60 protein-coding genes, 1 tRNA gene and 1 pseudogene (1 of these 62 cut by a window edge) are annotated in these 49533 nt (G+C 51.8%); 40 read left to right on the top strand and 22 right to left on the bottom strand.

The annotated features are described in order from the left end of the window. Positions 1–337 precede the first annotated feature (337 nt). The 6 genes from AAC599_RS18915 to AAC599_RS18890 all read right to left on the bottom strand — a co-directional run bounded on the left by AAC599_RS18915 (position 338) and on the right by AAC599_RS18890 (position 2593). Positions 338–414, bottom strand: a tRNA-Ile gene (locus tag AAC599_RS18915). Positions 415–419: 5 nt separating this feature from the next. Next, entirely contained in the window at positions 420–692 is a 273-nt protein-coding gene (locus tag AAC599_RS18910; RefSeq protein ID WP_340151958.1) for a hypothetical protein, read from the bottom strand. Then, on the bottom strand, positions 689–1099 hold the full coding sequence (locus AAC599_RS18905) for a hypothetical protein (RefSeq protein WP_340151957.1): 411 nt from the start codon (positions 1097–1099) through the stop codon (positions 689–691). The genes AAC599_RS18910 and AAC599_RS18905 overlap by 4 nt, the downstream gene beginning before the upstream one ends. Beyond that, positions 1089–1364 (bottom strand): hypothetical protein, encoded by a 276-nt coding sequence (locus AAC599_RS18900; RefSeq protein ID WP_340151956.1) that lies wholly within the window; start codon positions 1362–1364, stop codon positions 1089–1091. The genes AAC599_RS18905 and AAC599_RS18900 overlap by 11 nt, the downstream gene beginning before the upstream one ends. Before the next feature lie 30 nt (positions 1365–1394). Then, positions 1395–1946 (bottom strand): hypothetical protein, encoded by a 552-nt coding sequence (locus tag AAC599_RS18895; RefSeq protein ID WP_340151955.1) that lies wholly within the window; start codon positions 1944–1946, stop codon positions 1395–1397. Continuing rightward, positions 1943–2593, bottom strand: coding sequence for a hypothetical protein (locus AAC599_RS18890; protein ID WP_340151954.1), 651 nt, complete (start codon positions 2591–2593; stop codon positions 1943–1945). Before AAC599_RS18890 ends, AAC599_RS18895 begins: the two co-directional genes overlap by 4 nt. Before the next feature lie 182 nt (positions 2594–2775). On the opposite strand from AAC599_RS18890, the gene AAC599_RS18885 reads away from it, so the two are divergent. From AAC599_RS18885 to AAC599_RS18825, 13 genes are all read left to right on the top strand, one after another. Then, complete coding sequence (locus AAC599_RS18885) at positions 2776–3459, top strand: hypothetical protein (protein ID WP_340151953.1); 684 nt, start codon at positions 2776–2778, stop codon at positions 3457–3459. Between the two features lie 19 nt (positions 3460–3478). Next, positions 3479–4141 (top strand): hypothetical protein, encoded by a 663-nt coding sequence (locus AAC599_RS18880; RefSeq protein ID WP_340151952.1) that lies wholly within the window; start codon positions 3479–3481, stop codon positions 4139–4141. After that, complete coding sequence (locus tag AAC599_RS18875; RefSeq protein ID WP_340151951.1) at positions 4138–4596, top strand: hypothetical protein; 459 nt, start codon at positions 4138–4140, stop codon at positions 4594–4596. The genes AAC599_RS18880 and AAC599_RS18875 overlap by 4 nt, the downstream gene beginning before the upstream one ends. 40 nt (positions 4597–4636) lie before the next feature. Continuing rightward, positions 4637–5107: a helix-turn-helix transcriptional regulator gene (locus tag AAC599_RS18870; protein ID WP_340151950.1), complete on the top strand. Its 471-nt coding sequence runs from the start codon at positions 4637–4639 to the stop codon at positions 5105–5107. Next, positions 5104–5673, top strand: coding sequence for a hypothetical protein (locus AAC599_RS18865; RefSeq protein WP_340151949.1), 570 nt, complete (start codon positions 5104–5106; stop codon positions 5671–5673). The genes AAC599_RS18870 and AAC599_RS18865 overlap by 4 nt, the downstream gene beginning before the upstream one ends. Positions 5674–5688: 15 nt before the next feature. Beyond that, entirely contained in the window at positions 5689–6480 is a 792-nt protein-coding gene (locus AAC599_RS18860; protein ID WP_340151948.1) for a hypothetical protein, read from the top strand. Further along, positions 6477–6833: a hypothetical protein gene (locus AAC599_RS18855; RefSeq protein ID WP_340151947.1), complete on the top strand. Its 357-nt coding sequence runs from the start codon at positions 6477–6479 to the stop codon at positions 6831–6833. The genes AAC599_RS18860 and AAC599_RS18855 overlap by 4 nt, the downstream gene beginning before the upstream one ends. Beyond that, positions 6830–8026 carry a site-specific DNA-methyltransferase gene (locus AAC599_RS18850; protein ID WP_340151946.1) on the top strand — a complete coding sequence of 399 codons (1197 nt, stop codon included), beginning with the start codon at positions 6830–6832 and terminating at the stop codon, positions 8024–8026. Before AAC599_RS18855 ends, AAC599_RS18850 begins: the two co-directional genes overlap by 4 nt. After that, the gene (locus AAC599_RS18845; RefSeq protein ID WP_340151945.1) at positions 8023–9210 is read left to right on the top strand and encodes a hypothetical protein; all 1188 of its coding nucleotides are present in this window, start codon (positions 8023–8025) and stop codon (positions 9208–9210) included. The genes AAC599_RS18850 and AAC599_RS18845 overlap by 4 nt, the downstream gene beginning before the upstream one ends. Continuing rightward, complete coding sequence (locus AAC599_RS18840) at positions 9210–9956, top strand: hypothetical protein (protein ID WP_340151944.1); 747 nt, start codon at positions 9210–9212, stop codon at positions 9954–9956. Before AAC599_RS18845 ends, AAC599_RS18840 begins: the two co-directional genes overlap by 1 nt. A 99-nt stretch (positions 9957–10055) precedes the next feature. After that, positions 10056–10871: a DUF5131 family protein gene (locus AAC599_RS18835; RefSeq protein ID WP_340151943.1), complete on the top strand. Its 816-nt coding sequence runs from the start codon at positions 10056–10058 to the stop codon at positions 10869–10871. A gap of 49 nt (positions 10872–10920) precedes the next feature. Continuing rightward, the gene (locus AAC599_RS18830; protein WP_340151942.1) at positions 10921–11295 is read left to right on the top strand and encodes a hypothetical protein; all 375 of its coding nucleotides are present in this window, start codon (positions 10921–10923) and stop codon (positions 11293–11295) included. Positions 11296–11298: 3 nt separating this feature from the next. Continuing rightward, positions 11299–13275 (top strand): MobA/MobL family protein, encoded by a 1977-nt coding sequence (locus AAC599_RS18825; protein WP_340151941.1) that lies wholly within the window; start codon positions 11299–11301, stop codon positions 13273–13275. Here the strand turns inward: AAC599_RS18825 and AAC599_RS18820 are convergent. Both AAC599_RS18820 and AAC599_RS18815 read right to left on the bottom strand, forming a co-directional pair. After that, positions 13272–13634, bottom strand: a complete 363-nt coding sequence (locus AAC599_RS18820) for a hypothetical protein (RefSeq protein WP_340151940.1) — start codon at positions 13632–13634, stop codon at positions 13272–13274. The genes AAC599_RS18825 and AAC599_RS18820 overlap by 4 nt on opposite strands. Beyond that, on the bottom strand, positions 13604–14359 hold the full coding sequence (locus AAC599_RS18815; protein ID WP_340151939.1) for a hypothetical protein: 756 nt from the start codon (positions 14357–14359) through the stop codon (positions 13604–13606). The genes AAC599_RS18820 and AAC599_RS18815 overlap by 31 nt, the downstream gene beginning before the upstream one ends. Before the next feature lie 82 nt (positions 14360–14441). Here AAC599_RS18815 and AAC599_RS18810 point away from each other — a divergent pair, with 82 nt between their 5' ends. The 11 genes from AAC599_RS18810 (at position 14442) to AAC599_RS18760 (ending at position 29107) form a co-directional block, all read left to right on the top strand. Beyond that, positions 14442–14801 carry a hypothetical protein gene (locus tag AAC599_RS18810; protein WP_340151938.1) on the top strand — a complete coding sequence of 120 codons (360 nt, stop codon included), beginning with the start codon at positions 14442–14444 and terminating at the stop codon, positions 14799–14801. 38 nt (positions 14802–14839) lie between these two features. Further along, on the top strand, positions 14840–15193 hold the full coding sequence (locus AAC599_RS18805) for a hypothetical protein (protein WP_340151937.1): 354 nt from the start codon (positions 14840–14842) through the stop codon (positions 15191–15193). Beyond that, entirely contained in the window at positions 15190–17805 is a 2616-nt protein-coding gene (locus AAC599_RS18800) for a hypothetical protein (RefSeq protein ID WP_340151936.1), read from the top strand. The genes AAC599_RS18805 and AAC599_RS18800 overlap by 4 nt, the downstream gene beginning before the upstream one ends. Before the next feature lie 9 nt (positions 17806–17814). Beyond that, entirely contained in the window at positions 17815–18804 is a 990-nt protein-coding gene (locus tag AAC599_RS18795; protein ID WP_340151935.1) for a hypothetical protein, read from the top strand. A gap of 5 nt (positions 18805–18809) precedes the next feature. Continuing rightward, entirely contained in the window at positions 18810–19031 is a 222-nt protein-coding gene (locus AAC599_RS18790) for a hypothetical protein (protein WP_340151934.1), read from the top strand. A 7-nt stretch (positions 19032–19038) separates the two neighbouring features. After that, positions 19039–19941, top strand: coding sequence for a hypothetical protein (locus tag AAC599_RS18785; protein ID WP_340151933.1), 903 nt, complete (start codon positions 19039–19041; stop codon positions 19939–19941). Next, a complete protein-coding gene (locus tag AAC599_RS18780) occupies positions 19941–21086 on the top strand; it encodes a TrbG/VirB9 family P-type conjugative transfer protein (RefSeq protein WP_340151932.1) in 1146 nt (381 codons plus the stop codon). Before AAC599_RS18785 ends, AAC599_RS18780 begins: the two co-directional genes overlap by 1 nt. 38 nt (positions 21087–21124) lie before the next feature. Then, on the top strand, positions 21125–22900 hold the full coding sequence (locus AAC599_RS18775) for a TrbI/VirB10 family protein (protein ID WP_340151931.1): 1776 nt from the start codon (positions 21125–21127) through the stop codon (positions 22898–22900). A 56-nt stretch (positions 22901–22956) separates the two neighbouring features. Next, positions 22957–25347, top strand: coding sequence for a hypothetical protein (locus AAC599_RS18770; protein ID WP_340151930.1), 2391 nt, complete (start codon positions 22957–22959; stop codon positions 25345–25347). Beyond that, positions 25347–26603 carry an ATPase, T2SS/T4P/T4SS family gene (locus tag AAC599_RS18765; RefSeq protein ID WP_340151929.1) on the top strand — a complete coding sequence of 419 codons (1257 nt, stop codon included), beginning with the start codon at positions 25347–25349 and terminating at the stop codon, positions 26601–26603. Before AAC599_RS18770 ends, AAC599_RS18765 begins: the two co-directional genes overlap by 1 nt. Before the next feature lie 170 nt (positions 26604–26773). Next, positions 26774–29107 (top strand): type IV secretory system conjugative DNA transfer family protein, encoded by a 2334-nt coding sequence (locus AAC599_RS18760; RefSeq protein WP_340151928.1) that lies wholly within the window; start codon positions 26774–26776, stop codon positions 29105–29107. Positions 29108–29216: 109 nt separating this feature from the next. Here the strand turns inward: AAC599_RS18760 and AAC599_RS18755 are convergent, their stop codons facing one another. The 10 genes from AAC599_RS18755 to AAC599_RS18710 all read right to left on the bottom strand — a co-directional run bounded on the left by AAC599_RS18755 (position 29217) and on the right by AAC599_RS18710 (position 33434). Beyond that, positions 29217–29510, bottom strand: a complete 294-nt coding sequence (locus tag AAC599_RS18755) for a hypothetical protein (protein ID WP_340151927.1) — start codon at positions 29508–29510, stop codon at positions 29217–29219. A gap of 10 nt (positions 29511–29520) precedes the next feature. Continuing rightward, positions 29521–29814, bottom strand: a complete 294-nt coding sequence (locus tag AAC599_RS18750) for a hypothetical protein (RefSeq protein ID WP_340151926.1) — start codon at positions 29812–29814, stop codon at positions 29521–29523. Further along, positions 29807–30127: a hypothetical protein gene (locus tag AAC599_RS18745; protein WP_340151925.1), complete on the bottom strand. Its 321-nt coding sequence runs from the start codon at positions 30125–30127 to the stop codon at positions 29807–29809. The genes AAC599_RS18750 and AAC599_RS18745 overlap by 8 nt, the downstream gene beginning before the upstream one ends. A gap of 25 nt (positions 30128–30152) precedes the next feature. Then, positions 30153–30695, bottom strand: coding sequence for a hypothetical protein (locus tag AAC599_RS18740; protein WP_340151924.1), 543 nt, complete (start codon positions 30693–30695; stop codon positions 30153–30155). Positions 30696–30729: 34 nt separating this feature from the next. After that, a complete protein-coding gene (locus tag AAC599_RS18735) occupies positions 30730–30966 on the bottom strand; it encodes a hypothetical protein (protein WP_340151923.1) in 237 nt (78 codons plus the stop codon). Positions 30967–31201: 235 nt separating this feature from the next. Next, positions 31202–31666 carry a hypothetical protein gene (locus AAC599_RS18730; protein WP_340151922.1) on the bottom strand — a complete coding sequence of 155 codons (465 nt, stop codon included), beginning with the start codon at positions 31664–31666 and terminating at the stop codon, positions 31202–31204. Between the two features lie 201 nt (positions 31667–31867). Then, entirely contained in the window at positions 31868–32059 is a 192-nt protein-coding gene (locus AAC599_RS18725) for a hypothetical protein (RefSeq protein ID WP_340151921.1), read from the bottom strand. Beyond that, positions 32056–32352 (bottom strand): hypothetical protein, encoded by a 297-nt coding sequence (locus AAC599_RS18720; protein ID WP_340151920.1) that lies wholly within the window; start codon positions 32350–32352, stop codon positions 32056–32058. The genes AAC599_RS18725 and AAC599_RS18720 overlap by 4 nt, the downstream gene beginning before the upstream one ends. Before the next feature lie 111 nt (positions 32353–32463). After that, on the bottom strand, positions 32464–32652 hold the full coding sequence (locus tag AAC599_RS18715) for a hypothetical protein (RefSeq protein ID WP_340151919.1): 189 nt from the start codon (positions 32650–32652) through the stop codon (positions 32464–32466). Positions 32653–33185: 533 nt separating this feature from the next. After that, positions 33186–33434 (bottom strand): hypothetical protein, encoded by a 249-nt coding sequence (locus tag AAC599_RS18710; RefSeq protein WP_340151918.1) that lies wholly within the window; start codon positions 33432–33434, stop codon positions 33186–33188. Positions 33435–33831: 397 nt separating this feature from the next. Here AAC599_RS18710 and AAC599_RS18705 point away from each other — a divergent pair. Further along, positions 33832–34559, top strand: a pseudogene (locus AAC599_RS18705) (IS701 family transposase); the annotation flags it as partial. A 252-nt stretch (positions 34560–34811) separates the two neighbouring features. After that, a complete protein-coding gene (locus AAC599_RS18700; RefSeq protein ID WP_007092481.1) occupies positions 34812–35591 on the top strand; it encodes an IclR family transcriptional regulator in 780 nt (259 codons plus the stop codon). 84 nt (positions 35592–35675) lie between these two features. Here the strand turns inward: AAC599_RS18700 and AAC599_RS18695 are convergent, their stop codons facing one another. Continuing rightward, entirely contained in the window at positions 35676–37076 is a 1401-nt protein-coding gene (locus tag AAC599_RS18695) for an FAD-binding oxidoreductase (protein ID WP_052268446.1), read from the bottom strand. 212 nt (positions 37077–37288) lie between these two features. On the opposite strand from AAC599_RS18695, the gene AAC599_RS18690 reads away from it, so the two are divergent. The 5 genes from AAC599_RS18690 (at position 37289) to dmpG (ending at position 42177) form a co-directional block, all read left to right on the top strand. Further along, the gene (locus tag AAC599_RS18690) at positions 37289–38296 is read left to right on the top strand and encodes a TRAP transporter substrate-binding protein (RefSeq protein WP_007092483.1); all 1008 of its coding nucleotides are present in this window, start codon (positions 37289–37291) and stop codon (positions 38294–38296) included. 132 nt (positions 38297–38428) lie between these two features. Further along, positions 38429–38911 (top strand): TRAP transporter small permease, encoded by a 483-nt coding sequence (locus tag AAC599_RS18685; RefSeq protein ID WP_007092484.1) that lies wholly within the window; start codon positions 38429–38431, stop codon positions 38909–38911. Further along, positions 38908–40191: a TRAP transporter large permease gene (locus tag AAC599_RS18680; protein ID WP_007092485.1), complete on the top strand. Its 1284-nt coding sequence runs from the start codon at positions 38908–38910 to the stop codon at positions 40189–40191. The genes AAC599_RS18685 and AAC599_RS18680 overlap by 4 nt, the downstream gene beginning before the upstream one ends. Before the next feature lie 23 nt (positions 40192–40214). Then, positions 40215–41126 carry an acetaldehyde dehydrogenase (acetylating) gene (locus tag AAC599_RS18675; RefSeq protein WP_040109951.1) on the top strand — a complete coding sequence of 304 codons (912 nt, stop codon included), beginning with the start codon at positions 40215–40217 and terminating at the stop codon, positions 41124–41126. Positions 41127–41136: 10 nt separating this feature from the next. Then, positions 41137–42177, top strand: coding sequence for a 4-hydroxy-2-oxovalerate aldolase (gene dmpG, locus AAC599_RS18670; RefSeq protein WP_007092487.1), 1041 nt, complete (start codon positions 41137–41139; stop codon positions 42175–42177). Between the two features lie 660 nt (positions 42178–42837). On the opposite strand, the gene AAC599_RS18665 is transcribed toward dmpG, so the two are convergent. From AAC599_RS18665 to AAC599_RS18655, 3 genes are all read right to left on the bottom strand, one after another. Next, positions 42838–43530: an RES family NAD+ phosphorylase gene (locus AAC599_RS18665; RefSeq protein ID WP_007092576.1), complete on the bottom strand. Its 693-nt coding sequence runs from the start codon at positions 43528–43530 to the stop codon at positions 42838–42840. Beyond that, on the bottom strand, positions 43527–44177 hold the full coding sequence (locus AAC599_RS18660) for an MbcA/ParS/Xre antitoxin family protein (protein WP_254843755.1): 651 nt from the start codon (positions 44175–44177) through the stop codon (positions 43527–43529). The genes AAC599_RS18665 and AAC599_RS18660 overlap by 4 nt, the downstream gene beginning before the upstream one ends. 275 nt (positions 44178–44452) lie before the next feature. Continuing rightward, a complete protein-coding gene (locus AAC599_RS18655; protein WP_340151917.1) occupies positions 44453–45091 on the bottom strand; it encodes a recombinase family protein in 639 nt (212 codons plus the stop codon). Between the two features lie 191 nt (positions 45092–45282). On the opposite strand from AAC599_RS18655, the gene AAC599_RS18650 reads away from it, so the two are divergent. The 9 genes from AAC599_RS18650 to AAC599_RS18610 form a co-directional block, all read left to right on the top strand. Next, positions 45283–45558 (top strand): hypothetical protein, encoded by a 276-nt coding sequence (locus tag AAC599_RS18650; RefSeq protein ID WP_340151916.1) that lies wholly within the window; start codon positions 45283–45285, stop codon positions 45556–45558. Positions 45559–45606: 48 nt separating this feature from the next. Continuing rightward, complete coding sequence (locus tag AAC599_RS18645; RefSeq protein ID WP_340151915.1) at positions 45607–46425, top strand: TIGR02391 family protein; 819 nt, start codon at positions 45607–45609, stop codon at positions 46423–46425. Between the two features lie 74 nt (positions 46426–46499). Next, positions 46500–47105: a hypothetical protein gene (locus AAC599_RS18640; RefSeq protein ID WP_340151914.1), complete on the top strand. Its 606-nt coding sequence runs from the start codon at positions 46500–46502 to the stop codon at positions 47103–47105. Positions 47106–47137: 32 nt separating this feature from the next. Beyond that, entirely contained in the window at positions 47138–47584 is a 447-nt protein-coding gene (locus AAC599_RS18635) for a hypothetical protein (protein ID WP_340151913.1), read from the top strand. 6 nt (positions 47585–47590) lie between these two features. Beyond that, complete coding sequence (locus AAC599_RS18630) at positions 47591–47911, top strand: hypothetical protein (RefSeq protein WP_340151912.1); 321 nt, start codon at positions 47591–47593, stop codon at positions 47909–47911. A 60-nt stretch (positions 47912–47971) separates the two neighbouring features. Beyond that, a complete protein-coding gene (locus AAC599_RS18625; RefSeq protein ID WP_340151911.1) occupies positions 47972–48283 on the top strand; it encodes a hypothetical protein in 312 nt (103 codons plus the stop codon). A gap of 36 nt (positions 48284–48319) precedes the next feature. After that, entirely contained in the window at positions 48320–48835 is a 516-nt protein-coding gene (locus AAC599_RS18620; protein ID WP_340151910.1) for a hypothetical protein, read from the top strand. Between the two features lie 80 nt (positions 48836–48915). Beyond that, a complete protein-coding gene (locus AAC599_RS18615; RefSeq protein WP_340151909.1) occupies positions 48916–49230 on the top strand; it encodes a hypothetical protein in 315 nt (104 codons plus the stop codon). Between the two features lie 55 nt (positions 49231–49285). Next, positions 49286–49533, top strand: partial view of a S24 family peptidase gene (locus AAC599_RS18610; protein WP_340151908.1) — the start only. The gene runs 256 nt beyond the window's last position; only the first 248 of its 504 coding nucleotides appear in the window; the start codon lies at positions 49286–49288; its stop codon lies beyond the right edge, outside the window.

Here is a 49533-nt window from a genome sequence, read left to right as displayed (position 1 = left end):
GCCGGAAAAGCGCGATAAGTGCAAGTTTGACGGATTATAAGTGCAATCCTCTATAGCTAACCATCAGCGCTCTATCCGACTAACGGAATGCGACAGGTCTCGCACTTCGCCTTTTGATGTTTTCTGAGCAGGTAAAGGACCGACCCAGCGAGACCAGTACTGATGGTTATCAACACCAGGCAAAGGATCGCGAGTGCATCAAGATGCGAATACAGAGTTTCCGTCGCGTGGACATAGAGGGGTAGCGGCTCGCAAAATGTTTTAATCGGCCCGATCAATTGAGCGGTGTGTTCGTATGCCGCATTCATATCCCCCATAAGAGTTCTCCGTTCTGTGTTGGTAGCCCCGGCAGGATTTGAACCTGCGCTCGTCCGGTTATGAGTCGGCAGCTTTTGACCGCTAAGCTACGGGGCCGTGATTTATTCGGCGGCTTGCTGTTCTGTCGTGATCGTCTTCAGCAGACGATTGGCGGCATATTTGTATGCGATCAGCTCGGGATATTTTTCAGCCATCAATTCCACATAATGGCTTGCCGGCAGACCGAGCTTTCCGACGCGTATAAAATCGAGCATCAGCTCTGCGTGAGAGCGTGCCTTTGGGCTATTACGCGAAAGGCTGCCTAGGAGTGTTTCGGCTGCGCTAAATACCGCCCAGGTGAATGCAAGAGTTGTGGTGTCCACTTTCTCAGTCATCGGCAGGGTTCTCCGAGTGAGGGAAGGCGTCGACGCCCCATGCGCCGTTGCCGACGTTTTTCTGCAGCATCGCTTGTTTGACGTCGTAAATCGCCCGCTGCAGAGATGGCATCTATCTCACCTTCACTTTTGGCCGCGAACTCTTTACGCGTTTGCTTAGCGATCGTTCGCGCCCGGATTGTCGGTTCCGGATCCTTTTGGCGGAAATACCGCCGCGCTTTTTCGCGCAACGTTCCATCATCGATCAGGGACTGAATGACGCGATCGAGCCGGTCGCGATCGACGTCACGACCAAAGTTGCGACGGATCTCACTCATGGTGAAGTGGCGTTCGCTTTTCAGATACCCGAGCACCCGTTCGCGATAGTGCGCATCCCACCATTCCTCTGAAGAAAGTTCATTGGCCATGGCGCACCGCTTTGGGCCATAGGTACCGAAGAAGCCAACAAACGAAATAGAGTTGCAGGGAGCAAAGCGCACCGCCGAGAGCGCTGGCGACAGTGAAGGCAACCAGTGTGACGCCAATGTCTGCTGGCGAGCTTAGCGACACGGCGTCCCAAAACAAGTCCGGTTCGCGAAAAGCAAACAACAGCGATGCCAACCCGACGAACGCCATCCCGTAACATGCACCAATGCCGGCCACCCGCAGCAGCTTTGGCATCCACTTACGCATCGTGTTGATCCTTCGCAAACAGGTAATCGGTCATTGAACATCACCATCGAACAACTGGATTGTTTGTTTCGGTCGCCCAAACAATCGGCCGATCCAACCCGGGGATTTCAACTTGCTTCCGGTCACATGAGCAAGTGCAATCATCTTTCCAATCTGGTCGTTCCTGGACAGCGAATAGTCGCGCGATCTCCCAAACACAGGTTGTTCCTCTGCAATCTGCGTTACCAGCTCGCAGAACTCCTGCCATGCCAAGCTTTTTCCAAAAGGCGGCGGGCAGTGCTTGTGTTTGATGGTGTGATGCACACGGCGCGCAATGTCATAAAGTTCTTTGCTGAGTTGTATCGGCTCAGACTTTTCCGGGTGGCTGTGCGACCGACCACTTGCCAGTTCGCCAAGGTCGCGCATGTACATGCCAAACGCTGACATCATTGCTGTCAGGTCATCCATCATTTCAATTAGATTTACCTCGTCCATATCTTGCCAGTCGGATTGAACCAGATGCTGACAGTGATATTGCACGGACAGATATCGGTAGATGAGGTCGCCAGCCAACTGTTGCGGATCGAGATCAACAATGGTCATCGCCCGATGCCTTTTCTTTTGCGTGAAGATGCTGCATTCGTTTCCGGGAAAACTGTCTTGGTGCTTTCATGCGCGTTGCGATTGGAAAGCTCCTTGTTCAGGATCAAAAGACCCCGTTCATAAGGGGCGAGCGCCTCGCTTGTTAATTTATGCATGGCCCTCAGATGGGTATCTGACATTTTTTGCACTTCGAGCCGAGCTCGTGCGATCGCCGTAGAGCTAAGTTTTAAACTCAATGGCTCGATATCGAACGGCTCATCGAAGAACTTCTCGAAGAGTGTGCGGTTTGGTATAGCTCCATGGCTCTTAAAGAACCCGCGTGCATCATTGGCGTCACCTGTGTTCACAGCGACAGAGACCAGGTATTTAAGATTCAAGTCGTCGATTGGCCGCCCCTGAGCGATCTGCGCCCAGTTTTCCCGATCCAATTTGTAGAGCTTCGCAATGACGTCGGGCACTTCAGCGAAGTCGACAATCGCGGTAACTTCATCCGACGCTTTTTGCTCGGGCGTATTGGCAGAATAGCGATCAACTGCCACTTCCATGCTATTGCGTATCGCCTCAGGTATTGCATTGTTGAAGGTGTAAAGCGACACAGCAGTTGGGCTTGTGCTCAGATATCGGAAGTTGTTTTCATCGCCTCTCATTACGTTCACCTGTTCTCATTGTTTCGAGTAGAGGGCCGCAATCCGAGCGCAGCCAGTTGATCCGGGGTGCCGGAATAAACACGTTTCATCGTCACGTCGTTCATCGTTACACGCGCCGCGTAGTCCGCAGTCGGCCCGTGAGCGTTATCGGTGGCGATGTTCGTCTCTAGTTCTGGTTTGTTTTGGAAGAACTCGACAAACATCACTCTAAGCAGCACGACGAACGCTGCGACAGTGCCCACGAAGAGAGAGACAAGGCACTGGAAGTAGAGCCCATAGCTCAATGTTCGAAGGGAGTAGACGCCAAGCGCGTTGATCAAATCGGCAAGCGTCTCGACGTCGGTTGGAGCACTCACGCGAACGACAAAATAAACCATCTGCAAGAAAAAGGCGATCCGGGTCCACTGCCATCCGATGAACAGCAAGCGCGACCAGTCTATAATCTCATCACGTCCGGGCATTTCCTAGAAGTCCGCAATTTCAACGATTTATCCAGCGCCCGCCCAAAAAACATCAATAAACATCTAAATTGTTATGGCGCATTACCCAATATGTATTACATTGCAAGAATACATATTGCAAGAAAAGAGGTAAATCCGGAGATGTCTTTACCTGAAAACCGTTCATTCGAAGAATTTCACGGCTTGGCGCAAGCCGTGCCAGCAAGGATTGAGACGCAACGTTTAATCCGTGAGATGTCCGTCTCGGCCTTGTCATCCCGGCTTGCTGAAGAAGGTCACATTGCATCCCGTCACCGCATTGGTCGGATTTTGCATGGTGACGGGTCTTTATCGATGGGTGATGCCATCGGCATAGGGCGCGTTTTGTTCGAGGACGAACGCGCCCTGTTTCGGTATCCGAAATAGGTTTGGAACTGGAAGGGATATGATGATGAAAGCTACGATCAGCACCCGTTTTGACGGATACTATCTGTTGCCATTGTTATTCAGTCCTGAGATGGTCCGAGCCCATCTCGACGGCATGAAACATGAAACCCGCCGCCCAACGGGCTCGGGCATGTATGGTCATGCAAGAGCTGCGCTGCACGAGGGACGCAAGGTCTTTGGTTGGGTCCGAGAAAGCTGGTATGCCAGCTATGATACGGACGAGGGCATCGTGGGATATGATGATCTACCCAAGCCATCCCGCGCCACATGTCCGACAGCGTCATGCTGGTATCAGGCAGACGAAGAACTTAAGCCTGCAGCGCGACAATTCCAACCGCCCACGCGTTGGGTCCCTCCAATGCACATGCCTTTTTCAAGGCACCGGTTATTCATGCGCATCCGTTCGATAGAGCAAGAACGGTTGAGCAGTTTGTGCGAGACGGGCGCTGTGCGCGAAGGCGTCGTTGTTCTTATTGGTCGGAGCGGTACCGGCTTTGTTGGATCGGCCCAATCTTTATTTCGAGAGATCTGGTCTTCGATGTATGGGCACTGGTGTGACACGGACAGCGTATGGGTTCTGCGGTACGACCGACCACAGCAAGGTAATGTCGCTGACTATATATCGATTGAGCGTGCGATTGAGAGGGATCTGGTCGCATGACGGGTCCGATGTCGATAACGGGTTTGGAAACCGGTTCAGATGATGATGGAGGCTGGAACCTTGAGAATGGTGGCCGCGTGTCCATCAGGCTGTTCTCCGAGGCTCTTGCTGGCTGGCTTGTTCTACAGGGGAATGATGTTCCGCTGGCAGAGGCGAAAGCCACGTTTAACACCACTGATTTTGTGATCCGTCAGGCATCAACGTTCCGCAAATCGCTTGATATCCGTGACGACAAGTTGTGTTTTCTTCTGGATCGCGCGCGAGCGAAAGAAGCAATGGACGATAGCTTTCTAGCACGAATGATACAGGTAATTGCAGTTGGGCAGAATGAGGAGATGGCTGTCGGTCTGCTATGCACCTTGACGAGGCTGTCGCGCGAGAGGATTGAAGTTGCAGTCTTGGAGCATCCGTACATGAGTATCGTCTGCGATGAAGTGATACATGACGGGGATTAGCGCCATTATGGAGGCTATGTTTGATGGGGGAACTTGAACAATGACAAGCAAAGAAAAACCAACGCGGAACACACCGGGCAGAGGGCGGGGCCGCACGGTCGATGGTCAGCCGAACCCGATTGATATTCATGTCGGCGTTCGACTTCGTCTTCGTCGAACGCTCATGGGCATGACACAGGAAAAACTCGGTGCGTCTGTTGGTTTGACGTTCCAACAGATCCAGAAATATGAACGTGGCGCAAATCGGATTGGGGCGTCGCGTCTTTATGATCTGTCGCATGTTTTGGAAGTGCCATTATCCTTTTTCTTTGACGATATGCCTGAAGAAATTTCCGGTAAGACACCGTTGGGCAGGATTTCGGAGAAGTCGGATTATCGACCTGATGACGATGACCTGAACAGGCGCGAAACGCTTGAGCTTGTGCGGGCCTATTACCGCATTTCAAACCCACAGGTACGTAAGAAGGTCTTTGATCTGGTCAAGTCTCTTGGGGAGGCGACAGCTTCATGAACATCTTCGAGTGTGAAATGCTAGCGCGCTATTTGTGCGGGATTGGCGAGGATGTTGATGAGATCGATCTCGATCATGTTCTTCAGGAGAAGTGCGATATCGACTTCCCGGTTTTTGCGCAGCTTTGTGAAATGCTGCTTCCGATGTGTCATGTGGAGACCAACTGCCCAACCGGAAAGACCTATCGCGGATTTGCCAATCTTGTCGGAGATGCCCCGGGCTGGTTGCTCCATCAAGAAATCCATCTGACCAACGAAGGTGGCCAGATTACGAAACATGATACCTCAACGGCAATCGGACGTTTGTCACAAATGCTTGATGCCATGAAGCGTCAGGGACCATCGCAGGTGGCTGATGATCTTGAACAATTAATCCGGTTCTCAGAAGTTACGGAACAGGTCTCCGCAATCGACAAGCTTCGCCGTGATTCTCTCGTCATGAGCCTTCAGTGTCGGGTTTCGGAGATGCCGAAGCCGACAGAGGATAATTATGAATGGTGGGCTGGTGAGCTTGTCGATTGTGTCCTCCAGCAGGATGCAAGATTGCGATCACGGGGTTCAGATTGAGAAGGAGGAACATTGATGCGAACCAAAACCGTAACTTTGTGTGGCTCTACACGGTTCATCGACGTGATATCTGTCTGTGGCTGGCTGATCGAACGAGATGAGCGGAAGTTGACATTTGGCCTGCATCTTCTGCCCGGCTGGTATCCGAACTGTCCGCCCCATCATCTGGCGGAGCAGGAGGGGGTTGCAGATCAGATGGACGCGCTTCATCTGGAAAAAATCAGCCGGTCGGACGAAATTTTCGTGGTGGATTTCGACAATTACATTGGCAGTTCCACGCTATCCGAAATTGCCCATGCCAAGGCGCGTGATATCCCGGTGCGCTATTTTTCATCTGATCCGATTGGGACGAAATGTCGAGCCCTTGGTGCACATTCCAAGCAGTCCTCTGCATCTGAAGTTCATTATGCGTTCAGTGTTGAAGAAATGGATACGTTCCAGCCAGATTTGTTTGCGGCACTCGTCGATAGCGGCATCACCCCGAATAACGGAGAAGTCTACGAGGTGATGCGTGGCCGCTGTGAGAATTACACTGCCTCAGCATTTCTCTCACCGACGATCCTTGGAAACATTCTGGGCTCGATGGACAGCAATTCTGATCTTGAGGTTGGAGAGAGTGCGGACGATTGGCCTGGTACTCTTTCTCAGCATGAAGAACAGGGGCTCATGGATCATGTTTGCTCAGCTGTTGATAGCTGGGCGGAGAAGCTCGAATGCAAGCCGGGTTTCTATCGGATCGTTGATGTTGCTGATGTGCGTGTCCGTATTCTTGACGCTGAGAAGCAGAAATTCGAGGTGATCGAATGATGTTTCTAACGTCTTCACCTCAAGGCATGCTTCCCTCGCCGCCGCTGATCTGGGTAACGATAGCTCAGTGTTTCATAGGGGTAGCATTGTTAGCCATATCGGCCATCCTCGACATCACGTCTTCAGCACATCACTTTGGGTGGAGTGTGGTGTCAATGCTGTCGCACCTTTGCGGGATCTACGCACTTGCGAGTTTTGCGGAGATGCTTTCCAGGGGATTTGTAAAACAGCGGGTCCACGACAGCAAAACCCGCAAGGTCATTCGGTGCAGTGTGATGATCACCCTGTTCATCTTGACCTTCAGCACCATGACATACGTTACTGCTATGTATGCGCGATGGTGGGTCTCATGAAAAACCTGCCATCTCAAAGTCAGCTGGTTCTTCCATTGATCGAGGTCTGTAAAGATGCAGGTGGCAAGCTCCGCGCACAGGAAGCATATGAGGCACTTCAATCGCGCTTAAATCTGTCTGCCGAGGTCTTAACGGAGACAGTCAATGGCGGCAATGGAACGAAGGTATCCAAGTTCCGCCAGCGTGTGCGCTGGGCACGCCAGCGCGCGATTGATGCCGGGCTTCTGGTCGCAGCCGAGCGTGGTGTCTGGCAGATTACCGATCAGGCGTCAGACAAGTTGGCCAACAACCATACCGGTGTTGTTGTCACGATCTGGGAGACAGAGCTGGGGCAGGTACTGTGGGGCACAGCGGAGCGGGCCGCGGCGGTGATTGAGCCGGGCGCCATCGATCTGATTTACACCAGCCCGCCCTATCCGCTTTTACAACCCAAGGAATACGGTAATCTGAATAGTGCTGACTGGCTGAAATGGATGGGCGATTTGTCCGAACTTTGGTCGGGCCTGTTGGCCAACACCGGTTCACTCGTTGTGAATATCGGTTCGATTTCGGAGGCTGGAAAGCCGTTCAAGGATCCATATGCAGCTCGCTTTCAGCTTGATCTGATTGATCGCCTTGGTCTGCACCTTGTTGATGAGCATTATTGGCACAATCCGGCAAAGCTGCCATCGCCGGTCCAGTGGGTGTCAGTTCAGAAAAAGCGACTGAAAAACACAGTTGAGCATGTCTTGTGGTTTGCAAAGTCATCAGACTACAAATCGAACAATGACAATGTGCGTGAACCGGAATCGCCTCACACAGCCCGGTACCGTAAGAATGCGCTTGCCAGTGGCAAAGGTCTTGGCAAACGGCCAGGGGGCTCGATTGCCGGGAAGGGTTTTCTGAAATCGAATGGCACAGCAATTCCATCTGTCTTGCAGGTGCAATCACATGAAGGCCCGCACAGTGTGTATCGTCGGGCCTGCAAACAGGCAGGCATTAAACCACACCCGGCCATTTCACCATTGGCTTTGCCGGATCGTTTCATCCGACTGACCACGGAGCCTGGCGATCTGGTCTATGACCCGATGGCGGGCTCACTTGCCACCTGTTATGCGGCCGAACTGCTTGGCCGCCACTGGATCGGCTCTGAGCCGTCCGCGCATTATATCGCAGGCGGCACGTTACGGTTTTCAGAAGGAAAGGCATCATGAACACTGTTTATGACCCGAGTCTGATTGCCGGCGTCACTTGCGTATTGGTCGAACCCGTTCCGAATGATGAAACGTCTCTGACCGTAACGGGGGATGGCATATTTAGCGAACGGGATGGCGGGACTGAGCTGAGGGACATTCTCGCTCAAACCGGGTTGCCTTGGGAACATGATGTCATCAACCGTGGCCGTGGTCTCACTTGGTGGCTTCTTGATGAGGATGTCACTGAAGTCATGGGATGGCGCGTAACTTTGGCAATCAAGGAATTCCTGAGTGTTACCGCGCCCTATCGGACCGGATGCAGCGCGCGACTGGATGAGTGGTTCAAAGAGATCGGGAAATACCGAGATCCTATCAAACTGACGATCATGTGCTCCAAGAAGTTTTCGACCGTTTTCGACCACCTGAAGGGCGACTATCAAAAGCGGTCGGGCGAATGGGCATCGACCTGTTTTGGGCCTAAGGTAGCGATTGATTGTTTCCATCGCCGGAACCGCTTCATTGAGGAGGCCATCGAACTGCACCAGGCATCTGGCGGAACGGCCGACGAGATTATTCAGCTGGTGAAACATGTCTACAACAAGCCGACCGGAGATCCCCACCAGGAGGTGGGTGGCACGATGGTTACACTGGCGACACTGTGCAACGCCCTTGGTGTCGATCTCTTGCATGCCGGTGAAGATGAGCTTGCCCGTGTCTGGGAAGAATTCCCCCGCATTCGAGCCAAGCAAGCGAGTGCTCAAGAAGGATCTCCTCTTCCAGGTGATCTGAACGTTCCATTGCCAGGCATCGAAGACGTTTCTTCAGCACGATCAGCTTGCGGTTCTGAGAAAGCATCACTTGAAAGGAAGATCCTGGAGTGGATAGCAACCGGTTCGGTTGGTGCAAGTTCCAAGGCCATGGCGCTGGCGGCATGTGGGATCAGGTCAAGGGCTGATCATCCGCATGATCCAAGTGACTTTAATCGGTGCTTACAGCTTCTTGACGCTGTTCCCGAAATCCGCTCGCATTTCAATCAAGTCGCGGCTCTTTCATCCGTTTGGAAACGGCTCATTACAGAATGGGACGAACTTGAAGAATGTTTCATCACAGAAGCAGGTCCTAACTGGTCAAAAGCACGTTCGGCACCCAAGACTTACGAAGCGTTGGCCAAGGTTGTGCGGCACATTATGGATGCTACATAATGGCCGTCATCCGCAAACCACAGCCTAGTGTAGCTATCCCTGAAGACCTGCAGGAACGCGTGCTTAGTGAGCATGATCAACTCTGCGAACTTGCAAGGAAGTGGTTGTTGCGATCGCATTCGGCCCGGGGAATGGGATGTTCGCTTTCCTTGCGCGAAACGAGTTCCATTTATGGTGGTGAAAGCCCGGATGCTTTGGGCTTTCGGTCGGGAGGCCCGTGGTTTGGAACCTATCTGGTTGAAGTCAAAACCAGCCGCTCCGACTTTCTGGCCGATCGGAACAAGAAATTCCGTCTGGATCCGACCTTGGGCGTTGGAAACTGGCGCTTCTATTTCTGCCCGGCTGGTTTGATAGAGCCGCACGAGGTTCCAGAAATGTGGGGTTTGATCTGGGTGAATGCCCAAGGACACGTAAAGCCCCAAATATGTCCTCATATTGAACCCGATCGTCTTACTGAAGAGCGCAGAGCCGCCGTTGAAGAAATGCGATTTGAGGGCAATCGTGATCATGAGCTTCTGCTTTTCATATCGGCGCTGCGTGGACGTGATGACCCGCAAGCGATCATTGATGCACGACGGCAACAGAGCAACCTGATTGCAAGGCTTACGCGTTCACTTGGGGATTCACGCGAACAGTATCGGAAACTCGAAAGCAAGCTTGCCGAGAGGGATCAGGCCATGCGCCGGATGGCCAAGGTGCTCGAAGAGAAGACTGGCGTCGATGTTTTCGCCAGTTACGGGATTTGAGAACGGCTTTCGATAGGCGGACCTGTTGCAAGTGAGAGCCCCAGAAGTCGTTCTCAAATACCCCAATACACATTTGCAGCCGACTTGAAAGGAATGACCATGGCCTTACGTGAATCGGGCATTGAATGGACCCACTATTCAGGCAATGCCTGGATCGGCTGCACCGCAGTCGGACCGGGCTGTAATCTGTGCTACGCGAATGCACGCTTTGCCAAGCGACTTCGCATGGTGGAATGGGGTGCTGGCAAATCCCGCCATAAGGTCAAAGGTTTTGCAGCAAATGTGCGCAAAGCCAGTCGGCAAGCAGCTGATCTGGGCGGTCGCCAGAGATTTTTCGTCAATTCTGCCTCAGACACTTTTGATAATGAAGTCCCAGATGAATGGCGTGAGGAAGTCTGGGCGACATTGCGGCAAACAGATCATCTTGATTTTATCCTGGTAACCAAACGGATTGGTAACGTTGCGAAAATGCTGCCCGAAGATTGGGGTGTTGGTTACTCAAATACCTGGCTGCTGGCAACAATGGTCAATCAGGAAGAACTAGACCGCGATATGCCTAAACTGGCCGCTGTGCCGGCTGTCGTGCGCGGCTTGTCTATTGAACCCATCATGGGGCCGGTAGATCTGTCCAAGTGGCTGCACCTGCTTGATTGGGTGATCATTGGGGGTCAGAGCCAGCAAATGGGCGATGCCGAGCCGTTGGTGGTGGAATATGAATGGGTACGTGCCCTGATTGATCAATGTCTGGCTGCCGGCATCGCTGTATTCTTTAAACAGTGGGGGACAGGACATTATCCGCGGGGTGGAAATGTCATCGATGGCGAAGTTATCGAGATGTTCCCGAACCCGTGCAGCGGAACCCCCAGCCCAGCGCCCTGGCAACGCGATCGCCGTGTGGCGGCAGCTAATCGGTAGAGCAAGCCTTCTCAGGGTAGTCTCCATTAGGAAATCTTAGGAAAACAATATGAAACAAATACTCATCTCCGCATTGATGGTTTGTGGTCTTGGAGCGCCCGAGGCATATGCCCAGGCTGGCAACTGGGATGCCTATGCCGGGAGCAAGCCCAATGCTCCTGCAGCAGTTCCAAGCGGCACACAGGCCCCTGCACCCACCACAACGTGGAACAAGGAAACATTAAACCTTGATACACGAACGGTCGCCGAGTTCTTACAGCAAGGCTATGACGTTATTAGCGTCCAGCTGAACTACCTTTCTGGCAATACCGAGTTATATATGTACAACGCGTCGGCCTCACCAAAGCTTCTTCATTGTCAGATGCGGGCATTGGAGCAGGGGCAGAAGTCTGCATCTGTGGCAAGTCGGTGCATGGGTTTCTAGAATATGCGCATCTTCTTTGATGATCTTCTCGATGGTGAAGAAAACACACGCCCACAGATGGGGCGTGTCAATATGGCTGAGGAGCATCTGATTAAACGACTGATGTCCTCTTCAGGCGGATTGAGTTTTCGTCATTTTGCCGCTGCCAGGCGAAACCCGGTTGTCCCGGCCTTAAAGACTTCCCGCCCGACGTCGGCCGCAGGCGGGCAGAGCTTTGTCTTCTCTGTGAAAGGATGGCATTCCCCTGGACGCTCTGAACGGTTTTGTGTCGGCCCTAGGGAGACGGCAGTATCACAGGAGCTGCGATACAGCCCGACCCGTCGTCATATGGGAGGCGTGGGAGCATATCGATTTCAGGGGGCCCATCCGCCGCAAGGAATGAGAGAGGTCTCGACCTTTCAGAAGGCACAGTTACGGACTGGTGGGGCAGGAGCCTTTCAAAATTATATAGAACGAGATGGCGCGATTGAAACCGCACAGGGCGTAGAAGCTTCATTTGGTAATATTCATGCAGAGCATGCCTTCCGAGAAGTTTTCTGGGATGAAGTCGAGCGCAGAGAAGGAGCGGCAAAACGCGTACAAACACGGATTATTGCTGAACTGCCCTTTGAGCCAGAAATAGGGCCTGAAGGACGGCGGGAGATTCTCAAGGAACTTGGCGCCGTCATCGAAAGGCACGGGCTTCCCTGGCATGGTGTTGTGCATACGCCTGAGCAACAATCAGATCCGCGCAATTACCACCTTCATCTTCTGTTTCATGACCGTCCGCTTCTGGGTTGGGACAATTGGGATCTGCCAATATTTGGCGATCGGAAAAATACGGCGGTGCGCGCCCATGGTTTCATCAAGGAGTTACGATCTGAGTATGCCGAGATTGTGAACCGGTCATTTGAAAAATCGGGACTGACGCGGCGTTGGGATCCTCGAACCTATAAGGAGATGGGGATTGACAAGCCCCCGCAACAGCATTTGGGAAGTGCAGTCATGGGGCTGGAGCGGCGCGGCATTGTGACCGCGGGTGGCAAGCGTGTTGCGCAGGCAGAAGAAGCCTGGCGATATCGCAATCTTGCTCAGGAGCGCACGATTAAGCTGGTCGGGATGGCCGACAGGCTTGAGGGCCGGATAGAGGAAATCGAGACATCCCGGTCAGAGCCCTTGTCACCGTCAGTACGGATGGCACAGGCGGGATTCCTTGAGCAAGTAACGCGCGCTTCACGTCAGTATATCCGTGTAGCCGATTGGAGACATCAAAAGGGTTTCATTGGCGAACGGCACCGTATGCTGCGCTCACGCCTGGAGCTTATGCTCGAGGATCCAGAATTTGGTCCATCCTCAGGAAAATACCTGCAGAAGCTCGACAGATTCTACATGCGAATGGCGAAGAACGTTGGAGATATGCAGCGTTCTGCGGAGGAACGCCTGCGCGTCGTTCGCAGAGGGGTTATACATGCCCGCGAGGGGTATGTTGTTGAGAGCCTGGTGGACAGGCTTCGCCGTGCCAATGGCGCGATCGAAAGAGCTGTTGGCGCGGCTGCTATGGCAAAACGCCAGCGTTCTGCGTCCGATGGTCGATACAAACGGCTTTTGACGGAACAACAGGCACATCTTCGCGCACGGGCAAAGCTCCAGAAATCGCTGCCCCCTGGCATCAGCTGGGAAGATTTGGAAGAAAAGGTTCAGGCGGGAGCCAAGGCCTGGGATATCAGCGCGCTGAGCTATATTGAAGTCCAGAACATAGTTGCCGGCGTGAAAGCATCCACGCGCAGCCTTGAACGCATGTTGAGGCGAGAGAAGAATGCTCAAGCTGATTCAGGATCGGGAAGCGACGAGTCAGGAGTGGCAGCTATTCTCCAAGCCAGGGCGCAACGGGCCGAGGTTCTTCGCGATATCCGCAAAAGCGGACTTGCCCCTGTCATAAAAAAACGAGTGGGCAATCTGCTGGGTGCGCGCAATCGACCGGCTCTGCGCAATCCGACTTAAGCAGCTGCTTCTTGATCGGGCTCCTGCTCAACCCCTTTTGTATAGACAGGGTTGGAGAGGTCGGTCAGAGCCAGATAGATCAGTGCCACCACAATATGTGAGAGAGGTACGGAAAAATCACTGTTCGTAATTTGAACATAGTCGAAAACGACTTGGGGGAGGCGAACACGTTTGGTTTTTCTTGCTGTTTGCGCTGGATAGACGTGCGCGTATTTTGACCAGAATTCAGGTGTGCGTTTGGCAAGTTGCCAAGCCCGTTTTAACCCCGCCGACCGCAAATGCTTGGGTGTCGCCGCCCAGGCGTCGCTGAGCGGCAAGGGGAGGCCGGTCATGATTTCTTGAGTGTCGCCAATGGACATGTAAAGGTCTCCAAAATCAAGTCACGCAGGGTATAGCGGGTGGCGGAAAGCCTGAGAAGGCCTGCAACGATGGCATAGATCGGGATGTTCATTTCAGCATGCTGTGTTTTGACCTGCTGCCAGGTGGACGACCTGACCTCGATGGCAACGGTCCGCATGTCTGGGTTATCTGTGACACGGCCAAGAGAGATGTTTTCGTGTTGCGTGGTGGCCACCCCAAGTTCTACGAGCATGCCCAGAACGATGCCAGCCGATGGTTTGCGGCCAGCCACCAGCTCATGAATCTTTTCGCACTGCTGAGGTGAACGGCGCGCAAAAAGGTCTTTGCGGTAGTGCATTGCCGCGCGCAAGAGTTCATCACGTTTTCCATCGAAGTATCCCGGTTTTGCGCGACGTCCAATGATGTTGCCAACATTGACGAGACCCAAATGCTCGGGCTCATGACATATCAGATGGCGCAAATGTTCATCTTCGCCATCGGGATTGGCAATAAGGTATTTAAACACCTTTTCCCCGGCCTTTTCCCCTTTCTCATCATCCCCAATAATTTGTTTGCAAAACTCTGGAATTACTTTTTTCCGCAGCAAGGTTCCGTGGATTGCAGCGCAAATTTCAATCAGCAGCGTGTGGTCTGCTGGGGCCAGATGAATTGAATTCTTGCGGATGGTGTCCTCAGGGACTTCAGGCAGCCGTGGCTTGGCCAGCGTCTCCAATATTTCTTGCATTATAATCTTTTCTCCAAGCCTGGTTTTATATAGAATGCCATTTGCAAGACTTCTTGCAAAACACTTTTTTTGGGGTTCATAGATGTTACAAGATTTCTACCACAATACGGATCGAGCCGTCAGCGGTGTTCTGCGATGGATGCCCGCTGTTCTTTTGGCCTGCGTAATCCTTCTTTGCCTGTCGGATTTGGCGTTCGCCGAGCTGGCGACCAAAGAAGCGCTTATCAATAAGGGCACAACAGTGTCTGCAGGCTTTACCGCAGTGATCAAAGGGTGGGCAAAGCCGCTTGGTTCGATCGTGATTATTGCCCTGTTTGTGCTGATGATTTTTGTTGGCAAGCAGGTCGCAGGCAAGTTTGCCTTTGTCATCATTGGTCTAATCGGTGCCGCAATGGCAGGTACGATTGCCGCAGTGATTTGGGCAATTGGCGGCGGAACTTAAAGCTTGATTTTGCCTAAAGGTTAACAGGGGAGACCTTAATGGAGAGTCCAGTCGCCGAAAGCGTACTCTATCCGGTAACGCAGTATGGAATGCCCATACGCACGATGCTTATTAGCATCGGTGTTGCGGCATTCTTTGCTCTTATTCTTTCGTTGCCCCTCGATTGGCAGAGCATGATCCCGATTTTCGGCGATCTAAGTCATCTTGTTCCCTGGGGTGTTCTGCTCATTTGGGCCGGGGTTGTCCGGGGTTTAATTTACAGAAACCCGTTCCTCGAGAATTGCTGGGGGGTGCGTTTCTTTCCACCCTCTACCCATTTCAAAAAGGCAGATAATGTTATGGCAGGCCATCGGGTGCGTTTGAAAGCTCGACGCTGGACATTTGAAGTATGATCACAGAAGAGTTGTCCCAAACGCCAAGCCTTGGCCTCATGATTTTCTATCTTTGCTTGATGATCGTGCCTGCATTGCTGGCGGCCATTTTTCTCGGCACGCCACTACGTAAATTGCTCGATCCGGTCAAGAAAGGTGAAAAGCTCGTCGATCATGTGCTTATTGATCGGGTGTTACGAGATCAGCAAACCGTTCGATGTACGGATGGCACACTTTTCAAGGTTGTCCGGATTGGTGGTGTGGATCTTAACTCGATCGATGAGGAAGGTCTGGATAATTTAACATCCGCGCGGAAAGCTTTACTGTTTCGTCTTGGCAATACAGACGTCTCTCTCAGAAAGATATCCCGGCGCCAACAGGTCGATCTTACACGGTTTTCGAAGGTGATGACCCGGGCAACAGTCACGGAACGGACCTTCTGGCTGAATGCTGTCCTCAAATGCTACGCTGGACTGTTTACCGCAAGCTATCGCAACACCCATTATCTGATCTTCTCCATTGACGGGGCAAAGTCTGAGGCAACGGAGGAACTGACAAAGGCTGTCCGAGAAGGTCTTCAGGTTCTTTCGGCGTTCTCGCCTGAAATCTTGGCCGTTGGCCGTCAGGATGAGCCGTCTGAACTTCTTGAGGCTCTTGGCAACCTGCTGAACCCGGGAATTCAGGTGCAGGCAACAGGTGCCTTGGCCAATCTAGCCATACCGGGCCAAAGACTGGCGCATGCGCTGGTAAGATCGAGTGTGGATTTTCTCGCTGGAGAAAATGAGCCGACTGTCGGGCCTGGACGCCACAACCGCGGCCTGGCCAGGTTTACATGCCAGGGCATAGACACATTCGTTGCAGCTGTCTCGATCATAACATGGGCCGGAACAGCGCGGTCGCGGACTGTCAGTCGCCTTCTTGCCGAAGACAGCGAGCTTTTGCTTTGTGAATGGATGCGGGTCAAAGACCGTCAGAGCAGCGAAGAGCATCTCAAAACAATCAAGCAGAAATCTATCCTTACCGGGGAGTCCGGACAACGTAAATATGCTCAAATGGAGATGGTTGACGATGCCCTCGCAGGCGATAACGTCGCGCAAGATCAGAGGTTCGTCGATTTCGAAATGACGATTTTTGTGCATGGCAGATCAGCACAGGATGTCTGGCGGCGCATCGAGCGCGTTGAAGAAGTATTGCAACGCGACACTTATACGCCAATTCGCCTTAACGACGATCAACTGCCCTATCGCTGGCTTTCGATCCTGCCCCCGCACTGGATCCCGATCCATGAAGTAACGCCCATCACGCAGAATGTCGCTGATTTGATGCCATTTTCCTCACCGTCACAGGGATTGGATCGTTGTGACTGGGGCAATGGGCCCGTTCAATTGTTTCATACGGTTGACAGGTCAGTTTTTGGCTTTGTCTGGCACGAAACAAACCAGCCACTTGCCCGTGGTCATACATTCATTATTGGGCCGACCGGCGGCGGTAAAACAATCCTGATCAATTTCCTCGCGGCATCGAGCACCCATTATCCGGAAACGAAGGTTTTCATCTTCGACCGAGGGGATGCCAGCTATATTACCGTGAAGGCACTTGGCGGGCGTTATTTCCAGCTCCAGCACAGTACCACGGCGACGGTGGGCGATGTCTGTCGCTTAAACCCGTTTCAGCTTGATATCAGATCAGACATGAGCGGGGAGACGCGATGGTTGATCACTTACTTACGTGATCACATCGCGCGCGTGGACCCCTTGAACACAGCCGTCATTGAAGACATTGAACAATCTGTGCGCGGGCTGGCCAGCGTCGAGCGCCGCCATCGTCATATGGCTGAATTCTATAAAAACCTTGTGACATCCGAGGCGAAAGACCGTTTCCGAGATTTTGCCGAAAATGGCACCTATGGCAACGTGTTCCGTGTTGATCCGGATCGCCCGGAAACCGTCAAGGACACCCTTCACTTTGACGATGACTGCCAAATTTTCGGATTTGAGTTTGAAGAGGTCTTGAATGACTCCCGTCTGACCGAAGCAATCTTGCCCTATATTCACTATCGCATCAGCAAAGAGGTTGCCCGCACGGGATGTGCCTGGCTGATGATCCTTGATGAGCTCAAAGCATTGCTCGAGGGATCCGAGCGCATGGTTGAGGTCTTTAATACGTGGCTCGACGAGGCGCGCCGCAAGCGTGGTGTAATTGTGGGGGCCTTGCAGTTCATTGAGCAAATGATCGAGACCAACTCACTTGGGCGTATCCGTGCAGCCAATGCCAACCTGATGTTCCTGCCCAATCCAAATGGTGTGCGCTCACATTATATCGATGAGCTTGATGTTTCGCATCGCGAGTTCGAGATCATTTCCAAGCGCGACAGCAGTACCCAGGACCTCAAACGCTTTGTTCTGGTCAAACGTCAGATGGAAAGCGGTTCGCTTGGTGCCGTTGTGTTGCTCACAGATCTTGGATCCCTGCGAAATTCAGAAGAAGGCGACCTTCTCTGTCTCTTCGAGGGTGGTCACAAACCAGCCAACACATTCCGAAAACTTGAAGATCGCCACGGCTATCCGGGATGCGTCAGGGCGTATGTCCAAAGCCGCAGTGTTCCAGCAATGTCCAAAACTGATGCCGCATAGGAGGCAGTAATGTTGAAAGTGATGAAGGCTCTCAAACGCCAGACTTCGGAGCAACCTCTGACCGTGGTTCTGTGCGTCGTTCTGATGTTCAATGTCGGTGTGATGGTGCATATGAGTGCCACCCTGCAACGGGCAAACGCCGGGATGGCTGTCTTTGATGCTGCGGGTTTGGCGCAGGCGATCAAGGAAATGGGGGTTTCAAAAGAAGTCCTCGATACGGCCAAGAGCACGTGGGAAACGACACAGGAAATGCTGTCACGCACCGAAGATGTTCTCCAGGCAACCGGCTATGGCGAAACGCTCAGCCCGTCGATGATCACTATGTTTGGTGCCGAAGCAACAGGTGATAGCCCCCTGTCAGGGATTATCGAAGACGGGGAATCCACGATGTTCAACTTTGATGACATGATGAAGTTGACCAATGTGGGTCTTTCGATTGTCGAGCGTGGTGGTCTTGAAAACGTGACGCTCGCGGACGGCATGGGCATCTACGACACAATGTTCGGGTCATATGTCAAAGACGCACAGAAGGATCAAGTCGCCTTTGAATACGGCGAGGCGACCACACGCGAAGCACTGGAATCCAACTGGCAGATGGTTGAGGATCTCCCGGCCATTACCAAACAAATCGCCAACCTGAGTGCAACCGCCCAGCAGCTGGCAGGAGCGAATGGAAGCTCACGGGCCCAGATTGCTGTGAGCACGCTGGCCACCCTGCAAAACACTGCGCTGTTGAGCAAAATATTGCAGCAGCGTGCGGTCAATGACACCCAGCGGATCGCCCGTGAACAGCAAACCAAAGCTGAAAACGGTACTTGGGCTAATCCTGACGCCAAGAAAACCTCACCTGTGGAGGTTGAAGGGACGCCCTGGCTTAAAGAGGGTTCAGCCCCTGCGGCGGGGACTGCAGCTGGTAACGGAAATCCAGCATCCACTCAAGGTCAGGGCAGCGGCACATGGAACAATCCAGATGACGTTCGCACGGCTCTGGGAGGATGAGTGACATGCGTCAAAATCTCTTGTGGCACGCCCGACTGATGATTGCAGGGGTTATGGGACTATTGGCGGGGTGCGCCAATCCCATGACGCCTGTTGAAAGTACGGACATGATTGGGCCCGGGCGGGCAACAGATGAGTACAAACTGTCGCCCTGCACCTGCGAGAACATGGAATTAACACCTGTCGATCAGCAAACCATCGACGCTCTTCGCATGATTTACGGATAGGTGTTCAATGTTTGGTAGAAAAGCCGAAAAAAACGGATCTGTGAGCTTTGGCGATCGTGAACCTGACCTGTCTGCGCCAACATCATCAGGAAAGAAGTCATCTGACCGGCTGCCTGACGGCCTGCATAAAAACCGGACAGGTGACATTAACAAAAGTTACATCAAGGTTATCCGGTGTCTTTGCTTTGCCCAGATCGCGACGATCACGCTGGTTTTGGTGCTTGCTGCGGTGATTGGCAGCATGAGCCCGCTCCGACGCGATGTACCATGGGTGGTTGTCGTCGACAGAGCTGGCGATGTCGATGTCCAACAAGCGGTATGGCGGACAGGCAATAGCAAAGAGCTTACGGTCAATGAAATCCGCACAACGCAGTTCTTGCGATATTATTTCCAGGTCACGGCAGATTATCGGCAGATGGGCCGTATCTGGCAAACATCCTGCGTTGATGACCTTATCCGCGGGGACAACTTCGCAGATGAACTCTGCGCCTATCTCCCTGCAAGGATGAGCGAAGAAAGCCACGAAGCGTATGTCGCGGCAAACCTCGATGAAGTGATGAAAATGGTGAATGCCCGCCAGACGCGTGAAGTGACGCTGCTGCGCGAGCCGCTTCTGATGGACACTTTCATCCAGGACAATGAAAACGTCTATCTCTGGGAATATCAGATCCGTCTGGATGACTATGATAACCGCAATTATGCCGGTGCAGAAAACATGGGGACGGGGTCTCGAAAAGAGAACAGGGAAGCCGACGATCCGGCATATTACTCGCAAAAACTCGTTGTCCGCGTCTGGACGACATTCAATTTGGCCTATCGCTTCGAGTGGGCCCAGAAATATCAGAACCCCTTGAACTTCCGGATGTTGAAAATGGAAGTCGCCAAACTCTCTGATGGCGGGGGTGAATAATGCGTCTTTTAGCCCTGACATTCGCAACCTCGTTGATGATGAGCGTCCCAGCCGCGGCCCAAGGTTTCATTGACCAGATGGGCGGCTCCGCTCCGCTTTCTTCGAAAACTACGAACCTGTTTGGTGGCGGGCCTGGCACCGAACAGGACATTGAAATCGATTTGCAGCAACGTCAAAATGCGCTCTTTGACGAGGCCGTGGGGACCCCTGAAGAACAGGAAGAAAAGGGTGTTCTTGTTGTTGACTACGAACCTTATAAGCCTGTCGCTGTTAAGGTTCGCAACCTTGCGCAAACATATCTGTTCTTTCCTGAGGATGAAGTCATTGAAGACGTTATGCTGGGGGATGGCAGTGTCTTCACAGTTGATTTCCCCCGGGTAACGCCACAGTCTCAACCCACGCGGAAGAATGTCCTTATCCTCAGCCTGAACAAAGGCCTGGTTGGGGCCGACACACCAATGACCGCCATTGGTCGCATACGGTCGGACGGAACGCGCCGCAAATACCTGTTTATCGTTTCAGGCTGGTCCTATCGATCGGAAACCATCTCAGATTTCTTTGTCTTCATTCGCGATGAAAAAGGTGAAATGGCGGCAAAGTCTTCAGTACCGGGCGTGTCACGCGCGTCGAGTAACCGGACAGCTGGCAATCAAATCGAGAAAACACCGGAATATCTGCGTGAGATACCGTTTGAACCGACCGATATCTCCTTTGGTGATTACGTGGTCAAGAAACCAAGCGATGTCTCGGACGAGGAAGTGCGCAAGATCATGCCACGCCAAATCTGGACCGATGGGTACTGGACATATTTGCAGTACGGAGACCAACAGGCCGATACCATGCCATGGGTTGTGGTACGGCGTGTCGTTGATGACGTCAACTCGCCGGTCGACTACATGCAGCATCCCAAAAAGCACAATGTGCTGGTGGTGCACTCAGTCGGGCAGAACCTGTATCTGCGCAATGGCCAGAAACGGGTCCTCTGTCTTGTTTGGGTCGGCAGTGAAAACCGTCCTGCTGTCATGCAGGCCACATTTAATGCGGATGTAAAGCTTGAACAACCCGAAGCGCTCACCACCAACACCCCTGAAAACCTTTCTGAAACAGATACACCTTCAGACATGATCGAAAGCGAAGGTCTGTGATGCGCAAGTTTTTGCTCTCAGGGGTCGCGATCGCATGTTTGTTCCAGCCTGATATTGCCCATGCGCAATCAGAGGAAGTCGGTATCTGGGATACAATCATCGGCGTTTTCAGTGAGCTTCTAGGCAATGACGATGACGGTCAGCCCGAAAGCAGCGATGGGGAGACCGAAACCCCTACGACCGCTGAGGGCAAGGCGAAGAGTTCGCCTTTGCTCTTCGTGCGACCTGTGATCGTCGAATTTGAGCAAGCTGTCTTCAATTTTGAAGAGGGAGCCGGACGGATCGAAATTCCTTTGGTCTTAAGTGCTGTTCCCGAACGGGACATTGAGGTGATTTACACGATCGAACCGGGCACAGCGCGCAGTCCTGAGGACTATGTTGACAGTGCAAACGGGTCGATAAAGATCAAGGCAGGTCAACAAACGGGTGTAATTGTGCAGTCGTTACCCGATGATGGCGAATATGAAGGTGAAACGCCTGAGAACTACTACATCGAGCTTCAGAGTGCACGTGGAGGCGGGCTTGGCCAGACATTGCGGACAGAAGTCCGGATTAAGGACAATGACCCCAAGCCGATGGCATCTGTTGCGCCTGGACGCTTGACGGCTGTCCCAGCCCAAGTCGAGTTCGGTCGGGTAGATGTAGATCAGGCCTATGACGTTGACATAAACATACGCCATGCGGGTGATACGGATGTCCAGATCGGTCGTCTGGAAGAAACGGCCGACCGTGTCGAGATCCAGTCGCAAACCTGCCAGAATGTCATTCTGTCATCGGGTGGGGTCTGCACTGTTCGGGTGCGGTTTAGCCCTGATGCCGATGGTGTTTACGAAGGAACCCTGATTGTACAGGGAAGCACTGAGGCGAACGGAAGCTCGGTCCCCATTGTTCTAAGGATTCCGCTACGGGGCGAAGGCTACCTGAAACCGGCGGATCTCGACCCACAACGCGTTATTCGTGAAAAAATGCAACTCAGACGTCGACTTGGAAACGGGGTGACAATATCGACAGTGAGCCGACCGGTCTCCCCGTCGCCACGCGAATACATCACAAGTCAGGATTACGACGAGGCCGTTGCACCAGGCAACACCCATGTGACTTTGCCAATGGATCTCGAGCGTATTCTCACCACATTCCAGAGCATCCCCTGTGTGTTGGAGAACTCGATCAATTCCCAGCACCCCGGGCAGGCTGTTTGCGTGGTTGAGCAGAATATCTATTCGTATCATGGGTTCAAGCACCGCTTTGTCTTAATTCCAGGCGGCTCAAAGTTTCAGGGCTCCTATACGCCGTTGGCCAAAAATGGCGATACCCGTCTGAGCATCGCATGGCAGCGGATGTTGAAACCCGATGGCAGTATGTTGTGGTTGCCCGACGGGTTCCCCACACAGGATGCGATGGGTCGAACAAGCATGCCAGGTCAGATCGATGACCGCGAATGGGAACAGTTTGGCACACCAATCCTTCTGACAGCGCTTACAGCACTTGCAACGGAAGCTGTTTCGCAAGGAGAGGAAGGTCTATCAGGCTCCGAGCAGGTCTTACTTGATGGCGAAAGCCGGGTGATCACTCAGATGCTAAGCAAAAATCTTGACCTGCAGCGGATCATGACAATTACCGCAAGTTCGCGTCTTACCATCAAACCGACAGTGGATATTCTTTTTGAACCCACGGGTATTCGGGTTCTTGGAAAGGCTGCTGCTGCGCAGCAAGTCAGCAGTTCACAAACCAATGGAGGAAGTCGCCAGTCCTCTGATGAAAAGGGGTCTTCATCAGAGCCACCATCGCTGGCAGCGCAACCGACTGTTCACTAGGCTGATCGCTACGGGGTAATCCGATAACGCTCTGCACTTTGACATGGAGTTATGTCATGCGGAGTTTGCTTAAACACCTGATTGTCGGGCTGGCGCTGCTGGCACCGTCAATCTCCTATGCAGATGATCTCCCAGATCTTCTCAACACCACATCGAACGCGCCAGAGAGTAGCGCTGCAACCAACGATCCGGAAACCTCCTCGACACCTGACGGTTCGGGGCCTGTGACAACGGGCAAGGCCGTATTGAGCGAAGATGAGGCTCAGCGTAAGACTGTCGAGTTACCAAGTGATGTCAATCAGACGGCACTTGCCATCTCCGAAGGTATTTCCTTTGAGGGAGACAGTGCGCCTGCGGGCAAGCGCCCTGTGGAAGCACAGTTTTCAGATCCGAGTCTGGCCGGGGCGGAAATTCGTGAGAAAATCCGTCTGAAAGGTCTTCTCGAATATGAGACGGGCGTAGATGGTAATGTTAAGGGTTCAATGAGTTGGTACGGCGTTCGGAACGCTGAAAACAATGAAGAACGCGAGATTACAGGCGTCCTCGAAAGCCGCTTTACCACATCCGACCCAACGGTTGCTTCAGGTCAGACCCTCTCAGCACAGGGCGACGTTCCAGCAGCTCTTGCTGCTGCACGCTCCTTGCTTGAGAACGGTGGGGATGTGCCTGAAGAGAAGGCAGAAGAAGGCCGCGCAGGTGGCGGATCTGGCGGGACCGGCGCAGCCCAGTTTTCCGCAGCCGGCGGCGAACCGAGCAACGACATGCTCGAAGGTTTCGAGCTCCCGGATGTAAAAGAAAAAACAGAGGAAGCCAAAGTTGACGAGATGACTCTCTCTGAAGCCGGCTGTCCGTTGAAAGTTTCAGCTGACGGGTCGGTTGTCCAGGTACAAAGCCAAACAATCAAGAACGGCCAACCTCAAGGCGATTGCTCGCCGAACGGCACCAATCTGACCGTTCAAAAAAGTTATGCGACATGCGAGGACGATAAGGACCTCGATGCGCACACGGCATTTGCCCAGTTCCGTCGCTTTTATGTCGATCAAAGCGGGACCACGCAGTATCTCGATGACGAGTGTGTCATCGACAACGATCTCAAGTTCGTGATGTATCAGGATTCAAGCGTTTGCAGCTTCGATCTTGAACTGGCGGGCAGTTCACCAACCGCATTTAACCGTGGGAAATGGTACTATCAGAACCGGAACAATAACCGGGTTGAAGTCAGCGGTTGCGAACGAATTGAAGACGAAACCGCGCCAATCCTGACAACAACAGAAGGCTGTACACCGCGTCATGAATTTCAGTCTGGCACAGGTGGCCAAAGCCTTGAGATGGTCAAACAATACTTTGTTTGGGATGACATCCCCCGGGTTGTCAGTGACTGTTCCGATAGTGGCAAAACATTTGCCCATATCCACAAAACGAATGTCTGTAGTGATCTGACCCCGACTCAAGCAGATCTCGCGAACTTTACCGAGGGTGAAGCTGCTTTGATTGCCGTGCCACAAGAGCGCATTGCGATCGATCTGAACGGCACGGAAACCTACATTTCCGAGTGCAAGCCGATTGAAAATGTCACCGCTGAGCTGTTCAAGGAAACTGCTGGGTGTGAAACAACTTTCTTCCATTATCTGTCGGCCGGGGAATCATACGGCAGCACCAAGTGGAAGTATCAGATTGACGGGAAACCGGAAATCACTTTGACCTCCTGTATTCAGGACAACGCGGTAACCTACGATCATCAAACGCGAATCAATGGGTATGAGCATCATGACAGCTTGCTCTACTCGGAACCGAAGACAGAGATCTATCTTCAGGCCGACGGACAAGAAGTTATGGTCTCCGAAGCGCAGGTACGTTCTGGAGCACCCCAGCTGGATTATGTTTTCCAACAGTCTGTATTGGTCGCGACGGGTGAGCTTTTTTATGAAACCGATTCATCCTGCGAGAAGCTCATGCGCCGGAACGATATAGATCGATATCTCAAAGGTGATCTTGTATCGGTCTATGATGATATAAAAGGCGAAGGTGAAGCCCTGAGCCAGGGGGATGGCTGTAATACTGTCGTCGTGTGGGGGAATGAATCACACCGACGCTGGAACGCCCCACAGAATTACACCGGCTCGGTGTGTGGGAAGACCACTTATACAGTTTGGCATGCAGCGCAAGGCAGCGATGGCGATAGCTGGACAGATCACCCTTCTTATGGAAACCACTGCAATTATACCGCCAGTACAGCGACCCAAAAGATTGTCCGAGATGACGGCATCCAGATCGGAGGTTCCGTCAACAAGAGCTGTGAAACAGTTTCGGGCTATCCCAGTTACTCGCAATCAGGTCACGCGGGAACTTACCAATGGTCCATCACATATCGCAGCAATTCGGGGGGATTTCCCGCACACTCTAACACTGTAAAATCAAATTGCCTTGGCGCCTGGGGGTGGTGGTAATGGAAAATTACACCCAGGTTCTCCTCTCTCGCTATGAGCACTTGCGCAAGGTCATCCGGTCCTCGCGCTGGGGAGGGAATATTGCAAGTGTCAATATCAACGGCCCCCATAAACTCAATGTTTATGTCGCGGGGAAAGGCAAGATAACGCTTCCTTCCAAAGAACTTGGATTTCTCACACAAGAATATCTGCGAGACCTCTATCGGGGTCTCGCAGCCCACTATGGGGTGCTGTTTAACGACAATATGCCCATCCTTGCCTGTAAAACGCCTGATGGTGATCGTCTGTTAGGGATTACCGGACCTACAGTCGATGAAACTGGTGTCGCAAGCTCCATCCGCATCAAACGCAAGATTGCCGTTACTTGGGAAGATTATGGCCTTAAGCCGGCCGAAATTGATCGCGTGCGCGAAACCTTTGTCGACGGAAAAACTGTCTTGCTCTGTGGCGGCACCAACGCCGGCAAAACAACAGTTCTTAACCTCGCAGCAAAGGACATCCCCAAAGACGATCGGGTGATGACGATGGAGGATACCAGAGAGCTGGATTTCAGCCATGTAGATGACCGGGTTCATCTGGTTTACTCACGCTACGACAGTACCATACGGATCACGCCGGCAGACCTGATCGATGCCATTGTCCGTATGGAGCCCCATCACAACTGGATGTCAGAACTTTCGATCCGAAATGCATTGGCCGCCTTGCAAGTGATGGACCTTGGCCACTCTTTCTCAGCCACCACACATGCAAATACGTTGCTCGATGGCTTGAGGGGATGGCGTCGACGGATCGCCATGGCCGGGGGTTCTGAAACTGAAATGTCCTCCATCATGGATATGTTTGCCGACAACGTCGCTCTGATGCTTCAGGTCAAAAGGGTTGAAGCCAATGATAAGGGCATCGCGGATCAGCGGCTGATCACCGACGTCCGATCGGCAAAACAGGTGCTTGATAAGCGCAGCACACGGGCCGAACTGGCAGGGGAGCCTGTGTTCCCCAGAATGCCTGAACCCGACGAAATGCGGCGCATGGTCAAGGCCATGAATGGCGGCCGCGATCTGAGCGAGATGCAGGAAGAAAGCCTGAAAATGATGGCCATGATGGTGTCTATGATGCGCACCGGCACGGCCAACGATGACCGGATCGGTGACGTTCCCGATCATCATTTGTTCTCCCCTGAAGAACGCATGGTCATTGGAAGCGATCAAATCGCAATGCCAGAAGCCCCGTCTGCTCCGTTTCGGGAGGTTTCGTGATGAAGTCCAACAAGCTTATTGAAGACTTTCACCTGCACAGGAAATACCAGCTGGCATGGACCCTGCCGACACTGCTCCTGCTCCTGTCAGGGTTGTTCCTGAGCTGGCCACTTGAATCGACCTTTCGCCAAAGCGTATATGGATCGGTCTACATTGGCAGCCTGGGCGCCATGATCCTGTTTGGCACTTTGGCCCTCTTCATCTGCATGCAATCCTCTACCTATAACATGAAGGTAAAGTGGTGGGTTTGGCTGTCGGCCGTTCTGTTGATCGCGGCCTCTCTGATCAGCTTGATGACCGCTCTGGTTATTTACGGCAAGGGCCAAGTAAATCTTGGCGCAACATTTGGCATTTACTTCTCAACCCTGTTTGCCGACCCAGAGCGCATCCTTTATTTGTATCGTGACTGGATCAACGGGATGTTTGACACGCAAACAGTTCCGGTGACCTGGATATGTGCTTTCGTCGCAAGCATCACCATATTCATATTTGGGATTATGCAGAACCCGCATGACGATCGTCGTTCCATTCACGGTAATTCGCGCCTGGCGACCTATAAGGATCTCAAGCGCTGGCAAAAGTGGCGAGATGCCTGGTTCTCACGCAAGCGCCAGGCAATTTCCTTCCTCGATGACGGGGGCATTGTCCTTGGCAAATTTAAAAAGGGGTTGTTCTCATCAACCTATTTGCGCCGGAATGAAACTCTGACCGCATTGGCTCTAGCGGCCCCTGGCTTAGGTAAAACTCAGGGTATCGCTATTCCGACGGTGCTCTCCAAGGGCATGAACGACTGGTCCATGTTCATTTTCGATATCAAGGGCGAACTCTTTGAAAAGACCTCCGGGTATCGCAGCTCTGTTGGACCAGTCGTACGTTTTGAGCCCAGTGGTGATCGGGGCGCGCGCTGGAACCCGTTGTCGCCTCATCGCTCATTACCAGACAAGGGCGAATTCTTCACTGAACTGACGGCTCTTGAACGGGAGCTGGCCAAGCTGGTCGGAGAGGACAATGCCCAGGATGTCCGTATCGGACTTCAAAGCCTGATGCGCAATGACACAGACTGGCGTGAGACCTTGAAGTCAAAGCCAGATGTCTTGTGTGTTGATGCCATTTCCTTTGTTGCCATGAGCGATAGTGAGCGGATGCAAATCATTACTCAGGGCGTCATTCCTCACGCGCGCAAAATGTCTGCTTATCAGGCTCAACGCGAGACCTATTGGCGCAAACTGTCCATGGGACTTGTCAAGGAGCCCGAGGGAGGCGGAGGCGGTAACGGGCAACACTTTATCGATCGCGCCCGTGCAGCTGGTTTCGCGCTTATGGGCTTTACAACAAGCCGGTGTGAGCGTGACGGTGTGGAACCTAACTTCGGCCGTTTGATTGACATCTGGTCAAATGCACTGGCCAACGCCGGAGGTAACATCGATGAGAACCCTCAGGAACAACTCGACGCAGTGACAGAGGCTCTCGTGTCGCTCATTGATGAGTGCAAGGCATATGGGTACCCAGAACAGATCCGTCAGGAGATGATTGATCTGCGCACGGCCGGGGAAGAAGAGAAGGGCGGTATTTTCTCCAGCCTGGCAAACGGCTTGAATATCTTCAAGCTGTCAACCGTTCGGGAACGGACGGCAACCTCGGACTTTTCTCTTGAAGACATGCGGGGGATGACCGGCAAGGATGGCAAGTCATACCCATTGACGCTCTATCTTGTTGTCAGTCTGGAAAACATCAAATCGATGGCCCAGATCATGATCATGCTGACAGAAGCGATGCAGTCGCGTTTGATTTCACAAGACTCGAAGTTTGCATCCAAGGCCCGGAAGGTTCTTTTCTTACTTGATGAGTTTGCTCAAATTCCAAAAATGCAAACGCTTCTTTCCTCTCCTGCCGTTGGTCGTTCTCAGGGCGTTGGCAACCTGCTGATTGCCCAATCCTACGGGCAGATTGAAGGGACATATGGTGCGACTGGTTTGAAAGAGATCAAGGATACCACGGAGTGGAAGTTGATCTATCCTTTGACCGACAGCGCCACGGCCAAGGACATCTCCGAGATGATCGGCAACGAGACGATCGAGGATGCCTCCGAAAGCGGGAGTTATGGCGGTTTTGGTGGTTTTATTTCTGCGATGTTTGATGGGATGTCAGGCAAGCAGGTGTCAACACAGGTGAATAAGTCGCGCAATCTGAAAGGTAAGCCTTTGTTTACGCCGTCTGACCTGATGTCGACTGATAACGGCGGCAAAATGCGGGTTGGACAGCAGATCATTCTTGCTCTGCGAAAATACAACCGACCCATTGTGTGTGAGACGCCATTTGCCTATGAAGATAAAAAGATCAGCCGTCTCACCGAGATCCCGGCACCGATGCCCGATGCAGACGGTGAAACAACCAATGGGATGGGCTTCTGTGGCAAGCTGGCCCATTTGCATCATGTTCCGGGCCAGAAAGAGAAAACCGCACGAGCGCCGGTTGTGAACAACCGATTTAAGAACGCAGCGTAAGCCTTGGCGATCGGTTCAGCTGTTAGCTGGACCGATCAGCTGTTTTTCCAAAGAAAGGCGCCATCTTATCATGCCAACCTGTGAGAAGATGGGGCTTCGCACGTGTTTCTTAACTACCTTTCCTGGTATGTTGAAACTTAAGCAACTGACCAAGACCCCATAAGATGACGATCGTGCTTATGATCATGTTCCAGAGCAGGGCATAAATCCATAAGGTGTCGGTTAAGGGTGCTGATTGGAGATAAGGCCACAAGTCGGTGACGGGCCCCGGATATCTTGTGCCCTGTTCTTCTAAGAAGAACGAAACAATGAGCACGAGAACGCTAACACCCGCCAAACCTGCGCAGACAACGAGGAAGGTGTTGCTTGCATTGCCTTTCTCTTTGACGCCAATCTGTATCATTCAATATCCCTTATTTGGAATTTTGGTTTCGATAAAATGGACCATAGACCGATTCAATAACTGGATCAGTCCAGCCATGCTTGCGCATCCTATCAAACAGCTTTTTGGGAACAGAGCTCTCTTGTTTCACACCTCTTAGAGCAATAGTCTTTTCACGCCATTTCTCAGGAACTGGCGCGTCACTGCCTTGCGCCACGAATGCTTCCAGTTCTTTGCGATCCTCTGCATTCAAGGCATTCCACAAGGCTGTACGCTCTGGTGTCCAGGCATTAGGTCCAAACTTTCCAACTCCGCCTTCAGACATCTGTGATTTGTCCCTTATTTGGAGCCGTTTTCGGATCGGTGTGCGCGTCTTCTTCGCGCAGCGTCTTGACTGTTTCGGTAAACAGGTTCTCGAACCGCTCACGATCCGCCGTGATGTTTTCCTGTGCATCGCTGTCATATTGCCGATCAAGTTTGAACGCCAATTCTTCCCAAAATGCTTTCACACCCCGCGCCAATTGCACGCTCGGTCCTATATCGCGATCATCCGTATCCCATGCAATCGATGCGATGCGCTCTATTTGGGCGCGGGCGATATCAGTGACTTCGCGATAACTCAGCGTTTTACGTGACATTTCTCTCACCCTTCTTGCCGGCCCCCTACGGTCGGAAATAAAGCCGCCAGTCAAACCATCGAGTGCGGCTGGTCGATATCCCATAGTAGTTTCTCGCCAAAGAAACCAAATCGGGCACTTCAGCCAAGTAGATGTGGTTAACAAGGTTTGTATATTGCTCAACATCTTCTTGCGAGGCGGTGTCAGGCCACCAAACCACGCTACTGCGCAGTCGGTGAAGCTTCTTAAGGCTGGCCTCAACTATCTCAACTTTTTTGAGAACATCGCCATAAAAGATATCTTCCATTGCACGCTTCGTTCGCCAAAAATCCGCGTAGATATTGTTGAACGCTGGATCGTCTAACGGCTTCTCAACATTAATCGTGCCAATCGTTTTGATTATCTCTTCAACATTGGTCTGCAGATCGTCAGTTAGCTGGCGACGTACAGGAGCATGTTTCTCTCGGTCTGCCAGAGAATGTCGCCGAAATATGTATAGTGGACCAAAAACCAGAGGAGTCGCACCGAGCGCCCATGTGACGAATGTTTCCCACTCTGCAAAAGCAAGTGTCTGAATAGCGTCAACCATCAGTGATCCCTACCCGGCACAGCCTATGGCTCCCTTAGTTGGAATCTGTTTGAGGGTTGGACTGATCACCTTGCAGCAATCGCCGTTGCAATTCTTCAAGTGCTTGGGATGTGCCGGACATATCGCGAAGATGCTTCTCCAAGACCTCACATACCGCCAACCATGCATGATCGACACTCTGATCGAACGGTTCCGCTTCGGTTGCCGCTTGCCGTTCAGCGCGGGCCAGTGAGAGGCCGCGACGTACATTTTCTTCGGTCGCAAAATTCATTGGTTCGCTCCCTTAAATGGAAAAAAGATCATTGGTCATCTCGGTGTCTATTCTGAATGGCCAAAATACACGTCACCAACCCTAGAGCCAGAACTACGACCCCGATCAACGATGCATAGAGAGGTTGATCTTCGAAATTGATTAAAACTGACGCTGCGACCCCCATGCAGATTGCTGCAACGATCTCTGCTACCAATGGGCTCACTTTTGAGAGAATTCTCTGCATCACTGCCCCTTATTTGGAATAACGGTCGCGCATACTGTCGATTTCGTCGATAGAGCGGCAGTTCGTGGCCAAGCGATCAGCGAAGGCTTTTTGAGTATCTGTATCCACGTCAGCCAAGACATAGCGCATCAGTTCAAATGCCGCGTCCGATGTTCTGGTCAGCGAATTTTGGGTCATAACCCGCAGGCCATATTTCCTTCCTTGTTCAGCAAGAAGTGCAATAGCCATCGCCCCGGCCTGCTTTACCAGCCGAATGTGCTCGTCAATGTCAATGGTGGCCTGTTCCATTTGCCACTGTATGTTGAGCATGTGATGGGTCTCATCGATATCTGAAAGCGCTTGCTTCAATTCGTCCACGTCAGTTGCATTGACGGTGATTACGCCATCTGCAGCACACGCCTGGTCCATCTTGTCGTGCCAGCCTGTGAGAAGATTGTGGGTGCGGTTAAGCTTATCTGGGTTTATGGCTGTCATGAGTGTCCCTTAGTTGGAATGTTGCAGGCTGGTATCATCATCTCGTGCTGGCCCGGTGCGAGTGTCTTGTCCCGGTTTTGCAATTCTGCCCGAGAGAAGTATCTCGAGGACTAATTATGATGGTTTTACCGGCTGCTACTTTACTCAGTTCCGCATTTTGATCTGTCGACGGCTTCGTCTCTTTGCTCATGATCATCTCCCTTATTTGGAAATAAAAACAATCATTGTTCCAGCGAGAGCTACAGCAAACCCGCTGCCATAGGGATCACCGGAACCAAAGACTGCGCTCCAAGTACTCATAAAGATACCAACGGCGGCAACTATCAATCCGAGAAGGGCAACAAGAGTGTGTGCCGTCGGCATCTCAACAATTTCTTTACTTCCGGAGTTCATCGGTATGTCCCTTTATTGGAATCGCGTTTCTGTGCACGCCATTGCTGATACTGAATGACGCCCATCGCCGTTACGGCGACAAAAATCGCTGTGATATATGGAACGCTTAGGGCCAGCGCCGGGAACCACGCAAAAATACTAATATGTGCAAAACCCAGGACGATCCAAACGTCCGATTTGCGAAAGTGGGTCAAGGTTCGCAAAATCACGTAGGCCAGAATACCGAACGGTAGGACATATCGCGGCGGGATAAGAATTAGCGCGAAAGGGCTTTCTTGTAGTAGTTCGAGCATGTGATTTAGTCCTTTATTTTCGTACCTAGCTCATTCAGTTGACAAAAGGGCTCATTTGGTTGACAGCCCCCCCCTAATCAGTTGACTTGGGTTTTACCAATATATCTTCCCTTAATTGGAATTAGTTTTCAGGCTGCTGTGCAGCTCATCCAGATCGTTGAGGGCTTGTTTAAGTTCCGCTACATCCGACTTGTTGACGCTGATAATCCCGTCACGGGCACATGCCTGATCCATCTTGTCATGCCAGCCTGTGAGCAGATTGTAAGCACGGTTCATCTTGTCAGGGTTCACTTCTGCCATTCTGATGTCCCTTACTTGGAATCTATTTGCGGATCGGCCCGTGAGGCTTCGATGTGGTGTAGCTCAGTAAATAAAGAAGAGTGAGACGAGATAAGCTATCGAGATAAGAAAAGCCGTTGGTAACATTTTCCTGCCGACGCGACTAATTTGGTCGCCGGCAAGAATACCAGACCCTGCCATGAGCAGGAACCAAACGCCAATGATATGCCAAAGGTAGATCATCGAGCATCCCTTAACGGCTTGGTGTTTCCGGAGCAAGGGCACATATTTCTACCGCCATTTTCTTCCAAGAATTAGCCCCCATTAATTTGAACGTGGCGGATTGAGAGTGGTTTTCTTTGTTTAGCCAAAAGAAATGGAGGGACATGTTCTCGTCAGACCATAAGTCGGCCTTAATGTCTTTGTTATCGGAAAGATATATGGACTGGCCATTTACATAATAATCAGTAGGCATCAATTGGCGTAATTGGTGATTTCTCCGACCTTGACGTCATCCGGTGCCAGTCGCTTCAAGTGATCATCATTATTTTTGATCATTCATCGGTTCCCTTTCTCGCCTGCGCGGCTTTATCTGATTTCAATAGGAGATAACCTAAGTGCATTAGAACTAGACCCAGAACGAACCACATAGAAAGTAATGTGGCCTTCAAGCCCGAAAATCCTAGATAGGTGAAGACCATCCCAAGTATGATGCCAATAAATAATCCACCTAGACCAATTAGCCCACACGCTAAAAAATTATTATTCCTCGCTGTTTTCGGTTCATCATTATTTTTGATCATTCATCGGCTCCTATCTGGAATCTGTTTGCGGATCTTCTTGGGCGGCATTGCGCTCTTAAGGATTCTCTTAAGTTGTTTTGTGTTGAATGCTGATAAAAGTTATTAAAGATCACGCATACGGCTCTGGAAAAGGTGACACAATATCTCCCTTAATTGGAATGCTCTAACGGATACCATCGCACTCTAAGTGACCTGAGTGCGACTGACACAATGTTCCTGTCAGTCGATCAAGGTGGTAATATCCTGTGATGTGCTCGTATCTAAACATCATCGTCGCCCAGAGAAGTGCAGAGAAGCCCAGTATTAGGATAGTAAGGCATATTGGGTTTCTAAGAAGGCTCATCTGTTGTCCCTTAGTTGGAATCCGATTTCGCGGGGATATTGACGCTGGCGGTATTCGGCTCGCGGCCACGCGTTTATCGATCATGCCTTGTATCTGCCGAAGAGCTGGACGAGTGATCCGGCACGACTTACCGCAACCCATGTTCCTGAATTTGTAAATTTCGCCACCAAGCCAGCCTTGGCAGTTCAAATTATACAGCGGACGCTGGCGGCCGACGTCCCTTTCTCGTGGGTCGCAGCGAACGCGGTATATGGGGTTGGTGACGTTGAGCAGGCTCTGCGCCGGGCCTGCAAAGGCTACGTTCTCGGCGTGAAATCGGACCATTACTTTGGCTCTTGGGCAGGCAAGGCGGAAGAGATTGCACAGGGCCTTGATCCAGGCGCATGGAAACGCCTTTCCGCTGGCGAGGGCACAAAGGGTGCCCGCCTTCATGACTGGGCCTACTGCGAGCTCGCCGATCTCGAAGCCGATGAATATGACGAGACAAAATCAGGCGTGTGGACCCGGGGCCTCCTGATCCGCCGTAACATCAGCGACGGTGATCTGGCCTACTTTACGACCTGGTGCCCGGCGGGCACGGAAATACAGGCTCTTGTCTCCGTCGAGGGCCGCCGCCGGGCGATCGAAGACAGCTTCGAAACGACCAAAAACGAGCTTGGCCTCGATCATAATGAGAGCCGCTCGTGGCATGGCTGGCCTTCGCCATGATGGCGGTGATCCGATACCGCACCAATGACGTGACGCCCCCAAAAAGATCGAGGATGCGGACCATCGGGATCTGATCCGATGGTCAATTCAAGAGGTCCGCCGGATCGCCAACAAGCTTGCCCAACATCGGATCGAACCCGCAGACATCATCGCATGGTCATGTTGGCGACGTGCCCATCAGGCCGCAGCCCAACGAGCTCACCTCAAACAAAAATCGCAACTGTAATGCTAACAATAAGCAGCTGAGAAAATTGTTTCCTATGATCTCTGGATGTTTGTTTAGATTATTGATAAAAAATTTGATTCGTCGTTGGGATATTGAGGACATGGTAGAAAAAACTAAACCGTTGAAAGACGAGCACGAACTGCAGGCTCCCAGAAGTCAAACGCTTGTGCGGGGGTTCCAAATTATTGACGCCGTGGCTGAACGCCCTCGCAATATTCAAGAAATTTCTTCAGTTACAGGGCTGACATATGGCACGGTGCATCGCATTGTTGCTGTATTACAAGAACAACGCTACCTCAAGCCCGAAAGGTCGCACGGGTTCACACTTGGCCCGCGGTTGATTGAACTTGGCTTTGCGGCCTATTCGCGGGTCGATCTTGTGCAGGTGGTCCGGCCATGGTTGGAGGAACTGTCAGATCTAACGCATGATACGGTCCATCTCGCGCGCCGCGAAGGATGGGAAGTTACCTATCTTGATAAACTGCCTGGTGCGCGGCCGGTAGAGATCAGTTCACGGGTGGGTGGTCGCAAACCTGTTATTTCAACGGGGGTCGGAAAGGCCTTGCTGTTTGATGAACCAGAGCTGGTTTTAAAACAGCTCTATGAGCAGGATGGTCACCTGTTGCCAGACCGGATGTCACAGAAAGAATGGCTGGCATTGATGGCGTCATACCGGGCAGAGGGTTATAGCTATGACCTTGGCGAAGATGAACCATCCATTCGCTGTGTTGCCGCACCCTTGCGCGATGCGACCGGGAAAATTATTGCTGCAGTTTCGGTTTCATCGACCCACGAATATATGTCACCGGCACGCATGCAAGAGCTGATCCCGCTGGTCAAGCGGATTGCGAAATCGATTTCGCACGAGCTTGGGGCATAGGGAACAGCAAATTAGAATTTGCCCTAAAAGCTGCCGCGGCTCCGTCGCAGCTTTTAGGGACACGCAAATCGCAAGGGCTCGTTTTTATGAAAGAACTTTCCCCGGGTTTAGAATTTCCTTTGGGTCAAAACTCCGTTTTAGCAGTCTCAGAGTTGCAAGCTCGGTTTCCGAGCGACTGTAAGAAAGCCACGGTTTTTTGTGTAAACCGATGCCATGTTCTGCCGACACCGAGCCGCCATAGGTGCGGATAATCTCATAGACCGCCCTCTCGATGTTCTTGCCTGTTGGATCAAATTGGTCGATGGGGCCGGCGACCAGATGAATATTACTATCCCCCGCATGGCCAAAAAAGACCGTCGGTAATTTGGGGAAAGCCTGTGTCAAAGCCGCACGAATTTCATCAACACAATCGCCGATGCGCGAGCGCGGTACAGAAACGTCAAAGCTGATGACAGGGGCGCGCAGGGACAGAATTTCGGAAACACCGTCGCGTAGCGACCAGAAGGTTTCAATCTCACGGTGAGACTGGGCAATTGTCGCATCGGAAATAATGCTGGTTTCAAAGGCTGTTTCCAGCATGGCTTCAAACGCTGATCTTTCACCATCCGGATCAGCCCCCTGCATGTCGATAAGGGCATAAAGTGGATAATCTGTCGCCAGTGGCGGCTTCTGACCGGTTCCATCAATAACGGCCTGATAATAATCATTCCACATCAGTTCAAACGCTGTGAGGCGGCCCGACAACATGAACTGGGCGTGGCTGATAAGGCGGGTAACTGAGTCAAACTCTGGCAGCGCAACCAATGCTGTATTGGCACCACAAACACCTGGATGCAGCTTGAGCACAGCGCGCGTGATAACGCCCAGCGTTCCTTCCGATCCGATGAACAAATGCTTGAGATCCAGTGCCGCATTATTTTTGGGCATACGGTTCATCATTGGCAGAATTGTGCCGTCGGCAAAGACAACCTCCAGCCCAAGAACAAGATCACGCGTCATGCCGTATCGAATGACACGGTTGCCCCCGGCATTGGTCGAGATATTGCCGCCAATCTGACAGGAGCCGCGCGCACCAAGATCAAGTGCAAAATAATATCCTGCATTCTGTGCCGCGTCCTGAATGCGCTGCAAGATGCAGCCCGCCTCCACGACCATCAGGCTCGAAGATGTGTCAATTTCCTCAATCTGGTCCATTCGGGCCAAAGACAGCAACACCGAACCTTCCGAAGGAACCGCCCCGCCAGCAAGTCCTGAAAGTCCGCCTTGGGGCACAACAGGAACGTGGTGCTGATGGCACAATCTCAGAACTGCGGATACCGCGGCGGTGTCGCGCGGAGTGACCAGTGCACAAGGCGTTCCGCCACGTTCGGTACTCCAATCACCCAAGGCTGATTGGGGAATGTTATCTGCATGTCTGAAATTGGCGGATCCGACAGCTTCCTCTAGCGCATGGTAAAAATCTTTGGGCAAAAATCTGGCTGGCATGGGGGATCTCCGGGACTTGGACGAGCCATAACGGGTAACTTATTTTTCACATATTGAAAATAGATTTTATTATTTGACAAATAAATGCATTTTCACTAAATCCAACAGATCGAAAAATACAGAGGCGGAGACCTCTGCTCAATATCCAAAAAAACAAATCAGGAAACACAGGACACCAAACTAGGGTGTTCGGATAAAAAGGGAGGACGACGATGTCGTTCAAGAAAACGGCGCAGATTATACGCGCAACTACTCTTTCCGTTCTGATCTCCGGTGCGTTTTTCGCATCCCAGGCACAGGCTGAGCCTGAAATTCTTTTCCGGGCGGCACATTCTTCTGCCCCGACATCGACCGGTCAGAAGGCATTTGAGTTCCTTGACAAGGAACTGCGCGAAAAAACAGATGGTCGAATCGGTTTAGAAATTTATCCCAATTCTCAGCTCGGCGGTGAGCGCGAGGCAATCGAGAACGTCCAATTAGGTAATATCGACCTGACCTTCGCATCCTCGGCTCCCGTCGCCTCTTTTGCCCCCGAATTCTTTGCCTTTGACATTCCCTTCCTGTTCACCAATCGGAAACAGGCTTATGCGGTGCTTGACGGTGAAATCGGCACCGAAATCATGAATTCGCTCAAAGACAAGGGTATTGTCGGTCTGGCATATTGGGAAAACGGTTTTCGCCAGTTGACCAACTCGAAAAAAGAAATCCGGACCCCGGATGACCTGGCGGGCATGAAGATGCGCACCATGGAAAACGAGGTCAATATTGCGACCTGGCGTGAGGAGGGTGCCAATCCGGCACCGCTGGCATTCAACGAACTGTTCACCGCCCTTCAACAGGGAATCTTCGATGCACAGGAAGGGCCGATCAACCTTTTCTATGACATGAAGTTCAATGAAGTTCAGAAATTCATCACCAAGACCAATCACATCTATTCGCCGTGGCCGCTTCTGGCAAGCCCGGACAAGCTGGCCACTTTAAGTGCAAAAGACCGTGTAATCTTTGATGCCGCAGTCAAAGACGCAACAGCCTACCAGCGCAAACTGGCCCAGGAAGCGGACGACAAAGCTGAAGCCGCGATGACGAACGTGAAGTTCACAACACTGACGCCCGAAGAACTGTCTCTGTTCGTTCAGAAGGCTGCTCCGATTGCCGATCTGGTCAAAGAAAAAGCCGGTGCAGATCTCGTCAATCGTCTGCTTTCCGCAACCAAAAAATAATCACCTGACAAAAGCGGGGCGTCAGTATCGGACGCCCCATCCTTTTTCCAGTCCCTGTACCGAAACTGCCAGATGCAGGATTGATCCACAGAAGTCACCCTGATCATTGATCGGCTGGCAAGGGAGGGATTCATGCTTAAACTTATTGATGAGCATTTTGAAGAGGCATTCACAGTGGTCCTTATGGCCCTGATGACAATCCTCATCGGTGTTCAGATTTTCATGCGTTATGTGATGGGGGCATCTCTGTCCTGGTCTGAAGAACTGGCACGATATTTCTTCATCTGGATGACCTATAGCGGCGTCGCTTATGCTATCCGCAAAAATGCTCATATTCGTGTGACCATGTTTGCCCACCTGTTGCCGCCAAAAGGGCAGGTATATTTGCGCCTGCTGACCCATGCCATTTTTGCCGGTTTTGCATGTTACGCGATGTATCAGGGCTGGTTCCTGATCGAGAAAACCTTTCGCTTTGGTCAAAAATCCGCCTCGCTCGGCATGCCCATGGCTTATATCTATCTCGCACCTTTTACCGGGTTTTCAATGGTACTGGTTCGTCTGGCGCAATCATTCATCTGCGAGCTACGCGACGGCACTGAAAGAGAGATGAAATGATTTCTCTCATTCTGTTTGGCCTGCTGGCGGTTCTTCTTTTTATCTCGGTTCCGATTGCAGTATCGCTAGGTGTTGCTTCAACGGTGGCGCTGCTTGTCTCTGGCAAGGTCTCCGGCAGTTATGTGCCTCAGGTGCTTGTTACATCAATTGACAGTTTTCCTCTGATGGCCGTCCCGTTCTTTATTCTGGCGGGCGATCTGATGGGGCAAGGGGGATTGTCTCAGCGCCTGATCAATGTCGCACGCCTTTTGTTTGGCCGTTATACGGGCGGTATGGCAATTATTGCCGTTGTGACATGCATTTTCTTTGCCGCCATTTCCGGTTCTGGTCCGGCAACGGTGGCTGCTGTCGGCACCATCTTGCTGCCTGCCATGGCAAGAGACGGCTATAAAAAAGGCTTCTCGGCCGGGCTTATCGCGTCTTCCGGGTCACTTGGCGTTATCATTCCCCCCTCTATCCCGATGGTAATTTATGCGACCTCTGCCAACGTGTCAGTCTCAAGGCTGTTCATGGGGGGTGTTCTTCCCGGATTGCTGATCGGCCTGACACTGATCACGTACGCATGGTGGAAATCACGGGCAGATGGACAAACCCCGAGCGATTATCATCCCTCGCGCAAGGAAGTGCTTGCGACCATCAACGACGCCAAATGGGCATTGATGGTGCCAGTGATCATTCTGGGCGGCATCTACGGCGGTGTTTTTACCCCGACCGAGGCGGCCGCAGTGGGGGTCATTTACGGATTGTTTGTGGGGGTCTTTGTTTATCGGGAACTCAACCTTAAAAAACTCTACCGGATCTTCGCCGGTTCGGCACTGACGTCGGCAACAATCATGCTCATTGTTGGAACCGCCACCATTTTTGGCCGCGCACTGGCGATTGAAGGCGTGCCCGTCATGCTGGCCCATGCCATCACGTCGATCGTGGATCAAACATGGCTTTTACTGCTGGCGATCAACGTGATCTTGCTGATTGTTGGCACCTTCATGGAAACGATTGCCGCCATTATCATTCTGACCCCGATTTTGTTGCCGCTGGTTACAGCGCTGGGTGTCAGTCCCGGGCATTTCGGCATCATGATGATCATCAACCTCGCGATTGGCATGGTTACGCCGCCGGTCGGCGTGAACCTGTTCGTCGCCGCACGTGTCTCGGACCTGTCCCTGGAAACCGTGATCAAGGGGGCAATCATACCGACATTGCTCATGATTATAGTGCTGATGATCGTCACCTATGTACCGGCTCTCACACTGGCTCTGCCTGCCGTCGTTGGCATGTAACTCGATGTTAAAGGATATACAAAATGACTAGGAAATTGCGGGCGGTGATCATAGGACCGGGCAATATCGGCACCGACCTTCTAATGAAAATGAAACGATCCGATTGGGTTGAACCCGTCTGGATGGTCGGCATTGATCCGGCCTCCGAGGGGCTCAACCGAGCTGCCGAGATGGGCATCAAAACCTGCGCAACCGGTATTGACGGGGTTCTTGAACATGTGATCTCCGATGATATTCGGGTCGCCTTCGATGCGACGTCTGCCTATGTTCATGCAGAAAACTCCCGCAAGTTGAACGAGCTTGGCGTGATAATGATTGATCTGACGCCAGCGGCGATTGGCCCGTTCTGTATTCCGTCAGTTAACCTTGCCGATCATGCCAAAAGCAACGAAATGAACGTCAATATGGTTACCTGCGGCGGCCAGGCCACCATCCCGATTGTTGCGGCCGTTTCACGTGTGCAACCGGTCGAATATGGCGAAATCGTTGCTGCGGTTTCGTCGCGTTCCGTAGGGCCGGGCACACGCAAAAATATTGACGAATTCACCAGTACGACGGCGGCCGCGATCGAGAAAGTCGGTGGTGCCAAACGTGGCAAGGCGATCATAATCGTCAATCCGGCGGAACCCCCGCTTCTGATGCGCGATACTGTGCATGTGCTGACTAAAAATGAACCGGATCAGGCTGCAATTATTGCCAGTGTCAATGCAATGGTGGCCGAAGTTCAGAAATATGTCCCGGGTTACAAACTGGTGAACGGGCCGATCTTCGACGGCAACCGGGTATCGATCTATCTCGAGGTCGAAGGGCTCGGTGACTTCTTGCCGAAATATGCCGGCAATTTGGACATCATGACGGCGGCCGCACTTCGCACTGCCGAACTTTTTGCTGAACAGGCCGATTGCGGCGCCTTCACGTTACCAGCACGTGGCTGAGGAGAGACAGATGAATATCGAGGGACGTAAAATCACCCTTCACGAAATGAGCCTGCGGGACGGTATGCATGCCAAACGTCATCAGATTTCGGTCAGTCAGATGATCGAGGTTGCCAAGGCCGCCGACGAAGCCGGTATGCCGTGGATCGAAATTACGCATGGGGATGGTCTGGGCGGAGCATCGGTGAACTATGGTTTCTCGGCCGCAACGGACGAGGAATATCTCTCGGCAGTCATCCCGCATCTTAAAAATTCCAAGGTCTCGGCACTTTTGTTGCCTGGTATTGGAACAATCGACATGCTCAAGCGGGCAATGGATTGCGGGATCGCCGGTGTGCGTATTGCCACCCATTGCACGGAGGCCGATTGCGCTGAACAGCACATTACCTTTGCGGCTAAAACCGGGCTCGATACAGTTGGCTTCCTGATGATGTCACATCGTGCCAGTCCGGAAAAACTGGTTGAACAGGCCTTGTTGATGGAAGGGTATGGTGCGAACTGCATTTATTGTACGGATTCTGCCGGTCATATGCTGCCGCAAGATGTCACGGACCGCATTTCCGCGATCCGTGCAGCCCTTCAGCCGGAAACCGAGCTTGGTTTCCATGGTCACCACAATCTTGGGATGGGCATTGCCAACTCTGTTGCCGCAGTGGCTGCTGGTGCGAACCGTATTGATGGCGCCATTGCCGGGCTTGGGGCTGGTGCAGGAAATGCGGCAACCGAACTTCTCGTGGCCGTGTTTGAACGCATGGGGGTCGAGACCGGCGTCGATTTATTCAAGATAATGGACGCCGCCGAAGACCTTGTAGTACCGATGATGGATCGCATGATTCGGGTGGATCGCGGGTCACTCGTCCTCGGTTATGCCGGTGTTTATTCCTCGTTCCTGCTGTTTGCAGAACGGGCTGAAAAGCGCTACGGCATACCTGCGCGTGATTTGTTGCTGGAACTCGGGCGTCGCGGCATGGTCGGCGGTCAGGAAGACATGATCGAAGACCTTGCACTTACGATGTCCAAAAATGCCGGAACGATAGTTTCGACAAAATGATCTTCCAGGGCTGATTTCGGAAAAGAGATCACTATTGTCAAAGAGTGTTAGGATGCCTCCATCTCTTATTAAACTTTGAGAATGTCTATATTGGCACAGTTGATGCGGTTGGTGGAGGCGTCCACCCCATCGCTTACGCTTCGGGTTGCGACGTAGCCAGGTCAACAACAAAGCGTAACCTGCTGCTGTTGGCCGCTCTCCATGGCCAGTTAAGCCCAATCGGAGAAGCCGCTCCTTCGTTATAGCATCAGGCAACCTCGTAATGACGCCTTCAGAAGAAAACACAGCGAGCGCTTCCCACTCTTCACGGGTGAGCAGATCGTAAAGTTGATCTGATGATGGGTGCGTGGCTTGCAATATCCCCTTCATTGATTGTCCCTTTTCTGGAAATCAGATCATGTTGAAATGACGAAGTGCGTCTTCGACATCTTTTCGCTTCCCTAAAGGACATGGCTTTTCTCGCCGAGTAGGATCAATCCGATTTGGTGCGATCCTCTTCGTCAACCCATGTTCAGCCATTACGTCAGCAATCCAGCAGGTCTGGGCCGAATATCCATGCTGATCCTTTATATGCAGTTGGATCTGTCTGTAAGTGGCCATCTGGCTCCTCCCTTATTTGGAATTGTTTACCTGTCCGCTTCAGATTCACAATGTGCGTCGCTAAACGCATTTGGCACTATAATGCGGCGATCCATCCCAAACGAGATCCCATGAGGCGCCCGGTCGAACATTACGAACAGTCGTAGGATCAAATACTACCAAGCAATCTCCCTCCGGGGCGCGCACAGAGGGGTAGATGAGGCCGATATGCTCATCAGCTATCAGCGCCTCGGATAGCGCCTGACCCTTTGGATAGCCCACTGCAGGATCAGCATGTAAGCACGGGTGATCTGGTTCATCTCGAATGTCAGCGAACTCGCCGATACAATCTGAAATGATCTCTACATAACGCGCTTTGTCCTCATATTTGCCTATATAGGAAAGCTCGCGCGTGCGATGGAACGCGACCTCTGCGATGGATACCTGAGTATACCAAGCAGAATACCAAGCGCCGCGTTGTTCGCCGTTAAACCGATTTCCGCCCGTCCGTGTATATGTGAAGGCGGCATTGATATGACTATTGCCATAAGCACTGATATCTTGTTGCCGTTTCCGCCATGCGAGCATCAAAGGGTCCCAACTGGGGTCGTTACCCTTTTCTGCCTCTAAGCGCGCACTGGTCTGCCCTTCGAGATCAGTCAGTAGAGCCATCTCTTCGTCGTTATCAACTAATCCTGAAAGAACGGGTGGCTTGTGGTAAGTCGCGGATATCAGACGGACTAGGCCACGATCCTTAAGCTCCGTGAGGATCATGATCCCCCCCGCAATGCATCAAGATATTGTCGAACGCGCAAAAGCGCAGGTAGCCCACCTTCGATCAAAACATCTATTGGCCTGGCGCCGCGGCACAGTGGGCCTACATTCGGCAATTTAATCCAGCTATGCGCAATCTTGTCATCAAAGTAGAGGTTCAACGATTTGTAGATGCCAACGATAGCACTCAATCGGAGAACCTGATCTTTGCTAAGCTTTCCAGAAAAGTTCGGCTTTCTAGCCCTCTTCCACGTACTGAGAGACATATCCACGAGGTTTGCGCTTTCCTCGATCGAGAGGCCCCATTGTTCACAAATGCGGTTGACCGCCTTGAGGCCCACTAACGCTTGCTGTTCGCTGACAGTGGAACTGGCCTTCTGCATTTCATTGGACAAAGGGACGGCAAGTAGGCCTGACAGTCCGATTGGCTTGATTTCTCCAAGCAAGCCTTCGTCCGAGTTGCCACCTAACTCACTTACAATCACCGGCCCGGAGGAAAGGTGCCTAAAATTTTCCTCCAGCTTCAGGTGCCTTTCGTAAAGCCGCTGAACCAACGGTGTAATTTTTCTGCCTTGCAAGTGCTTTCCCGGAATCTGAAGGTGCACAGTCCCCGCAGAACCGTGCTTCTGTTCTTCTATCTTAACCATCTAACCCTCCGCATTTGCCCTAGAATATAGTCCATTTGGACTGATTTGCAAGTTCATCAGGACCAATAGCCCCATTATCTGCCCATGCGAGCCGTCAAGAGTCCTAAAAAAGGAGAAGACCAGTGACGGCCATAGTTGAGAATGGTTTTATCTGGATGGTTCGCGTCCCTTAGTTGGAATTCGTTACTCGGCTGATCTGGTTACAAACCATCCGTTCTTGGTTACAAAAGGGCCAATTTCGGTGACAAATTGGCCTAATCAGTTGACAGAACCCGTCAATCCGTTGACTCCGCCTCTTCTTGGGCTCGTTCCCGCACATCAGAAATTGGGCCGAATTTACGGTTCAGCGTCGAGCGCGATATTCCATATTTGATTACTATTTCGGATGGGCTTGGCCCATTTGGATTGAACCATTCTTCACCCGCCGCTTTTAGCGCCTTTTTGTCAATCGATGGCGGGCGGCCGCCGAGATTTCCAGTAGCATTTCGTGCTCGGCGTGCTTTCGCTGTAATCTCGCTGGTAATTGCCGCCTGTGTCTTCTGAGATAGTTGTGCCAATCGCACTGCTATCTCCGCATCCGTTGGTTTCCACTGGTAGACTTCACCATCCGTCATGACCCGAAGACAGGCCTTTGATCGAGCAATTTCCTCGACCACCTGCATGGCATCCGAGGGCGACAGAAACATTGTCGGATAATCAGCGACAACGATTTCATCGCCCTCATGAAGAAGTCGCAACAACGCTTGCCTCTCCACCAAATGTTCCGCAGTCAGCCGGTGCGTTCCTGACTGTGGTGTGTCACGATAAACGGGGCCTTCCAGCGTGAAATCATCAAGCCCCGCCTTCTTCAACGCTTCCTCTTGTTTGGCTACAGAGGGGCCATTTCCTCGTTTGCGAATGTACCCGAACTTCATGCTTCCAGTATGTCCATAACTTGACCATCATTTAAGTATTGACGTTATGATATAAGTTATGAATACTACTTTCAATGGTTATTTCAATTGGGATGCACTTTCTTTGTGTGGCGCTACAGTGTCATTTAACGAGAAGCGCACCGGTCCCGACAGACACGACTATCACAATAAGTTTCAAGGACTTGGCAAGAATGGCATACCGGTATGAAACATCAAAAGACGAATTGATGGCCGAGTTGGTGCGATGCGCGTATCAGGATCGCACTGCCATGATGGACAGCTTGGCATCAGGCGTCCCGTTATCTGAACAAATGTCAGAAGATGAGTTGTTGTCGAAAATGAACGACAACGACCGGGACTATTATCTCGAATGCCAACGCTACTGTCGTGACTTCATTCGGATGAGCCACAATCTCAAGCTTGGGGTGTTTCACCCTTCTATCAGTCCCACAGGGGCCACAAAATGACAGATCAGACTTTTCCAAATAACGAGCAACAAGAATAGAGGATCTAAGTTGAGCAAGTATGTAACCAGTTGGTTGGTGGGTATTCCAGATAGCGATTCTGTTATTAAGATGGCAGTGGAAGAATTATCGCTCCGCTTTATTAAGGCAATGCGGGAAGATGATAAAATACGTCGCCTTCATGTTAATTCGGGTAACCAAACCGGCTATATACTGCAGCACTTGGTTAGAGAGGCTTTCATCCACTTTAGAGGTATTGGAAGTAAAGAGAAGAGTGAGTTAGTTCAAGCGATTTGCGAAGCTTGGTTTTGGCTTGAGACAAATGGCTTCTTGATCCCACAACATGCTCATAAATCTCTTGCTGGGGGCCAAACAGCCGAGATGACATCTTCTCGAATTTTGACGCGCTACGCCCAAGAAGTAGATCTCGATAGTAATGTTACAAAGCTGATCGTTTCCAGAAAGTACCCAAGAGAGCTATTCCATATTAGGTTGCGCGATGATGCGTGGTCTAGTTTCGTGCAGGGCAAGTTTTCAACCGCAGTATCAGAAAGCATGATTGCCGTTGAAAAGGCTGTTCGAGAGGCAGCTGGAAGAAATGTTGAAGGGCATGGCTCGCCTTTAATGCGCCAGGCATTCGGGGAGGAAGGCTGGCTTGGCAAGCCCAATCCAAGAGACAAAAGTGAAAAGCAAGAAAATTTGGATCTCGCTAATTTATTTGCCTCCTGCTTTTCAGTGTTTCGCAACCCTGCCGCTCATGGGCGTGCGAGCTACACAACTGCCGACGAGACCTTTGGGGTTCTAATGATTGCCAATCAATTGCTTAGAATGGTCGATACGTCCAAAATTCAGCAAGATAGCAATGACTAATAGCCACGATCTTCCAAATAACGAGCATCGATTGACGCGAACACTATCACAATGAATTTCAAGGAGTTAGCAAAATGGCGAACTCAGATTTTCCAAATAACGAGCAACGAGATGTCCTTAAAAGAAACTTTCAACGGTGCCAGGGAGATTTGATTCAAGCTCTGAATGGTATTGATCGCCCTATAGGCACTGCGGAAGAAATCGTTGAGCTTAAGCGAGCGGTTCTTCGATCTGAGCACGCTTGTATAAAGCATGGTGTTAGTGTGGAAACGGTGTGGGACTTTGCCGCACGAGAGCATGAAAAGCACCTTTCCTCTGTTCTGGATTATGCCAAAGAACAAGCACAGTTAGTCCCTGTGTTACCTAATGAGTTGCGAGACGTGCTTCCTTGGTTCTTGAGTATATGTGCCTTTGCATTTGCCTATGTTGCTTGGGGAAGTCTCGGGTGGGCGCTAATCGGTGGTGTCGCGGTATATCTCGGGATTACACTTTGTCTAATTGAGCTTCTCCCAACACCATCTATGAGGGTAGGACGGATGGCCGCAGAGCGTTCTGTCGATGTATCAGATATTTGGCCCACAGGAAGCCGAACATTGAGAGAGTACACGCTCGGGTACCGGTTAACGGAAATCCGTAACGCACGAAGAACCGGGAAACGCAACCGGATCAAAATTCGGTAGAGGGTTATTTTTCCAATTACCGAGCGGGTCAAATGATCGAGTTCAAGAAGCATATTACCCGATCTATGCTTTCCAGCGAGAGTTCAACTTTGTTTGTTTTTGGCGATAATCTCGAACGCAAAGGAATGGGCGGGCAGGCGAAAGAGATGCGAGGTGAAGTGAATGCTGTTGGCATTCCGACTAAGCGCGCTCCAGCAATGTCGTCCAGTGCATTCTTTACTGATCGAGACTTTGAAGAATGGAGACAGGCGTCTTTGCCGGACTGGCGAAGGTTGTTTGCGCATGCAAAAGTCGGCGGAAAGATAGTGTGGCCTGCTGATGGCATCGGCACCGGTCTTGCCCGATTGCAGGAAAGTGCCCCAACGATTGCTGCTGCAATTGAACGTAACCTTGCAGCACTAGAAAAAGTGGTTTCCTATGATCGATCAGAAATTTCAAAATTACGAGCAGACAAAGACAGCAGCTCTAAGGAGGAATAAAAACAGATGGTAAATCCAATTATCAATGTGGCGTTTTCTATGATTTGCAGCCTTCCAGGCGGATCACTCGCAGGGCAGGGACCGGCGACGCTTGGCGCTGCCTATGCGTTATATGTCGAGCATGGCGAACAGACGACCCAGACTGACGCCTTTTCGACACTAATTCGGGAAGGGCGCATGTGGACGACAGACGACCGGCAGAAAATTGAACTTTTGGGCGATCCTATGAAGCCTGAATTTTCGATGCCAGTGCGCTCCGAGAACGGCCAAACGTTTTATGTCGTTAGTGAGCAGATCGATTGCGGGTCGAATGGACAAGGCGAATGAAAAACATCACAACAGGTTTGACCGCTATCACTTTGTTTGCCGGTACGGGAGGTTTTCACAGTGGAAAAACTAGCCGATGCCATTCAGCGTGAATGGTGGGGAGCGCCGTTTATGTTGATAGGTTCGAACATGCTTCTTTATATGGGCCTCAACCCAGCGGAAGTTTGGCCGGAAAACAGTTGGTTAGTGCATCTAATCTGGCGCATCAACGGCCTTGGGGGCGGAGTTCCCGCGCTTTTTTACGCGGGGTGGTTGATGGCTTGGCAAATTCAACCCGAAAGGGGCACTGAGAACATTTACCCGGCTATCACCCGTTGCGTGACAGCCTACTTGACTATGGCTTTGTCCATACGTTTTCAAATGTGGCTATAGGGCGACAAAATGTTTGGACCAAGAAAGGTTGTTCTGATGATAACCACCCTTAAAGCCGCATGTGTTGTCTTGGGCATGATGGTCGGAACGGCCAGCGCCCAAACGCTTGATGTTCAAATAACGTCAATGACGAACACAGTCTTTCAAGCTGAATTCGTAGAACCAACCAGCGTCTTTCCTGTTGGAACCATCCTAGAAGGCTCGATTTTGCGGGGTGACGGGTTTGGTGATCTTTGCGTTGAATTGGTTCGCGCTGAAAAGTTCGACATGGCACCACAACCCAACGAGTGTCACGCGATTGGGCACGTTCCATTGAACGATTTGCCGGATGGTTCTTTTGAGTTGGTTTCTTTTGATGTGAGCAGGGTGTTTAAACTCACGATCCAAAGCCCATACCAGCGCGACTTTGGTTTTCTTGGCAAGGGTGACTGCATCATCAGTTACCAGAACGGCAACACAGAAATCGTTAGCCGCCATCGTCTGTCTAATATGTTGAACGGGTGGGGGGAGCCGCCTTTGCCGCGCAACAGTCAAATCGAGTGCCCGCAATGAAGATTTTGCACCGCACCCAACTTTTAAGCCGGGATCGGTCACTGCCACACGGCCAAAATACCAATGAAGCAACTTGAACCATGAAGCTTTCGAGCAATCCACTTATAGAAGACGGCCTGAGCGCAATCCGGAGCCTGACCAAAGAAGCCAACGAGACAGAGCCAAAGTTGACTCTACTCGAACAGTCTCTTGCCGATCGGTCTCTGCCTGAAAGGCCAAAGGACGACAGGTCACTGACAGCGGATGAGCGCAAAGCGATCCTGGACGCATATTCCGCATACGCAAATGATGAGGCGCGCTGTAGCGGTATGCGAAAACGTCTTTCCTTCATCCATTCGGAAATCAAACATTGGCAAGAGCGGATTGCAATTGCATCCCGGTCAAACGTCTCCTGATCCAAAAGATACAGCGCCCCTTGACTCTGGACATGATTAGGACAATGTTCCTGTTATGTTCCAATCCATCGCCAGATTTGCAAAGCTCAGAATGATCGCGCGCCCCTTGGCGCTCTCACGCGTGCCCGCAGGGTTTCCATCACCAGCCGAAGATTATGTTGATCGAGATCTGGATCTGAACGAATTCATTGAACATCCATCTGCAACATTCTTCTTTCGCCTTGAAGGCGACAGCATGTTCCCGCTCATGCGAGATGGTGATCTTCTGGTTGTCGATCGGGCCATTGTTGCAATTGAAAGTGC

This window comes from uncultured Sneathiella sp. (assembly GCF_963976355.1).
In the GTDB taxonomy this organism is placed as follows: domain Bacteria; phylum Pseudomonadota; class Alphaproteobacteria; order Sneathiellales; family Sneathiellaceae; genus Sneathiella.
Note: the sequence above shows the minus strand (reverse complement) of the source record. Positions and strands in the feature narration are given on the sequence as shown.

What these genes read in the sequence shown, in the direction of transcription:
- AAC599_RS18845 (WP_340151945.1), top strand. Translation starts at nt 8,023, where the DNA reads ATGAACACTGTTTATGACCCGAGTCTGATTGCCGGCGTCACTTGCGTA.
- AAC599_RS18815 (WP_340151939.1), bottom strand. Translation starts at nt 14,359, where the DNA reads ATGCAAGAAATATTGGAGACGCTGGCCAAGCCACGGCTGCCTGAAGTC.
- AAC599_RS18650 (WP_340151916.1), top strand. Translation starts at nt 45,283, where the DNA reads ATGGCATACCGGTATGAAACATCAAAAGACGAATTGATGGCCGAGTTG.
- AAC599_RS18640 (WP_340151914.1), top strand. Translation starts at nt 46,500, where the DNA reads ATGGCGAACTCAGATTTTCCAAATAACGAGCAACGAGATGTCCTTAAA.
- AAC599_RS18730 (WP_340151922.1), bottom strand. Translation starts at nt 31,666, where the DNA reads ATGACAGCCATAAACCCAGATAAGCTTAACCGCACCCACAATCTTCTC.
- AAC599_RS18655 (WP_340151917.1), bottom strand. Translation starts at nt 45,091, where the DNA reads ATGAAGTTCGGGTACATTCGCAAACGAGGAAATGGCCCCTCTGTAGCC.
- AAC599_RS18725 (WP_340151921.1), bottom strand. Translation starts at nt 32,059, where the DNA reads ATGAACTCCGGAAGTAAAGAAATTGTTGAGATGCCGACGGCACACACT.
- AAC599_RS18860 (WP_340151948.1), top strand. Translation starts at nt 5,689, where the DNA reads ATGCGAACCAAAACCGTAACTTTGTGTGGCTCTACACGGTTCATCGAC.
- AAC599_RS18615 (WP_340151909.1), top strand. Translation starts at nt 48,916, where the DNA reads ATGAAGCTTTCGAGCAATCCACTTATAGAAGACGGCCTGAGCGCAATC.
- AAC599_RS18750 (WP_340151926.1), bottom strand. Translation starts at nt 29,814, where the DNA reads ATGTCTGAAGGCGGAGTTGGAAAGTTTGGACCTAATGCCTGGACACCA.
- AAC599_RS18685 (WP_007092484.1), top strand. Translation starts at nt 38,429, where the DNA reads ATGCTTAAACTTATTGATGAGCATTTTGAAGAGGCATTCACAGTGGTC.
- AAC599_RS18690 (WP_007092483.1), top strand. Translation starts at nt 37,289, where the DNA reads ATGTCGTTCAAGAAAACGGCGCAGATTATACGCGCAACTACTCTTTCC.
- AAC599_RS18835 (WP_340151943.1), top strand. Translation starts at nt 10,056, where the DNA reads ATGGCCTTACGTGAATCGGGCATTGAATGGACCCACTATTCAGGCAAT.
- AAC599_RS18635 (WP_340151913.1), top strand. Translation starts at nt 47,138, where the DNA reads ATGATCGAGTTCAAGAAGCATATTACCCGATCTATGCTTTCCAGCGAG.
- AAC599_RS18760 (WP_340151928.1), top strand. Translation starts at nt 26,774, where the DNA reads ATGATCCTGTTTGGCACTTTGGCCCTCTTCATCTGCATGCAATCCTCT.
- AAC599_RS18850 (WP_340151946.1), top strand. Translation starts at nt 6,830, where the DNA reads ATGAAAAACCTGCCATCTCAAAGTCAGCTGGTTCTTCCATTGATCGAG.
- AAC599_RS18695 (WP_052268446.1), bottom strand. Translation starts at nt 37,076, where the DNA reads ATGCCAGCCAGATTTTTGCCCAAAGATTTTTACCATGCGCTAGAGGAA.
- AAC599_RS18665 (WP_007092576.1), bottom strand. Translation starts at nt 43,530, where the DNA reads ATGATCCTCACGGAGCTTAAGGATCGTGGCCTAGTCCGTCTGATATCC.
- AAC599_RS18790 (WP_340151934.1), top strand. Translation starts at nt 18,810, where the DNA reads ATGCGTCAAAATCTCTTGTGGCACGCCCGACTGATGATTGCAGGGGTT.
- AAC599_RS18720 (WP_340151920.1), bottom strand. Translation starts at nt 32,352, where the DNA reads ATGCTCGAACTACTACAAGAAAGCCCTTTCGCGCTAATTCTTATCCCG.
- AAC599_RS18700 (WP_007092481.1), top strand. Translation starts at nt 34,812, where the DNA reads ATGGTAGAAAAAACTAAACCGTTGAAAGACGAGCACGAACTGCAGGCT.
- AAC599_RS18875 (WP_340151951.1), top strand. Translation starts at nt 4,138, where the DNA reads ATGACGGGTCCGATGTCGATAACGGGTTTGGAAACCGGTTCAGATGAT.
- AAC599_RS18855 (WP_340151947.1), top strand. Translation starts at nt 6,477, where the DNA reads ATGATGTTTCTAACGTCTTCACCTCAAGGCATGCTTCCCTCGCCGCCG.
- AAC599_RS18660 (WP_254843755.1), bottom strand. Translation starts at nt 44,177, where the DNA reads ATGGTTAAGATAGAAGAACAGAAGCACGGTTCTGCGGGGACTGTGCAC.
- AAC599_RS18880 (WP_340151952.1), top strand. Translation starts at nt 3,479, where the DNA reads ATGATGATGAAAGCTACGATCAGCACCCGTTTTGACGGATACTATCTG.
- AAC599_RS18825 (WP_340151941.1), top strand. Translation starts at nt 11,299, where the DNA reads ATGCGCATCTTCTTTGATGATCTTCTCGATGGTGAAGAAAACACACGC.
- AAC599_RS18780 (WP_340151932.1), top strand. Translation starts at nt 19,941, where the DNA reads ATGCGTCTTTTAGCCCTGACATTCGCAACCTCGTTGATGATGAGCGTC.
- AAC599_RS18735 (WP_340151923.1), bottom strand. Translation starts at nt 30,966, where the DNA reads ATGAATTTTGCGACCGAAGAAAATGTACGTCGCGGCCTCTCACTGGCC.
- AAC599_RS18905 (WP_340151957.1), bottom strand. Translation starts at nt 1,099, where the DNA reads ATGGCCAATGAACTTTCTTCAGAGGAATGGTGGGATGCGCACTATCGC.
- AAC599_RS18870 (WP_340151950.1), top strand. Translation starts at nt 4,637, where the DNA reads ATGACAAGCAAAGAAAAACCAACGCGGAACACACCGGGCAGAGGGCGG.
- AAC599_RS18820 (WP_340151940.1), bottom strand. Translation starts at nt 13,634, where the DNA reads ATGTCCATTGGCGACACTCAAGAAATCATGACCGGCCTCCCCTTGCCG.
- AAC599_RS18795 (WP_340151935.1), top strand. Translation starts at nt 17,815, where the DNA reads ATGTTGAAAGTGATGAAGGCTCTCAAACGCCAGACTTCGGAGCAACCT.
- AAC599_RS18810 (WP_340151938.1), top strand. Translation starts at nt 14,442, where the DNA reads ATGTTACAAGATTTCTACCACAATACGGATCGAGCCGTCAGCGGTGTT.
- AAC599_RS18740 (WP_340151924.1), bottom strand. Translation starts at nt 30,695, where the DNA reads ATGGTTGACGCTATTCAGACACTTGCTTTTGCAGAGTGGGAAACATTC.
- AAC599_RS18710 (WP_340151918.1), bottom strand. Translation starts at nt 33,434, where the DNA reads ATGATCAAAAATAATGATGAACCGAAAACAGCGAGGAATAATAATTTT.
- AAC599_RS18800 (WP_340151936.1), top strand. Translation starts at nt 15,190, where the DNA reads ATGATCACAGAAGAGTTGTCCCAAACGCCAAGCCTTGGCCTCATGATT.
- AAC599_RS18785 (WP_340151933.1), top strand. Translation starts at nt 19,039, where the DNA reads ATGTTTGGTAGAAAAGCCGAAAAAAACGGATCTGTGAGCTTTGGCGAT.
- AAC599_RS18890 (WP_340151954.1), bottom strand. Translation starts at nt 2,593, where the DNA reads ATGAGAGGCGATGAAAACAACTTCCGATATCTGAGCACAAGCCCAACT.
- AAC599_RS18805 (WP_340151937.1), top strand. Translation starts at nt 14,840, where the DNA reads ATGGAGAGTCCAGTCGCCGAAAGCGTACTCTATCCGGTAACGCAGTAT.
- AAC599_RS18830 (WP_340151942.1), top strand. Translation starts at nt 10,921, where the DNA reads ATGAAACAAATACTCATCTCCGCATTGATGGTTTGTGGTCTTGGAGCG.
- dmpG (WP_007092487.1), top strand. Translation starts at nt 41,137, where the DNA reads ATGAATATCGAGGGACGTAAAATCACCCTTCACGAAATGAGCCTGCGG.
- AAC599_RS18895 (WP_340151955.1), bottom strand. Translation starts at nt 1,946, where the DNA reads ATGACCATTGTTGATCTCGATCCGCAACAGTTGGCTGGCGACCTCATC.
- AAC599_RS18765 (WP_340151929.1), top strand. Translation starts at nt 25,347, where the DNA reads ATGGAAAATTACACCCAGGTTCTCCTCTCTCGCTATGAGCACTTGCGC.
- AAC599_RS18770 (WP_340151930.1), top strand. Translation starts at nt 22,957, where the DNA reads ATGCGGAGTTTGCTTAAACACCTGATTGTCGGGCTGGCGCTGCTGGCA.
- AAC599_RS18745 (WP_340151925.1), bottom strand. Translation starts at nt 30,127, where the DNA reads ATGTCACGTAAAACGCTGAGTTATCGCGAAGTCACTGATATCGCCCGC.
- AAC599_RS18755 (WP_340151927.1), bottom strand. Translation starts at nt 29,510, where the DNA reads ATGATACAGATTGGCGTCAAAGAGAAAGGCAATGCAAGCAACACCTTC.
- AAC599_RS18865 (WP_340151949.1), top strand. Translation starts at nt 5,104, where the DNA reads ATGAACATCTTCGAGTGTGAAATGCTAGCGCGCTATTTGTGCGGGATT.
- AAC599_RS18675 (WP_040109951.1), top strand. Translation starts at nt 40,215, where the DNA reads ATGACTAGGAAATTGCGGGCGGTGATCATAGGACCGGGCAATATCGGC.
- AAC599_RS18715 (WP_340151919.1), bottom strand. Translation starts at nt 32,652, where the DNA reads ATGGCAGAAGTGAACCCTGACAAGATGAACCGTGCTTACAATCTGCTC.
- AAC599_RS18900 (WP_340151956.1), bottom strand. Translation starts at nt 1,364, where the DNA reads ATGCGTAAGTGGATGCCAAAGCTGCTGCGGGTGGCCGGCATTGGTGCA.
- AAC599_RS18910 (WP_340151958.1), bottom strand. Translation starts at nt 692, where the DNA reads ATGACTGAGAAAGTGGACACCACAACTCTTGCATTCACCTGGGCGGTA.
- AAC599_RS18680 (WP_007092485.1), top strand. Translation starts at nt 38,908, where the DNA reads ATGATTTCTCTCATTCTGTTTGGCCTGCTGGCGGTTCTTCTTTTTATC.
- AAC599_RS18630 (WP_340151912.1), top strand. Translation starts at nt 47,591, where the DNA reads ATGGTAAATCCAATTATCAATGTGGCGTTTTCTATGATTTGCAGCCTT.
- AAC599_RS18620 (WP_340151910.1), top strand. Translation starts at nt 48,320, where the DNA reads ATGATAACCACCCTTAAAGCCGCATGTGTTGTCTTGGGCATGATGGTC.
- AAC599_RS18840 (WP_340151944.1), top strand. Translation starts at nt 9,210, where the DNA reads ATGGCCGTCATCCGCAAACCACAGCCTAGTGTAGCTATCCCTGAAGAC.